48 protein-coding genes and 2 pseudogenes (2 of these 50 cut by a window edge) are annotated in these 57,671 nt (G+C 60.9%); 29 read left to right on the top strand and 21 right to left on the bottom strand.

What is annotated here, in order from left to right; genetic code table 11:
* Window positions 1–1,531, top strand: the 3' portion of a protein-coding gene (typA, locus tag AC07W4_RS05090) for a translational GTPase TypA (RefSeq protein ID WP_008047763.1). Its footprint begins 290 nt before the window's first position; the window shows 1,531 of its 1,821 coding nt (coding positions 291–1,821); its start codon lies off the left edge, out of view; the stop codon is at window positions 1,529–1,531.
* A gap of 476 nt (window positions 1,532–2,007) precedes the next feature.
* Here the strand turns inward: typA and AC07W4_RS05085 are convergent, their stop codons facing one another.
* Window positions 2,008–2,448 (bottom strand): YkgJ family cysteine cluster protein, encoded by a 441-nt coding sequence (locus tag AC07W4_RS05085; protein ID WP_495031724.1) that lies wholly within the window; start codon window positions 2,446–2,448, stop codon window positions 2,008–2,010.
* A 256-nt stretch (window positions 2,449–2,704) separates the two neighbouring features.
* Here AC07W4_RS05085 and AC07W4_RS05080 point away from each other — a divergent pair, with 256 nt between their 5' ends.
* From AC07W4_RS05080 to AC07W4_RS05060, 5 genes are all read left to right on the top strand, one after another.
* Window positions 2,705–5,155, top strand: coding sequence for a glycogen/starch/alpha-glucan phosphorylase (locus AC07W4_RS05080; protein ID WP_495031723.1), 2,451 nt, complete (start codon window positions 2,705–2,707; stop codon window positions 5,153–5,155).
* Window positions 5,156–5,424: 269 nt separating this feature from the next.
* Window positions 5,425–8,631, top strand: coding sequence for a DUF2339 domain-containing protein (locus AC07W4_RS05075; RefSeq protein ID WP_495031722.1), 3,207 nt, complete (start codon window positions 5,425–5,427; stop codon window positions 8,629–8,631).
* Window positions 8,628–10,001, top strand: a complete 1,374-nt coding sequence (locus AC07W4_RS05070) for a DUF3999 domain-containing protein (RefSeq protein WP_495031721.1) — start codon at window positions 8,628–8,630, stop codon at window positions 9,999–10,001. The genes AC07W4_RS05075 and AC07W4_RS05070 overlap by 4 nt, the downstream gene beginning before the upstream one ends.
* A 305-nt stretch (window positions 10,002–10,306) precedes the next feature.
* Window positions 10,307–11,317, top strand: a complete 1,011-nt coding sequence (locus AC07W4_RS05065; protein WP_007975526.1) for a class 1 fructose-bisphosphatase — start codon at window positions 10,307–10,309, stop codon at window positions 11,315–11,317.
* A gap of 3 nt (window positions 11,318–11,320) precedes the next feature.
* Window positions 11,321–11,923: a DUF924 family protein gene (locus tag AC07W4_RS05060; protein WP_495031720.1), complete on the top strand. Its 603-nt coding sequence runs from the start codon at window positions 11,321–11,323 to the stop codon at window positions 11,921–11,923.
* Between the two features lie 135 nt (window positions 11,924–12,058).
* On the opposite strand, the gene AC07W4_RS05055 is transcribed toward AC07W4_RS05060, so the two are convergent.
* Window positions 12,059–12,823, bottom strand: a complete 765-nt coding sequence (locus AC07W4_RS05055; protein ID WP_371318464.1) for a methyl-accepting chemotaxis protein — start codon at window positions 12,821–12,823, stop codon at window positions 12,059–12,061.
* A 93-nt stretch (window positions 12,824–12,916) separates the two neighbouring features.
* A pseudogene (locus AC07W4_RS05050) lies at window positions 12,917–13,939 on the bottom strand (HAMP domain-containing protein); the annotation flags it as partial.
* A gap of 293 nt (window positions 13,940–14,232) precedes the next feature.
* On the opposite strand from AC07W4_RS05050, the gene AC07W4_RS05045 reads away from it, so the two are divergent.
* Together AC07W4_RS05045 and AC07W4_RS05040 are read left to right on the top strand one after the other, a co-directional pair.
* Entirely contained in the window at window positions 14,233–14,487 is a 255-nt protein-coding gene (locus AC07W4_RS05045) for a hypothetical protein (RefSeq protein ID WP_056725770.1), read from the top strand.
* 30 nt (window positions 14,488–14,517) lie between these two features.
* Window positions 14,518–15,087, top strand: a complete 570-nt coding sequence (locus AC07W4_RS05040; RefSeq protein ID WP_495031719.1) for a lipocalin family protein — start codon at window positions 14,518–14,520, stop codon at window positions 15,085–15,087.
* Between the two features lie 136 nt (window positions 15,088–15,223).
* Here the strand turns inward: AC07W4_RS05040 and AC07W4_RS05035 are convergent, their stop codons facing one another.
* Window positions 15,224–16,588 (bottom strand): formimidoylglutamate deiminase, encoded by a 1,365-nt coding sequence (locus tag AC07W4_RS05035; protein WP_495031718.1) that lies wholly within the window; start codon window positions 16,586–16,588, stop codon window positions 15,224–15,226.
* A gap of 146 nt (window positions 16,589–16,734) precedes the next feature.
* Here AC07W4_RS05035 and hutC point away from each other — a divergent pair, with 146 nt between their 5' ends.
* The 18 genes from hutC to mdoH all read left to right on the top strand — a co-directional run bounded on the left by hutC (window position 16,735) and on the right by mdoH (window position 39,985).
* Complete coding sequence (gene hutC / locus AC07W4_RS05030; protein ID WP_162135916.1) at window positions 16,735–17,445, top strand: histidine utilization transcriptional repressor HutC; 711 nt, start codon at window positions 16,735–16,737, stop codon at window positions 17,443–17,445.
* Window positions 17,446–17,455: 10 nt separating this feature from the next.
* Window positions 17,456–18,025, top strand: a complete 570-nt coding sequence (locus tag AC07W4_RS05025; RefSeq protein ID WP_495031717.1) for a HutD/Ves family protein — start codon at window positions 17,456–17,458, stop codon at window positions 18,023–18,025.
* A 491-nt stretch (window positions 18,026–18,516) separates the two neighbouring features.
* Window positions 18,517–20,199, top strand: a complete 1,683-nt coding sequence (gene hutU / locus AC07W4_RS05020; protein WP_008047783.1) for a urocanate hydratase — start codon at window positions 18,517–18,519, stop codon at window positions 20,197–20,199.
* A 161-nt stretch (window positions 20,200–20,360) separates the two neighbouring features.
* Complete coding sequence (locus AC07W4_RS05015; protein ID WP_495031716.1) at window positions 20,361–21,830, top strand: purine-cytosine permease family protein; 1,470 nt, start codon at window positions 20,361–20,363, stop codon at window positions 21,828–21,830.
* A gap of 69 nt (window positions 21,831–21,899) precedes the next feature.
* Window positions 21,900–22,868 carry an ABC transporter substrate-binding protein gene (locus tag AC07W4_RS05010; protein ID WP_008047787.1) on the top strand — a complete coding sequence of 323 codons (969 nt, stop codon included), beginning with the start codon at window positions 21,900–21,902 and terminating at the stop codon, window positions 22,866–22,868.
* Between the two features lie 70 nt (window positions 22,869–22,938).
* Entirely contained in the window at window positions 22,939–23,790 is an 852-nt protein-coding gene (locus AC07W4_RS05005) for an ABC transporter permease (protein WP_008047789.1), read from the top strand.
* A complete protein-coding gene (locus AC07W4_RS05000; RefSeq protein ID WP_007975542.1) occupies window positions 23,787–24,617 on the top strand; it encodes a quaternary amine ABC transporter ATP-binding protein in 831 nt (276 codons plus the stop codon). Before AC07W4_RS05005 ends, AC07W4_RS05000 begins: the two co-directional genes overlap by 4 nt.
* A gap of 167 nt (window positions 24,618–24,784) precedes the next feature.
* Window positions 24,785–26,308 (top strand): histidine ammonia-lyase, encoded by a 1,524-nt coding sequence (gene hutH / locus AC07W4_RS04995; RefSeq protein WP_495031715.1) that lies wholly within the window; start codon window positions 24,785–24,787, stop codon window positions 26,306–26,308.
* A gap of 113 nt (window positions 26,309–26,421) precedes the next feature.
* Window positions 26,422–27,954, top strand: a complete 1,533-nt coding sequence (hutH, locus tag AC07W4_RS04990) for a histidine ammonia-lyase (protein ID WP_495031714.1) — start codon at window positions 26,422–26,424, stop codon at window positions 27,952–27,954.
* Between the two features lie 109 nt (window positions 27,955–28,063).
* Complete coding sequence (locus AC07W4_RS04985) at window positions 28,064–29,470, top strand: amino acid permease (RefSeq protein ID WP_495031713.1); 1,407 nt, start codon at window positions 28,064–28,066, stop codon at window positions 29,468–29,470.
* Between the two features lie 17 nt (window positions 29,471–29,487).
* Window positions 29,488–30,693: an imidazolonepropionase gene (gene hutI, locus AC07W4_RS04980; RefSeq protein ID WP_495031712.1), complete on the top strand. Its 1,206-nt coding sequence runs from the start codon at window positions 29,488–29,490 to the stop codon at window positions 30,691–30,693.
* Window positions 30,694–30,703: 10 nt separating this feature from the next.
* Window positions 30,704–31,507, top strand: a complete 804-nt coding sequence (gene hutG, locus AC07W4_RS04975; protein WP_495031711.1) for an N-formylglutamate deformylase — start codon at window positions 30,704–30,706, stop codon at window positions 31,505–31,507.
* A gap of 260 nt (window positions 31,508–31,767) precedes the next feature.
* On the top strand, window positions 31,768–32,724 hold the full coding sequence (locus tag AC07W4_RS04970) for a choline ABC transporter substrate-binding protein (protein WP_495031710.1): 957 nt from the start codon (window positions 31,768–31,770) through the stop codon (window positions 32,722–32,724).
* Between the two features lie 146 nt (window positions 32,725–32,870).
* Window positions 32,871–33,776 (top strand): alpha/beta hydrolase, encoded by a 906-nt coding sequence (locus AC07W4_RS04965; RefSeq protein WP_495031709.1) that lies wholly within the window; start codon window positions 32,871–32,873, stop codon window positions 33,774–33,776.
* Window positions 33,777–33,880: 104 nt separating this feature from the next.
* Window positions 33,881–34,852, top strand: coding sequence for a prolyl aminopeptidase (gene pip / locus AC07W4_RS04960; protein ID WP_008047805.1), 972 nt, complete (start codon window positions 33,881–33,883; stop codon window positions 34,850–34,852).
* Complete coding sequence (gene dtd, locus AC07W4_RS04955; RefSeq protein WP_495031708.1) at window positions 34,849–35,286, top strand: D-aminoacyl-tRNA deacylase; 438 nt, start codon at window positions 34,849–34,851, stop codon at window positions 35,284–35,286. Before pip ends, dtd begins: the two co-directional genes overlap by 4 nt.
* A gap of 321 nt (window positions 35,287–35,607) precedes the next feature.
* Window positions 35,608–37,422, top strand: coding sequence for a glucan biosynthesis protein G (locus AC07W4_RS04950; protein ID WP_495031707.1), 1,815 nt, complete (start codon window positions 35,608–35,610; stop codon window positions 37,420–37,422).
* Window positions 37,415–39,985, top strand: coding sequence for a glucans biosynthesis glucosyltransferase MdoH (gene mdoH / locus AC07W4_RS04945; protein ID WP_495031706.1), 2,571 nt, complete (start codon window positions 37,415–37,417; stop codon window positions 39,983–39,985). The genes AC07W4_RS04950 and mdoH overlap by 8 nt, the downstream gene beginning before the upstream one ends.
* A 200-nt stretch (window positions 39,986–40,185) precedes the next feature.
* Here the strand turns inward: mdoH and AC07W4_RS04940 are convergent, their stop codons facing one another.
* The 11 genes and pseudogenes from AC07W4_RS04940 to ubiE form a co-directional block, all read right to left on the bottom strand.
* The gene (locus AC07W4_RS04940; protein ID WP_495031741.1) at window positions 40,186–40,899 is read right to left on the bottom strand and encodes a methyl-accepting chemotaxis protein; all 714 of its coding nucleotides are present in this window, start codon (window positions 40,897–40,899) and stop codon (window positions 40,186–40,188) included.
* Between the two features lie 141 nt (window positions 40,900–41,040).
* Window positions 41,041–42,102, bottom strand: a pseudogene (locus AC07W4_RS04935) (methyl-accepting chemotaxis protein); the annotation flags it as partial.
* 235 nt (window positions 42,103–42,337) lie between these two features.
* Window positions 42,338–43,045, bottom strand: a complete 708-nt coding sequence (locus AC07W4_RS04930) for a 16S rRNA (uracil(1498)-N(3))-methyltransferase (RefSeq protein ID WP_008047816.1) — start codon at window positions 43,043–43,045, stop codon at window positions 42,338–42,340.
* Complete coding sequence (gene tatC / locus AC07W4_RS04925; protein WP_007989278.1) at window positions 43,042–43,836, bottom strand: twin-arginine translocase subunit TatC; 795 nt, start codon at window positions 43,834–43,836, stop codon at window positions 43,042–43,044. Before tatC ends, AC07W4_RS04930 begins: the two co-directional genes overlap by 4 nt.
* On the bottom strand, window positions 43,833–44,282 hold the full coding sequence (gene tatB, locus AC07W4_RS04920) for a Sec-independent protein translocase protein TatB (RefSeq protein WP_008047818.1): 450 nt from the start codon (window positions 44,280–44,282) through the stop codon (window positions 43,833–43,835). Before tatB ends, tatC begins: the two co-directional genes overlap by 4 nt.
* A 10-nt stretch (window positions 44,283–44,292) precedes the next feature.
* Window positions 44,293–44,565 carry a twin-arginine translocase TatA/TatE family subunit gene (locus tag AC07W4_RS04915; protein WP_007989280.1) on the bottom strand — a complete coding sequence of 91 codons (273 nt, stop codon included), beginning with the start codon at window positions 44,563–44,565 and terminating at the stop codon, window positions 44,293–44,295.
* Between the two features lie 25 nt (window positions 44,566–44,590).
* A complete protein-coding gene (locus AC07W4_RS04910; protein WP_007975564.1) occupies window positions 44,591–44,923 on the bottom strand; it encodes a phosphoribosyl-ATP diphosphatase in 333 nt (110 codons plus the stop codon).
* Window positions 44,916–45,317 carry a phosphoribosyl-AMP cyclohydrolase gene (gene hisI / locus AC07W4_RS04905; protein WP_007989281.1) on the bottom strand — a complete coding sequence of 134 codons (402 nt, stop codon included), beginning with the start codon at window positions 45,315–45,317 and terminating at the stop codon, window positions 44,916–44,918. The genes AC07W4_RS04910 and hisI overlap by 8 nt, the downstream gene beginning before the upstream one ends.
* An 81-nt stretch (window positions 45,318–45,398) precedes the next feature.
* Window positions 45,399–47,003: a ubiquinone biosynthesis regulatory protein kinase UbiB gene (gene ubiB / locus AC07W4_RS04900; protein ID WP_095942345.1), complete on the bottom strand. Its 1,605-nt coding sequence runs from the start codon at window positions 47,001–47,003 to the stop codon at window positions 45,399–45,401.
* Window positions 47,000–47,623, bottom strand: a complete 624-nt coding sequence (locus AC07W4_RS04895) for a ubiquinone biosynthesis accessory factor UbiJ (protein ID WP_150717341.1) — start codon at window positions 47,621–47,623, stop codon at window positions 47,000–47,002. Before AC07W4_RS04895 ends, ubiB begins: the two co-directional genes overlap by 4 nt.
* Window positions 47,623–48,393, bottom strand: a complete 771-nt coding sequence (gene ubiE, locus AC07W4_RS04890; protein ID WP_008005057.1) for a bifunctional demethylmenaquinone methyltransferase/2-methoxy-6-polyprenyl-1,4-benzoquinol methylase UbiE — start codon at window positions 48,391–48,393, stop codon at window positions 47,623–47,625. Before ubiE ends, AC07W4_RS04895 begins: the two co-directional genes overlap by 1 nt.
* A 155-nt stretch (window positions 48,394–48,548) precedes the next feature.
* Between ubiE and AC07W4_RS04885 the strand changes: the two genes are divergently transcribed.
* The 3 genes from AC07W4_RS04885 to AC07W4_RS04875 all read left to right on the top strand — a co-directional run bounded on the left by AC07W4_RS04885 (window position 48,549) and on the right by AC07W4_RS04875 (window position 50,350).
* Window positions 48,549–48,824 (top strand): polyhydroxyalkanoic acid system family protein, encoded by a 276-nt coding sequence (locus tag AC07W4_RS04885; RefSeq protein ID WP_008047826.1) that lies wholly within the window; start codon window positions 48,549–48,551, stop codon window positions 48,822–48,824.
* A 244-nt stretch (window positions 48,825–49,068) separates the two neighbouring features.
* On the top strand, window positions 49,069–49,491 hold the full coding sequence (locus AC07W4_RS04880) for a phasin family protein (protein WP_008047828.1): 423 nt from the start codon (window positions 49,069–49,071) through the stop codon (window positions 49,489–49,491).
* 10 nt (window positions 49,492–49,501) lie between these two features.
* Complete coding sequence (locus AC07W4_RS04875; RefSeq protein WP_495031705.1) at window positions 49,502–50,350, top strand: phasin family protein; 849 nt, start codon at window positions 49,502–49,504, stop codon at window positions 50,348–50,350.
* A gap of 208 nt (window positions 50,351–50,558) precedes the next feature.
* On the opposite strand, the gene AC07W4_RS04870 is transcribed toward AC07W4_RS04875, so the two are convergent.
* The 6 genes from AC07W4_RS04870 to hslU form a co-directional block, all read right to left on the bottom strand.
* Window positions 50,559–51,179: a TetR/AcrR family transcriptional regulator gene (locus tag AC07W4_RS04870; RefSeq protein WP_008047831.1), complete on the bottom strand. Its 621-nt coding sequence runs from the start codon at window positions 51,177–51,179 to the stop codon at window positions 50,559–50,561.
* 59 nt (window positions 51,180–51,238) lie between these two features.
* A complete protein-coding gene (gene phaC / locus AC07W4_RS04865; protein ID WP_008047833.1) occupies window positions 51,239–52,921 on the bottom strand; it encodes a class II poly(R)-hydroxyalkanoic acid synthase in 1,683 nt (560 codons plus the stop codon).
* A gap of 116 nt (window positions 52,922–53,037) precedes the next feature.
* Window positions 53,038–53,892, bottom strand: coding sequence for a poly(3-hydroxyalkanoate) depolymerase (gene phaZ, locus AC07W4_RS04860; protein ID WP_008047834.1), 855 nt, complete (start codon window positions 53,890–53,892; stop codon window positions 53,038–53,040).
* Between the two features lie 156 nt (window positions 53,893–54,048).
* Window positions 54,049–55,728: a class II poly(R)-hydroxyalkanoic acid synthase gene (gene phaC, locus AC07W4_RS04855; RefSeq protein WP_008047837.1), complete on the bottom strand. Its 1,680-nt coding sequence runs from the start codon at window positions 55,726–55,728 to the stop codon at window positions 54,049–54,051.
* A 259-nt stretch (window positions 55,729–55,987) separates the two neighbouring features.
* The gene (locus tag AC07W4_RS04850; protein WP_495031704.1) at window positions 55,988–56,365 is read right to left on the bottom strand and encodes a gamma-butyrobetaine hydroxylase family protein; all 378 of its coding nucleotides are present in this window, start codon (window positions 56,363–56,365) and stop codon (window positions 55,988–55,990) included.
* 153 nt (window positions 56,366–56,518) lie between these two features.
* Window positions 56,519–57,671 carry the 3' portion of an ATP-dependent protease ATPase subunit HslU gene (gene hslU / locus AC07W4_RS04845; protein ID WP_008047842.1) on the bottom strand. 185 nt of this gene lie beyond the right edge of the window, so only the last 1,153 of its 1,338 coding nucleotides appear in the window; its start codon lies off the right edge, out of view; its stop codon occupies window positions 56,519–56,521.

The raw sequence follows: 57,671 nt of genomic DNA, 5'->3' as shown, positions 1-57,671 counted from the left end.
GCTGGTTGACGCTCAAGACGGCCCTATGCCGCAAACCCGTTTCGTGACCAAGAAGGCTTTCGAAGCCGGCCTGCGTCCGATCGTGTGCATCAACAAGGTTGACCGTCCAGGCGCGCGTCCGGACTGGGTTCTGGACCAGATCTTCGACCTGTTCGACAACCTGGGTGCCACCGAAGAACAGCTGGACTTCAAAGTCGTCTACGCCTCGGCCCTGAACGGTATTGCCGGTCTGGACCACAACGAAATGGCTGAAGACATGACCCCGCTGTACCAGTCGATCGTCGACAACGTACCGGCACCGGCTGTTGACCGTGAAGGTCCGTTCCAGATGCAGATCTCCGCACTGGACTACAACAGCTTCCTGGGTGTTATCGGTGTTGGCCGTATCGCTCGTGGTCGCGTCAAGCCGAACACCCCGGTTGTCGCTATCGGCGCCGACGGCAAGAAGCGTAACGGTCGTATCCTGAAGCTGATGGGTCACCACGGTCTGCACCGTGTAGACGTTGAAGAAGCTGCAGCAGGCGACATCGTGTGCATCAGCGGTATGGACTCGCTGTTCATCTCCGACACCCTGTGCCACCCGGACACCGTTGAAGCGATGAAGCCGTTGACCGTCGACGAGCCAACCGTTTCCATGACCTTCCAGGTAAACGACTCGCCATTCTGCGGTAAAGAAGGCAAGTTCGTGACTTCCCGTAACATCAAGGAACGTCTGGACAAAGAGCTGCTGTACAACGTTGCACTGCGCGTTGAAGAAGGCGACTCGGCTGACAAGTTCAAGGTTTCCGGCCGTGGCGAACTGCACCTCTCGGTACTGATCGAAACCATGCGTCGCGAAGGCTTCGAAATGGCTGTAGGCCGTCCGGAAGTGATCATCCGTCTGGTTGACGGCGTGAAGCACGAACCGTTCGAAAACGTCACCATCGACCTGCCGGAAGAATCCCAGGGCAAGGTGATGGAAGAGATGGGCCTGCGTAAGGGCGACCTGACCAACATGGTGCCGGATGGCAAGGGCCGTGTACGTCTGGAATACAACATCCCTGCTCGCGGTCTGATCGGTTTCCGTAACCAGTTCCTGACCCTGACCAACGGTGCTGGCATCCTGACCTCGATCTTCGACCGTTACGACGTGATGAAGTCCGGCGACATGTCCGGCCGTCAGAACGGCGTTCTGGTTTCGGTTGAAACCGGCAAGGCACTGACCTACTCCCTGGAAACCCTGCAGGCGCGTGGCAAGCTGTTCGTAGAACACGGTCAGGAAATCTACAACGGTCAGATCGTTGGTCTGAACAGCCGCGACAACGACCTGGGCGTCAACCCTACCAAGGGCAAGAAGCTCGACAACATGCGTGCTTCGGGTAAAGACGAAACCATCGCCCTGGTTCCACCTGTTCGCTTCACCCTGGAACAGGCTCTGGAATTCATCCAGGACGACGAGCTGTGTGAAGTGACTCCTAAGTCCATCCGTCTTCGCAAGAAGATCCTGGACGAAAGCGAGCGTACCCGCGCCGCCAAGAAAGCCAAGGCATAAGATTTAGCCCCGGCTGAACGAAAACGCCCCCGGTCGAAAGGCCGGGGGCGTTTTTGTTTGTCTGGCCGTAGCAGCTGCCGAGCCTGCGAGGCTGCGTTCGGGCGCGCAGCGGCCGCAAAACGCTTACGACTGCTTCGCAGCCGAACGCGGCCTCGCTGGGGCTCGACCGCTGCTACATCGAGCAGTAACGGTCGTTAAAACTTTTCGAGGGTTTGGCGGATCACTGCGCTCGAACAAGCCAAGGCATAAGATTTAGCCCCGGCTGAACAAAAACGCCCCCGGTCGAAAGGCCGGGGGCGTTTTTGTTTGTCTGGCCGTAGCAGCTGCCGAGCTTGCGAGGCTGCGTTCGGCTGCGTAGCAGTCGTCAATCAGGCGGCTGGGTGAGTCAGATATACCGCATCTACCGGATAACGACTGCTTCGCAGCCGAACGCGGCCTCGCTGGGGCTCGACCGCTGCTACGTTGGATATAGGGTTTTAGAACTTCTCGAGGGTTCGGCGGCTGCTGCTCTCGCGCTCCACTTCCTTGGGCTTGTACGCACAATACCCCGGCCGCGGGCCGACTTTCGGGTGATTGCGGCAGGTATCCGGGCGCTTTTCATAAATAGTGCACAGACGGCTCTTACGATCCAGGTACAGGCAATCGTTGTTGCTCATGCGCTGGAGGGTAAAGATTCCTGACTTCTGGTTGAAGCGTTCGACCAAGCCTTCCTTTTGCAGGCGCTTGGCGATGTTCTTCGGCGGATCACCCAGCTCGAATTCATCGACCACGCCGATACGGATCAGGTCCTTTATCTTGACCTCGACCGGCAGGGTGCAGCAGCTGGACATGCACGAGCCGCACATCGGGGCAGAGTACTTGGCCCAGGTATCGAGGCGGTCGATCTCTGCGGCAGCGATCAGGTTCGGCTTCATCATCGTTTGTTACCAGCGTGTGCATCAGGGCGCGCGATCATACCGGGACTGGTGGATTTTTGAACAACCTTTCGCCAGTTTTTTTCACAGGCGAGGCAAACAACCGGAAAATAGGCACGGGCCCTGCATTGATTCAGGCACTGGACAACACAATGTCGATCTAACTCGTATTCAAAGGAAAAACTGCCGAACCAGAGCCTCTACCGCCTGTCAGACCGTCTAGGCTCAGACAATTCCACGCTCGCTCGAGGTCCTATCGATGACTCAAGAACCACTTGTTCGCGAAGCAGAGGTGGCCGCATTCCGCGACGCCGTCTTGACCAAGCTCACTTATGCAGTGGGTAAAGACCCGGATCACGCCTTCGACCACGACTGGTTCGAAGCCATTGCCCTGGCCGCGCGGGATCACATGGTCGAGCACTGGATGGACCACACGCGGCAGATCTACCGCAAAGGTCAGAAGCGCGTTTATTACCTCTCCCTGGAATTTCTCATCGGCCGGCTGCTCTTCGACAGCCTGAGCAACCTCGGCCTGCTCGACGTTGCCCGCGAAGCCCTGACAGAACTCGGCGTCGACCTTGAGCGCATTCGCTTGCTGGAGCCCGATGCGGCCCTGGGCAACGGCGGCCTCGGGCGTCTGGCGGCGTGTTTCCTGGAAAGCATGTCGACCCTCGGTATCGCCGGTCATGGCTACGGTATTCGTTACGAGCACGGCTTGTTCCGCCAGGCCATTGTCGACGGCTGGCAGCAGGAGCAGACCGAACACTGGCTGGATTTCGGCAACCCTTGGGAGTTCGAGCGCCCGGAGGTGGTTTACCCGATCGGTTTCGGCGGCAGTGTCGAGACCGTGACCGATGATAGCGGTAAGTCCAGGCAAGTCTGGCACCCTGCGGAAACCGTTCGGGCCATTGCGTATGACACGCCGGTGGTCGGTTGGCGCGGGGCAAGCGTCAACACGCTGCGTTTGTGGCGCGCCCGGGCCATGGAAGATCTGCATCTGGAGCGTTTCAACGCCGGCGACCACCTGGGCGCCGTGGCCGAAGTGGCCCGGGCCGAAAGCATCTCCCGGGTGCTGTACCCGGCGGACAGCACCGAGGCCGGCCAGGAATTGCGCCTGCGCCAGGAGTATTTCTTCGTCGCCGCCTCATTGCAGGATCTGCTGCGCCGCCATCGCAACATGCACACCTCGGTGCTGACCCTGGGTGATCACGCCTCTATCCAGCTCAACGACACTCACCCCTCGATTGCCGTGGCTGAACTGATGCGGCAACTGGTGGACGTCTATGACGTGGCGTGGGATGCGGCGTGGCAAGTCACCGTCGACACGCTGTCCTACACCAACCATACGTTGCTGCCCGAAGCGCTGGAAACCTGGCCGGTCGGCTTGATGGAGCGCATGCTGCCACGGCATATGCAGATCATTTACCTGATCAACGCCCAGCACATCGACTCCTTGCGGGCCAAAGGCATTCACGACTTCGACGTGCTGCGCGCGGTGTCGCTGATCGAGGAAGACAACGGTCGTCGGGTGCGCATGGGCAACCTGGCGTTTCTCGGTTCCCACAGCATCAACGGTGTGTCCGGGTTGCACACGCAGTTGATGCGCCAAACGGTGTTCTCCGAACTGCACAAGCTCTACCCGGAGCGGATCAACAACAAAACCAACGGCATCACCTTCCGCCGCTGGCTGTACCAGGCCAACCCCGAGCTGACCTCGATGCTGGTCGATACCCTCGGGCCCGAAGTGCTGGATAACCCGGAAGAACGTTTGCTCGCCCTCGAACCGTTCGCCGAGAAAAGTGCATTCCGCAAGGCGTTTGCCGAACAACGCCTGCACAGCAAGAAAGCCCTGGCATATCTGATTCATGAGCGGTTGGGCGTGGCGGTCAACCCGGCGGCGATGTTCGACGTGCAGGTCAAGCGGATCCACGAATACAAACGCCAGTTGCTCAACCTGATGCACACCGTGGCGTTGTACCAGGCGATTCGCGCGGAACCAGAAATCGACTGGGTACCACGGGTGAAGATCTTCGCCGGCAAGGCGGCCGCGAGTTATCACCAGGCCAAACTGATCATCAAGCTGACCAACGACATCGCCCGGGTGGTGAACAACGACCCGACCGTGCGCGGCTTGCTCAAAGTGGTGTTCCTGCCCAACTACAACGTCAGCCTGGCGGAGAGCATCATTCCGGCGGCGGATTTGTCCGAGCAGATCTCCACCGCCGGGTTCGAAGCATCAGGCACCAGCAACATGAAATTCGGCCTGAACGGCGCGCTGACCATCGGCACCCTGGACGGGGCCAACGTGGAAATGTGCGATCGCATCGGCGCCGAGCACATGTTCATCTTCGGCCTCAGCGCGCAGCAGGTGGAGGCGCGCAAGCAGAACCATGAATTCAGCGCGGTGCCGGATATTGCCGCGTCCCATCGTCTGAACGATGTGCTGCAAGCGATTCGTGGCGGGGTGTTCTCACCGGATGATCCGTCCCGGTATGCCGGGTTGATCGATTCGCTGGTGGACTACGACCGCTTCCTGGTTTGCGCCGACTTCGATTCCTACTGGCACGCCCAGATGCGGGTCGAAGCCCATTGGCACGATTCGAAGGAGTGGTGGCGTTCAGCGGTACTGAACACGGCGCGGATGGGCTGGTTCTCCTCGGACCGGACCATTCGCGAATACGCCACGGAAATCTGGAAGGCGCTGGAGTAGTTTTACACCCGTATTGCCGCGCTTGGTCGATATACTATGTGTCACCTTCAACCCCTGTGGGAGCGGGCTTGCTCGCGAAGGGGACATCACATTCACTATCAATGGTGAATGTGATGTCCCCTTCGCGAGCAAGCCCGCTCCCACATTGGGTTTGTGGTGCAGATTCAATCTGCTCTCACACTGGATTCCGGGTGTCTGGCCACTAGACTGAACCAGACGCTGTACCACCCGGACTTGCCTCATGATGGGGCCGCTTAGGGATATCGACCATGCAATGGATGTTCATGCTGATAGGGCTGGTGCTCGGCTGGATACTCGACGAGTCATTCAGTGATGCGCTGCTGGGGGCGTTACTCGGATTGGGTGTCGGCCAGGCTCTTCGCATGGCTCGCATGGACTCGCAGGTCCTCAAGCAGCAGCGTTTGCTGGAGCAGGCGCAGGTAGCGCTGCAGGCGGTCGAACAACGGCTGGCGCTGCTTGAAGCGTCGGGCGTCAAGGCGCCGCAAACCCGCGAGCCACTGGTCTCACCTGAAACCATCCTCGATGAAGCACCTGCCGCAGCCCCGGAGTTGCTCTGGGAATTGCCGCCCGAACTCGAGCCGATCACCGCGGCGGCCACCGAAACCACGCGTTCGCAGCCCGCCGACGCCTGGAAGGCCGAGACGACCGCTCGCCAGGCGCAACCACCTGTCCCCCCGCGTGGCCCTGACTTCATCGACCGCGCCATCAGTCGCGCCCGGGCCTGGCTGTTCGGCGGCAATACCGTGTTGCGGGTCGGCGTGGTGCTGCTGTTCCTCGGCCTGGCCTTTCTGCTGCGCTACGCCACCGAAGGCGTGGTGGTGCCGGTTGAGTTGCGTTACGCAGGCGTTGCGGCGGCAGCCTTGGGGTTGCTCGGGCTGGGGTGGTGGTTGCGAGCGCGTAACAGCAGTTATGCGTTGATCCTGCAAGGCGCCGGGATTGCCGTGCTGTATCTGACGGTGTTTGCCGCGATGCGCTTGCATCCCTTGCTCGACCCCTCGGCGGGTTTTGGCCTGCTGGTGGCGGTGACGGTCTGTTCGGCGATTCTCGCCATTACCCAAGACTCCCTGGGGCTGGCCGCCGCGGCCGCACTGGGTGGCTTCGCCGCGCCCATCCTGGCCTCCACCGGCACCGGTAGCCATGTCGCGCTGTTCAGCTATTTTGCCCTGCTCAATGCCGGCATCTTCGTTATCGCCTGGTTCAAGGCCTGGCGGCTGTTGAATGTCATCGGGTTCAGCGGCACCTTCGGTATCGGTTTCGCCTGGGGCCTGCGCTCCTACTCGCCGGAACTGCTGTGGAGCACCGAGCCGTTTCTGATTTTGTTTTTCCTGATGTACCTGGCCATTGGTCTGTTGTTCGCCCGGCGCAAGCTGCTGGAGATGAGCGATGCACCGGCAGAGGGCAATCGCGATTCGTTGTTGCAGTGGTCGGCGCGCAAGGGCGACTACGTCGATGGCACGCTGCTGTTCGGTCCGCCGCTGGTGGGTTTTGGCTTGCAGTTCGCACTGGTACAGCATCTGGAGTTCGCTACGGCGTTCAGTGCCTTGGCGCTGGGCATGATTTACATGGGGCTTGCCCGATGGCTGATGGCCGGACGCACGCTGTTGCTGGGGGAAACCTGCCTGGCCTTGGGCGTGATCTTCGCCAGCCTGGCGATACCGCTGGGGCTCGATGCACGCTGGACGACAGCGGCGTGGGCGGTGGAGGGCGCGGGGATCTTCTGGCTCGGCCTGCGCCAGCAAAGGCCCTTGGGTCGGGCCTTTGCCTTGCTCCTGCAACTGGGCTCGGCGCTGGCGTTTCTCCGCGAGTTGCACAACAGCGAGAGCAGCCTGCTCGGCGGTGTACCGCTAGGCGCGCTGTTGCTGGGCGTCGCGTTGCTGTTCAGCTTCTACCAGTTGCGTAAAGCCTTGCCAGAGCAGATCAGGCCTTGGGAACTGAAAGGCCTGCCAGTCCTGGCGTGCCTCGGACTGGCGTTTCTCTATTTGCTGGCACCGTTGTTTTTCTTCAGCCACGGCACGGTGATCAGTTGGGCCCTGGCCGGGGCGCTGACGTTGTTGGTTGGCTTGCGTCTGCCATCGCGCACCTTCGTGTTCACCGCGCTCGCTGTGCAACTGTTGGGTGGCGCGCTGTTCCTGGCGACGGGGCCGCTGTTCAGTGACGGTCTGCAGCCCCTGGCCCATGGCGGGTTCTGGGCGCCGCTGGTGCTGGGGCTGGCCGCGATGGTCGGGGCCTGGCGTTTGCAGATGGGTCATTCGCTCGGAACGTTGGAAAGGCTGAGTCTGTTGCGATTGTCCCAGGCGTTGTTGGTGTGGGGCGCGGGCTGGTGGGCCTTGGCCTGGGTCATCGAAGTGCTGCATTTTGCGCCGTTGCCGATACGGGCGACTTTATTGTTGGGTATCGCGGCCTTGAGTGTGGCGCTGTGGACGGTGTTGGCGCTGCGCCTGAAATGGCCGTCACTGGGGGTACTGGGCACGGTATTGATTCCAGCGGCGACATTGGTGCTGCTCGCGGCCGGGCACTCGCGTTATCACCCGGCTGCCAATTTCGGCTGGCTGGCGTGGGCCGCCGTGTTCGTCGTACATTTCATGTCCTTGCGACGCCTGGCGCCCATGCTGCCGGCGCGCGTAACGAGCGTCGCCCATGTGCTTGGCTGTTGGCTATTGATGGGTGTGCTGGCGCTGGAGCTGCGTTACGGCTTGCTGGTGTTGTCCGAGCAATACAACGCCTGGCGCTGGTTGGGTTGGGCGATTCTGCCAAGTCTGTATCTGGTGTTGATGGCGGCACCTCGCGCGTGGCCTTGGCCTGTGTCGGCGTATCCGCGCGAATACCGCGTATACGCTGCCGCGCCGCTGGCATTGTTGATGCTCGGCTGGTTCTGGCTGGCGAATGTCGCCAGTGACGGCAACGCCGAGCCACTGCCCTACGTGCCCTTGATCAACCCGCTGGATCTGGGCCTGTTGTTCGCGTTGTTCGGCGTTTATGTCTGGTCCGGCAGCGCCATGACACAGTTGGCGGTCCCCAGGAACTACGCCGCCATCGCTACGCAAGGGGTCGCAGGGGCCTCGCTGTTCGTGTTCTTTACTGCATTGGTAATGCGTACGGCGCACCACTGGAGCGCGGTGCCGTTCGAGCTGGATCTGTTGCTGGCGTCGATGCGGGTGCAAGCCGGGTTGTCCATCGTCTGGACCTTGATGGCCCTGAGCCTGATGATCGGCGGCCATTTGCGTCGCCGCCGCGAAGTCTGGTTGATCGGCGCGGTCTTGATCGGTGTGGTCGTGGCCAAGCTGTTCTTTGTCGAATTGAGTAATCGCGGCGGGCTGGCGCGGATCGTGTCGTTTATCGGCGTCGGCGTGTTGCTGCTGGTGGTGGGTTATTTCGCTCCGCTACCGCCCAAGCGCGCCGAAACTGTGCCGGATACCGGCAAACCGGTCCCGGAATCACAAGGAGTGTCGTCTTGAGTCAGAAGCTGAACCTGAGTTGGCTGGGCATTGTTGCCATGGGGGTGGTGTTGTCGGCGGTTGCCCAGGAAAAACCGGCGGACTTCACCACCCAAGTGCCTTTGTCGGTAACGGGCGAAGGACCTTGGTATCGCCTTGAACTGCCCCTGAGCGTACAACTGAATGCACGGCAGGCTGACCTGAGCGATGTGCGTGTATTCAACGCGGTGGGCGACGTTCAGGCTTACGCCTTGGCCCGGGAATCGGCGCGGAGCAATGAAACGCGGACCTTGACCGAGGTGAAATGGTTTCCGCTGTACAACTCGGTGGACGCCACTGAAACCGCGCCGAGCGTGCGGGTGCAATCGAGCACCACCGGCACATTGGTCCAGGTGCAGCCCTCCAGTCAGTTGGAGGCGGGTGAGGAGGAGTTGCGTGGCTGGTTGCTCGACGCTTCGGCGATCAAGGCGCCGTTGCAGCAGTTGATTCTCGACTGGACCAGCGAGCGCGACGGCTTCCAGCGTTTCACCGTCGAAGCCAGCGACGACTTGCAGCATTGGCAGTCCTGGGGCGAAGGGCAGGTGGCGCGCCTGACCTTTTCCGACGAGCGGGTCGAGCAGCATGAAGTCAACCTGCCGGGCCAGTCTGCGCGCTATCTGCGGTTACTGTGGATCACACCGCATTCGGCGCCGACACTGACGTCGGCGCAACTGCACAGCGCCACTACCCGCAGCCTGCCGCTGCCGTTGGTCTGGTCCCAGGCATTGGCCGGCAGCAGCGTGAAGGCGGGTGAATACACCTGGCAGTTGCCGATGGGGCTGAATGTCGAACGGGTGCAGGTCGAGTTGAGCCAGCCCAACAGCCTTGCACCAGTGAGCCTGAGCGGTCGTCGCGATAGCAGTCTGCCGTGGCAGCCAGTGGTTAGCGGTTTGCTCTATCGCCTGACCCAGAACGGTCAGGACGTGGTGCAAAACGAATTGACGTTGTCAGGGCAATTCGTACAGCAATTGAAACTGACCGTGGACGAACGCGGCGGTGGCCTGGGTGATCAGGCGCCGACGCTGAAGTTTGCCGTGCGTGCCACGCAACTGGTGTTCCTGGCGCGCGGGCCGGGGCCTTACACGCTGGTCGTGGGGAATTCGACGGCGAAGGCGGCGAACTTGTCGCTGTCGACGCTGATTCCGGACTACAGCCCGGCGAAGCTGGCGACCTTGGGCCGGGCCATGGTGGATGTCGGGGCGGTGGCCTCGGATGCATCGACAGAGAAAACGCTGGCGACGACGGACACCCAGTGGAAGAAGTTCGGCTTGTGGGCGGTGTTGTTGCTCAGTGTCTTGTTCCTGGCGGCGATGGCGTTCAGTTTGTTGCGCAAACCCTCTGTCAAATCCTGAAGAAGGCTGGCGCTTTGCGCCATTCGCGAGCAAGCCCGCTCCCACATTTGACCTGTTGTGCACACACTATTTGTGTCAAACAGCAGCTCCCATGTGGGAGCGGGCTTGCTCGCGAAAGCGGTCAGCCAGACACCAAAAACATTGAAACAAGCCACCCTTTCCAGGCTCACACCCCGTCCATTTCCAACTACGCTCATCCCCGCACATGAACTCTCTTCGGCCGATCACGTCTGATAGGAGGAAATGCGCCCCGACTCGCGCTAAACTGCGCGGGTTTTTAGCCCCCCATTCCTCCGGAGCCTTCCATGTCCCGCGTTACCTTGAGTCGCTATTTGATTGAGCAGACCCGCAGCAACAACACTCCTGCCGATCTGCGCTTCCTGATCGAAGTGGTGGCGCGTGCCTGCAAGGAGATCAACCACGCCGTGTCCAAAGGCGCCCTGGGTGGCGTTCTGGGCAGCATGGGCACTGAAAACGTCCAGGGCGAAGTGCAGAAGAAGCTCGACGTGATCTCCAACGAGATCCTGCTCGAAGCCAACGAATGGGGCGGTCACCTGGCCGGCATGGCGTCCGAAGAAATGGACAACGCCTATCAGATCCCGGGCAAATACCCGAAAGGCGCGTACCTGCTGGTATTCGACCCGCTGGACGGTTCGTCGAACATCGACATCAACGCCCCGGTCGGCACCATCTTCTCGGTACTGCGTTGCCCGAACGAATACCTGAGCCAGAACGAGCCCTTGAATGAAAAGGCCTTCCTGCAGCCAGGCACCCAGCAAGTGGCCGCCGGTTACGCGATCTACGGTCCGCAGACCATGCTGATCCTGACCCTGGGCGACGGCGTGAAAGGCTTCACCCTGGACCGTGAAATGGGCAGCTTCGTACTGACCCACGAAAACATCACCATTCCTGAAGCCACCCAGGAATTTGCCATCAACGCTTCCAACCAGCGTCACTGGGAAGCACCGGTACAGCGCTACGTCAGCGAATTGCTGGCAGGCGATGAAGGCCCGCTGAAAAAGAACTACAACATGCGTTGGGTTGCCGCGATGGTCGCCGACGTGCACCGCATCCTGACCCGCGGCGGTCTGTTCATGTACCCACGCGACAGCCGCGAGCCGTCCAAACCGGGCAAACTGCGCCTGATGTACGAAGCCAACCCGATGTCGTTCCTGGTGGAACAAGCCGGCGGCGCGTCCACCGACGGCCACCAGCGCATCCTCGACATCCAGCCCGAAGGCCTGCATCAGCGTGTTGCGGTGTTCCTCGGTTCGAAAGAAGAAGTTGCCCGCGTCACGGCTTACCACAAGGAATAAACCATGACCGCGCCCTGGCAGCCGTTGCTTGATTGGTGGTTCGGAAGTTCCGGGTCAGCGAGGGAAGTGGCAGCGCAGAAGGGCAAGTTGTGGTTTGGCAAGCGCGACAGCCAGGACCTCGAAGCGCGTGAGCGTTTCGGGGCCCAGGCCGAGCAGGCACTGGCCGGCGGATTGACCGAGTGGATGCAACGTCCCGAAGGTTGGCTGGCCCTGGTGCTGTTGCTCGATCAAATCCCGCGAATGATCTTTCGCGATACTCCCAAGGCATTCTCCGGCGATTCCCGCGCACAGAAAGTGGTGGCCCAAGGCATTGCGGCGGATTTCGATCGGCAGTTGCAGCCGATTCAGCGGGTGTTCATCTATCTGGTGTTCGAGCATAGCGAGAACCTGGCGGTGCAGAACGAAGGTGTCTCGCGTTACATCGAACTGGTGGCGCAGCAGCCGGAGAGCGATCGGGCACTGTTCAGCGATTACCTGGACTATGCCGAGCGGCATCAGAAAGTGATTGCGCAGTTCGGGCGGTTTCCGCATCGCAATGCGGTGTTGGGAAGGGAATCTACGGCTGAGGAGTTGGCGTTTCTCTCCAAGCCGGGGTCACGGTTCTGAATCCTCATTGGGTCTGATGCCGCCTTCGCGGGCAAGCCCGCTCCCACAGTGGATCTCGGTCTTACACAAAGTTTGTGTCCACTGGAGATCTAGTGTGGGAGCGGGCTTGCCCGCGAAGGGGCCGGTGAGCGCGCCTTAGATCCTGAAACTTCCGACCAACTGCTTCAACCGCGCCGCCTGCTGCTCAAGATCGGCACACGCACGCAAGGTCGACTGCAGGTTCTCCACGCCTTCCTGGTTCAGCGTGTTGATCTCGGTGATGTCGACGTTGATCGACTCCACCACGGCCGTCTGTTCTTCAGTGGCGGTGGCGACCGACTGGTTCATGCCATCGATCTCCCCGATGCGCTGGGTCACGCTGCCCAGGCGTTCGCCCGCCTGGTTGGCGATGCCGACGCTGCTTTCGCTCTGGCGCTGGCTGTCGGTCATGATGCCCACCGCTGCCCGGGCGCCGACTTGCAGCTCTTCGATCATCGTCTGCACTTGCTGCGCCGAGTCCTGGGTGCGGTGAGCGAGGTTGCGCACTTCGTCGGCAACCACCGCGAAACCACGGCCGGCCTCGCCAGCGCGGGCCGCTTCAATGGCGGCATTCAGTGCCAGCAAGTTGGTCTGCTGGGAGATGCTGGTAATCACTTCCAGGATCTGCCCGATGTTGACCGTGTTGCTGTTGAGGGTTTCGATGTTGCCGCACGAATCGCTGATCTTGGCCGACAGTTGCTGCATCGCCGCGATGGTTTTATCCACCACCTGTTGGCCGTCTTCGGCCAGGCTGCGGGCATCGCTCGAATGTTGCGAGGCGAGGGCGGCGTTCTGGGCGATTTCCTGGGCGGCGGCACCGAGCTGATTGATCGCCGCGGCCACGCTGCTGGTGCGCGAGGCTTGCTGGTCGGAGTTGAACATCGACGAGTTCGAGGCGGCGACTACACGCAACGCCACTTCGTTGACCTGGCCGGTGGCCGAGGATACTTCGATGATCGAGGTGTGAATGCGCTCGACGAAGCGGTTGAACGACAGCCCCAGCGCGCCGAATTCATCGTGGCCGTGGATGGTCAGGCGTTTGGTCAGGTCACCTTCGCCTTCGGCGATGTCGTGCATGGCGCGGCCCATGGTCAGCAGCGGCTGCATCAATAGGCTGATCAGCATGCCCAGCAGGACGATGATGATCACCACGGCAATCACCATGGCGATGATCGCCGAGGTGCGGAACTCGCTGAGCATCGAGAACGCCGTTTCCTGGTCGAGCACCAGTGCCACGTACCAGTCCGCCGATGGCACGCCATTGACGTGGGTGAAGGAGATGAACTGGCGCTTGCCGTCGATCTCGACTTCTTTCATGCCCGGGCTGACTTTCGGCGCACCGTTGGGGTAGGCCTCGGTCAGGTTCTTGAGTACCAGCTTGCTGTCCGGGTGAATCAGGATCTTGCCGTCGGCACCGACGATGAACGCATGGCCGTGACCGCCGAAGTTCAGCGAATTGATGATCGCGCTGACGCTGGACAGGTCGATGTCGGCACCGGCGACACCGATCATCTGGCCCTGGTGCTGCACCGGAGTGGCGACTGTGATCACCAGTTTGCCGGAAGAGGCGGCGATGTACGGTTCGGTGACGATGGTCTTTTGCGCGTTATTGGCCGCCTTGTACCAGCCACGGGCGCGTGGGTCGTAGTCCGCCGCGCGGTTGCCCGCCGGGACCGAGAACATCACGCCGTCGGCGCCACCGAAGTAACTCAGCTGGAAATTGCCGGTGTAGGCGGGCAGGTCGATGATTCGTTTCAGGCCAGCGGGAGCATTGCCGTCGGCATTGATCTGTTGGGCCATCGACTGCAGCAGCTGCATGCGGCTTTCCAGCCAGGTCTGGATGTTGCTGGTGGTCAGGCTGCCGAGTTCCTGCATCGAGGCTTCGGTACTGTTGCGCAAGGTTTCGCGCTGGCGATAGTCGTTGAACAGGATGAAACAAGCGAATGCGACGGCCACCACGAGGGCGGCAGCCAGCAATATCTTGTGGCTGAACTTCATGTTTCTGGTCATGGATGGGCTACCGCAGAGGGGCTGTTCTACAAAATGGGGGAGCAAATGCCACCGACATGGCTTTGCGTTGCATTTATGTCGACTGAACGGTGCCAAAGATTAGGCGCAATCTCTGAAAAACGACGAAATGTCCGGTAAACAGGCAAAGTGGCTGATTTTCGGCAAGAGGTAGACGAGTGGCCCGATAAATAGCCTGCCGGGCAGGGAACCTGACAGGGGTTTTCTCTTCTAAGCTTCAGCTTGGCAGCCATGCCAATCCCCTACGCCCCCGGAGTTTCACCATGTCGTTGCGTTCCATCGCCCTGCTTTCGTTCTGCGTATTGCTCGCTGCCTGCAGCAAGGTCAATCAGGAAAACTACTCGAAGCTCTCCGCCGGCATGGCCAAGGCCGAAGTGGAGACCCTGTTGGGCAAACCCGCCGATTGTTCAGGCGCGCTCGGCATGTCCAGCTGCACCTGGGGCGACAAGAACAGCTTTATCAGCGTGCAGTTCGCCGGTGACAAAGTGCTGATGTTTTCCGGCCAAGGCCTGAAGTAAACCGGGGCGATCGCCCACGGGAGAAAAATAATGAAGCGGTTATTGATCATCCTTTTTGCCGGCCTGGTGTTGGCCGGCTGTGCCACGTCTGGCCAGGACCCATTGGCCCCCAAGACTGTCAAAAGCGTCAACCTCAAGCGCTACCAGGGCACCTGGTACGAGCTGGCTCGCATGCCGATGTACTTCCAGCGCGACTGCGCGCAGTCCGAAGCCCATTACACGCTCAAGCCTGACGGCAATGTCGCGGTGTTGAACCGCTGCCTGACGGCGCAGTGGCAATGGGAAGAGGTCAAGGGCACGGCTTATCCACAGGTGCCCGGCAAGAACGACAAGCTGTGGGTCGAGTTCGATACCTGGTTCTCCAGGCTGATCCCGGGTACGGCGAAGGGCGAATACTGGGTGCTGTACGTCAGCGATGACTACAAGACCGCCATTGTCGGTGATCCGAGCCGGAAGTATTTGTGGCTGTTGTCGCGCACGCCAACCGTGAACGGTGTGGTGCGCGAAGAGCTGCTGAGCAGGGCGCGCCAGCAGGGTTACGACACCACGCGGCTGATCTGGCGGGCGTCGGAACAGCAGATGGCAGAAACCTCGAACTAACCGTCAGCACATATCCAAATGTGGGAGCGGGCTTGCTCGCGAAGAGGACATCACATTCAACAGAGATGTTGACTGACAGTCCGCCTTCGCGAGCAAGTCGGATCGCCGCACCGCCGCTCCCACATTTTGTTTTGTATCAGCCTAAAAGTTCGCGCAGGACCTGGGTGAAGGCGCGATTGCTTTCTTCTTCATCAGCATGGCGCCCATCACGCACCACCCACTGGCCGTTCACCAACACATCCCGCACCTGACGATCGCCACCGGCAAACAACCAACGATTCAAAATCCCGTCACCATTGGCCGTTGCCAGGTACGGATCGTTGCCGTCGAGCACCAGCCAGTCGGCGCGCTTGCCGACTTCCAGGGCGCCAATCGGCTGACCCAGTGCCTGGGCGCCGCCATCCAGCGCGGCATCAAACAGCGTGCGGCCGACCATCGGCTGCTCCGCGCCATACAAACGATTACGCCGTTGGTCACGCAGTCGCTGGCCGTATTCCAGCCAGCGCAATTCTTCCACCACACTCAATGACACATGGCTGTCGGAACCGATGCCCATGCGGCCGCCCTGGGCGAGAAAGTCCACCGCCGGGAAAATCCCGTCGCCGAGGTTGGCTTCGGTGGTCAGGCACAGGCCGGCGATGGCGCGACTCTTGGCCATCGACGTGACTTCTTCCGGGTTGGCGTGGGTCGCGTGGACCAGGCACCAGCGTTGATCGACGTCGACGTTTTCGTACAGCCATTGCAGCGGACGACGACCACTCCAGGTCAGGCAGTCGTCGACTTCTTTCTGCTGCTCGGCGATGTGGATGTGCACCGGGCACTGCTTGTCGCTGGCTGCCAGCACTTCGCTGATCTGCTGCGGCGTGACCGCGCGCAACGAGTGGAAGCACAGACCCAGGGCTTGCGCCGGTTGCTGCGCCAGCACCGGTTGCAGGCGCGATTGCAGCTTGAGGTAGTTTTCGGTGCTGTTGATGAAGCGGCGCTGACCTTCGTTGGGGGTCTGGCCGCCGAAACCGGAGTGGCTGTAGAGCACCGGCAACAGGGTCAGGCCGATACCGGCGGAACCTGCGGCCTGGCTGATACGCAGGGCCAGTTCGGCCGGATCTGCATAAGGCTGGCCACTGATGTCATGGTGTACGTAATGAAATTCCGCGACCGATGTGTAACCGGCCTTGAGCATTTCGATGTACAGCTGACGGGCGATGACGCCGAGTTGCTCCGGGCTGATTTTTCCGACGAGGCGATACATCAGGTCGCGCCAGGTCCAGAAACTGTCGTTCGGATTGCCCGCCACTTCCGCCAGCCCGGCCATGGCCCGCTGGAAGGCGTGGGAGTGCAGGTTCGGCATGCCAGGCAGCAGCGGACCGCTTAACCGCTCGGCGCCATCTGCATGAGAATCGGCCTGGATATGGGTCAATACGCCATCGGCGCTGACCTCAAGACGTACATTGTTGGCCCATCCACTAGGCAGCAGCGCGCGTTCGGCAAAGAAGGCGGACATGGTTCAGCACCCCATCGTGTGTTATTTGTATATACATATACAGACGTTTGCCTGCCCGGTAAACTCCGGCAAGCTAGCGACATCAACTAAACGACCAAGGATTAACCGTGCCGACTCCGCCTCCAGTCTCTCCGTTGGCCGCGAACATGGGCGACAGTCCGGCGCCCTTGTACGCCCGCGTCAAACAAATGATCACCCAGCAAATCGACAGTGGAAACTGGCCGCCGCACTACCGCGTTCCGTCGGAAAGCGAGCTGGTCAGCCAGTTGGGCTTCAGCCGCATGACCATCAACCGCGCGCTGCGCGAGATGACCGCCGATGGCCTGCTGGTGCGCATGCAGGGCGTCGGCACCTTCGTCGCCGAGCCGAAAAGCCAGTCCGCGCTGTTTGAAGTGCACAACATCGCCGACGAAATCGCTTCTCGTGGTCATCGCCACACCTGCAAGGTCATCACCCTTGAAGAAGAGGCCGCCGGTTCCGAGCGCGCCCTGGCCCTGGACATGCGCGAAGGGCAGAAGGTGTTCCACTCGCTGATCGTGCATTTCGAGAATGATATTCCGGTGCAAATCGAAGACCGCTTCGTCAACGCGCTGGTGGCGCCGGATTACCTCAAGCAAGACTTCACCCTGCAAACGCCCTACGCCTACCTGAACCAGGTCGCGCCGCTGACCGAAGGCGAGCACGTGGTCGAGGCGATCCTGGCCGAGCCGTCCGAATGCAAATTGCTACAGATTGAAAAAGGCGAGCCGTGCCTGCTGATCCGTCGCCGCACCTGGTCCGGCCGCCAGCCGGTAACCGCCGCTCGCTTGATCCACCCCGGTTCCCGTCATCGTCTGGAAGGTCGGTTCCATAAATAGAGAGCCATAAATGAATGAGTTGAAGGTTTTACGCGCCAAAGACTACCCGCGCATGCCGTGGAAAAACGGCGGCGGCAGCACTGAAGAAATTACCCGCGATGCCGGCACCGGCCTGGATGGCTTTGGCTGGCGCCTGTCGATTGCCGACATCGGCGAATCGGGTGGTTTTTCCACCTTCGCCGGTTACGAGCGAGTGATCACCGTTTTGCAGGGCGATGGTATGAGCCTGACGGTGGATGGCCAGGTTACGCGGCCACTGTTACCGCTGGACCCGTTTGCCTTCAGCGGTGAAAGCAAGGTTTCCTGCACATTGCTCGGCGGTCCGATTCGCGATTTCAATCTGATTTACGCACCGCAGCGTTACGCTGCGCGATTGCAGTGGTTGAGCGGCGAGCAGCGGTTCTTCAGCTCGGCGGGCACGGTGTTGGTGTTCAGCATCAGCGATGCGCTGGAAGTGGTGGTCGGTAACAGCACTTCGAAGCTCGGTCGCCATGACTGTCTGCAACTCGACGGTAACACTGGCCTGCTGGACATCTCCGTCAATGGCGCCTGCTGCGTGATCGAACTGACAGCGCACTGATCTCCTGTAGGAGCGAGCTTGCTCGCGAAAAACACATAGGCGCCGCAGGGCATCTGGTTTTACGCGTTATCGTTCACGACCATCGCGAGCAAGCTCGCTCCTACAGGGGTTGGGTTTGCTCGCGATGTCGTTTCCCCTCCCAAATTACGTTTCCCACAGCGCACCACGTTGTTACCGAACGCCCCAGCGTGGCGCAAAACCACGCTCAAGTAACAAAACCCCCTCGACACAAAAATCCTCCGGAAAATATTTAATCTTCGCCAGAACCCTTGTTCCAGGCGCTCTCCAGCCGTTTCAGAATTTTTCTTGAATGCTCATCCAACAAGTTGGCCGCTTGATTGCATATGCTTGTATGTACAAGTAAAGACGTATGCGTATGAGTCACGAGGACTCAACCATCGTCCACTGATTCGCCGGTGTGCACTGATGCCCATTGGCTTGCTCGCCCAGTGCCTGGGTTGGTTTGGATTGATTGCTGAGGAGTCTTTTTCGTGACTGACATTAAACCTACTAAGTTTCGTGACGTTGAAATCCGTGCCGCACGCGGTAACAAGCTGACCGCCAAGAGCTGGCTGACCGAAGCGCCGCTGCGCATGCTGATGAACAACCTCGACCCGGAAGTCGCCGAGAACCCTAAGGAACTGGTGGTTTACGGTGGTATCGGTCGCGCTGCACGTAACTGGGAATGCTACGACAAGATCGTCGAAAGCCTGACCAACCTGAACGACGACGAGACCCTGCTGGTGCAATCCGGCAAGCCGGTCGGCGTGTTCAAGACCCACAGCAATGCACCGCGCGTATTGATCGCCAACTCCAACCTGGTTCCACACTGGGCGAACTGGGAGCATTTCAACGAACTGGACGCCAAAGGCCTGGCCATGTACGGCCAGATGACCGCCGGCAGCTGGATCTACATCGGCAGCCAGGGCATCGTCCAGGGCACCTACGAAACCTTCGTCGAAGCCGGTCGCCAACACTACAACGATGACCTCAAGGGCAAGTGGGTACTGACCGCTGGCCTGGGCGGCATGGGTGGCGCCCAGCCTCTGGCTGCAACCCTGGCCGGCGCTTGCTCGCTGAACATCGAGTGCCAGCAGGTCAGCATCGATTTCCGTCTGAAAAGCCGCTACGTCGATGAGCAGGCTACCGACCTCGACGACGCTCTGGCCCGCATCGCCAAATACACCAAAGAAGGCAAGGCGATTTCCATCGCGCTGCTGGGCAACGCGGCTGAAATCCTGCCGGAACTGGTCAAGCGTGGCGTGCGCCCGGACATGGTCACCGACCAGACCAGCGCCCACGACCCGCTCAACGGCTACCTGCCGGCCGGCTGGACCTGGGACGAATACCGCGCTCGCGCCAAGACCGAACCAGCCGCTGTGGTGAAGGCCGCCAAGCAATCGATGGCCGTGCACGTCAAAGCGATGCTCGAGTTCCAGAAAATGGGCGTACCGACTTTCGACTACGGCAACAACATCCGTCAGATGGCGCAAGAAGAAGGCGTGGAAAACGCATTCGACTTCCCGGGCTTCGTACCGGCCTACATCCGTCCACTGTTCTGCCGTGGCATCGGCCCGTTCCGTTGGGCTGCACTGTCGGGCAACGCTGAAGACATCTACAAGACCGACGCCAAGGTCAAGGAACTGATCCCGGACGACGCCCACCTGCACAACTGGCTGGACATGGCCCGCGAGCGCATCAGCTTCCAGGGTCTGCCGGCACGTATCTGCTGGGTTGGCCTGGGCCTGCGCGCCAAGCTGGGCCTGGCGTTCAACGAAATGGTACGCAGCGGCGAGTTGTCCGCGCCAATCGTGATCGGCCGCGACCACCTGGACTCCGGTTCGGTATCGAGCCCGAACCGCGAAACCGAATCGATGCAGGACGGTTCCGACGCCGTTTCCGACTGGCCACTGCTCAACGCCTTGCTCAACACCGCGAGCGGCGCGACCTGGGTGTCCCTGCACCACGGCGGCGGCGTCGGCATGGGCTTCTCCCAGCACTCGGGCATGGTGATTGTCTGCGACGGTACTGACGAAGCGGCCGAGCGTATTGCTCGCGTGCTGCACAACGACCCGGCCACCGGCGTCATGCGTCACGCCGATGCCGGTTACCAGATCGCCATCGACTGCGCCAAGGAACAAGGGCTGAACCTGCCGATGATTACCGGTAAATAAGCCATGTAGCAGCTGCCGCAGGCGGCGTTAAGGGCCGAAGGACCTTCGTTCCGCTTTGGAATGCCGGGGTCGCTTCGCAACCCGACGCAGCCTTCGGCAGCTGCTACAGGAACTGCAAAGATTCAAACCAACCCAGAATAACAATCCATAGAGGTTGAACCATGGCTGTCACTGACGAACGTGCAGGCAATAAACCGTTGATCGAGAAACGCTCGATCGACTACATCCCGGAAGCGGAAAGACACGGTCGTCTGTTTAGCCAGTTCACCCTGTGGATGGGGGCCAACCTGCAAATCACCGCGATTGTCACCGGGGCGCTCGCCGTGGTGCTGGGCGGTGATGTGTTCTGGTCATTGATCGGTCTTTTGATCGGTCAATTACTGGGTGGTGGCGTGATGGCGCTGCATGCGGCTCAAGGCCCCAAGCTCGGCCTGCCGCAGATGATTTCCAGCCGGGTACAGTTCGGCGTGTACGGCGCGGCCATCCCGATCGTATTGGTCTGCTTGATGTACCTGGGCTTCACCGCAACGGGAACCGTGTTATCCGGCCAGGCGCTGGGCCAGTTGTTTGGGGTCAGCGACACCGTCGGTATCCTCCTTTTCGCCAGTGTCATCGTGCTGGTCACGGTGCTCGGTTATCGGGTGATCCATTGGATTGGCCGTGTTGCCAGTGTCGTTGGCGTGATTGCCTTTATTTATCTGTTCAGCCGTCTGATGAGCCAGGTTGACGTTGGCGCTCTGTTGCAGATCCGCCACTTCAGCTGGAGCAGTTTCTTGCTCGCGGTGTCGCTCGCGGCGTCCTGGCAGATCGCCTTCGGCCCTTATGTGGCTGACTATTCTCGCTACTTGCCGAGCAACATTTCCTCGGTGAAAACTTTTTTTGCCGCAGGCGCAGGTTCGGTCATTGGCGCACAGGTGGCGATGGTCCTCGGCGTATTCGCTGCCGCTTCGGCCAACGGGCAATTCGCCGGCCACGAAGTGGCGTACATCGTGGGTCTGGGCGGAACCGGTGCCACCGCTGCGCTGCTGTACTTCAGCATCGCGTTCGGCAAGGTCACCATTTCCACACTGAACTCCTACGGCAGCTTCATGTGCATCGCGACCATCATCAGCGGTTTCCGTGGTGACCTGAAAGTCACGCGCTTGCAGCGCCTGGTCTTCGTGCTGGTCATCGTCGGTGCTGCGACCCTGATGGCGTTGCTCGGCCAGCACTCGTTCCTCGGTGCGTTCAAGTCCTTCATCCTGTTCTTGCTGGCGTTCTTCACGCCATGGAGTGCGATCAACCTGGTGGACTACTACTGCATCACTCGCGAGCGCTATGACGTGCCGGCGCTGGGCGATCCGAACGGTCGCTACGGTCGTTGGAACCTTCTCGGTATCAGCGTCTATGTGTTCGGTGTGCTGGTGCAGCTGCCGTTCATCTCCACCAAGTTCTATACCGGTCCGCTGGTGGCGGCCCTGGGTGATGTGGATATTTCCTGGATCATCGGTCTGGTGATTCCCGCAGCCCTGTATTACCTGTGTGCGAAAAAATGGCACGGCACAGTGCCTGATCGTTTGATCCTGCCGGTCGAGCAGGACGCGATCATCGAACAAAAGCTGAATGTCGGTCGCGCTGCGGCGCAGGCCTGATTGGACGTGGACAGGGCTGGATGCCTCTTGACTGCCGTAAGCCAATTCATGATTAGGAGCGTCACAACAATGAAATCGAACAAGACCCTGCTGACCACATTGCTTTCCATGGGCCTGCTGGCCAGCGCTGGCGCCACTCAGGCGGCGGGTTGGTGCGAGTCGGGCAAACCGGTGAAATTCGCCGGTTTGAACTGGGAAAGCGCCATGCTGCTGACCGACGTGATGCAAGTCGTGTTGGAGAAAGGCTACGACTGCAAGACCGACAGCCTGCCGGGCAACTCCATCACCATGGAAAACGCCCTGGGCAGCAACGATATTCAAGTGTTTGCCGAAGAATGGGTTGGCCGTAGCGAAGTCTGGAACAAGGCCGAGAAGGCCGGCAAGGTCGTCGGTGTCGGCGCGCCGGTTGTTGGCGCGATCGAAGGCTGGTACGTGCCACGCTACGTGATCGAAGGCGACGCCAAGCGCAAGCTGGAAGCCAAGGCTCCGGATCTGAAAAACATTGCCGACCTGGGCAAATACTCGGCGATTTTCAAGGACGCCGAAGAGCCATCCAAGGGGCGTTTCTACAACTGCCCGGCCGGCTGGACCTGTGAGCTGGACAACAGCGAAATGCTGAAAAGCTACGGTCTGGAAAGCACCTACACCAACTTCCGCCCAGGCACCGGCCCGGCGCTGGATGCCGCCGTGCTGTCGAGCTACAAGCGTGGCGAGCCGATCCTGTTCTACTACTGGTCGCCAACCCCGCTGATGGGCCAGGTCGACGTGGTGAAACTCGAAGAGAAACCAGGCGTGAACAAGACTGTGACCATCAAGGTCGGCCTGTCCAAGACCTTCCACGACGAAGCCCCGGAACTGGTGGCCGTGCTGGAAAAGGTCAACGTGCCGATCGACCTGCTGAACCAGAACCTTGGGCGCATGACCAAAGAGCGGATCGAGTCGCCAAAACTGGCCAAGATCTTCTTGAAGGAACATCCTGAAGTCTGGCACGCATGGGTGAGCGAAGACGCAGCCAAAAAGATCGACGCGGCCTTGTAGGTTGAGCTTCTCCGACTGCCGACAACGGCAGTCGGATGCTTGATCGCAACCCCTTGATTGAGAGTCTCTTATGTTTCCCGAAAGCTTTACCTTTTCCATCGCCGACTGGGTCAACGGTTGGGTCGATTCGCTGGTCACCAACTACGGCGACGTGTTCCGGCACATCTCCGATACGCTGTTGTGGGCCATCGTCAATCTTGAAAGCCTGCTGCGTGCAGCGCCCTGGTGGCTGATGCTGGCGATCGTGGCGGGCGTGGCCTGGCACGCGACCCGTAAAGTCGTGACCACGTCAGTAATCGTCGGCCTGCTGTTCCTGGTGGGTGCGGTCGGCCTCTGGGACAAGCTGATGCAGACCCTGGCGCTGATGATGGTGGCGACGATCATTTCGGTGTTGATCGGCATTCCGCTGGGCATTCTCTCGGCGCGCAGCAACCGCCTGCGTTCGATACTGATGCCGTTGCTGGACATCATGCAGACCATGCCGAGCTTCGTGTACCTGATCCCGGTACTGATGCTGTTTGGCCTGGGCAAGGTCCCGGCGATTTTCGCCACGGTGATCTACGCCGCGCCACCGCTGATCCGCCTGACCGATCTGGGCATTCGCCAGGTCGACGGCGAAGTGATGGAAGCGATCAACGCCTTCGGTGCCAACCGCTGGCAGCAACTGTTCGGCGTGCAACTGCCGCTGGCCCTGCCGAGCATCATGGCGGGCATCAACCAGACCACCATGATGGCCCTGTCGATGGTAGTGATCGCCTCGATGATCGGTGCCCGTGGCTTGGGTGAAGACGTGCTGGTGGGGATTCAGACCCTCAACGTCGGACGTGGCCTTGAAGCCGGTCTGGCGATCGTGATTCTGGCTGTGGTGATCGACCGCATTACACAGGCGTACGGTCGCGCACGGCATGAGGTGAGCAAATGAACAACGCAACCGTGAGCAAGATCGAAGTCAAGAACGTCTTCAAGATTTTCGGCAACCGTGCCAAGGACGCGCTGGCCATGGTCGGCCAGGGCAAGACCAAGGACCAGGTGCTGGCCGAAACCGGCTGCGTGGTCGGCGTGAACGACCTGTCTCTGAGCATCGGCAGCGGCGAGATCTTCGTGATCATGGGCCTGTCGGGTTCCGGCAAGTCGACCCTGGTACGCCACTTCAACCGCTTGATCGACCCGACCAGCGGCGCGATCCTGGTGGATGGCGTGGACATCCTGCAATACGACATGGAAGCCCTGCGCGAATTTCGTCGGCGCAAGATCAGCATGGTGTTCCAAAGCTTCGGCCTGCTACCGCACAAGAGCGTGCTGGACAACGTCGCCTACGGCCTGAAAATCCGTGGCGAAAGCAAAGCCATGTGCGCCGAGCGCGCGTTGCACTGGATCAACACCGTGGGCCTCAAGGGCTACGAAAACAAATACCCGCACCAGCTCTCCGGCGGCATGCGTCAGCGTGTGGGCCTGGCCCGCGCCTTGGCGGCGGACACCGACATCATCCTGATGGACGAAGCGTTCAGTGCCCTCGACCCGCTGATCCGCGCGGAGATGCAGGACCAGTTGCTGGAGCTGCAAAAGACCCTGCACAAGACCATCGTCTTCATCACCCACGACCTCGACGAGGCCGTGCGCATCGGCAACCGCATCGCGATCCTCAAGGACGGCCGCCTGATCCAGGTCGGCACGCCGAGAGAGATCCTGCATTCGCCGGCGGATGAGTATGTCGACCGCTTTGTGCAGCGTCGGGCGGCGGTGGTCTGAGAAAGTTGTGGTAGCCGGGCCGGCCCCTTCGCGGGCAAGCCCACTCCCACAAGGATCGGTGTCGAACACCAGTTTTGATTACACCAGCAACCACTGTGGGAGCGGGCTTGCCCGCGAAGGCGTCAGTGAAGCTGTATCAATATTCAGGTTGTACGCAGAGGTTGAAGATGTCCCAGGCTGAAAAAATCGTTATCGCCGATGCCCCGGTGCGTTGGCAGGATGTGGTGGCCGTAGCCCGTCATGGCGCACAGCTTGAGCTGTCGGCGCCGGTCTGGGCGCGCATCGAAAACGCGCAGGCCATCGTCCAGCGCATCGTCACCAGCGGCGAACGTGCCTACGGCATCAACACCGGTCTGGGTGCGCTGTGCAACGTCTCGCTGCAGGACGAACAACTCAGCCAGCTGTCGCGCAACACCTTGCTCAGCCACGCCTGTGGCGTTGGCGCGCCACTGACCAATGAGCAGACCCGCTCGATCATGTGCGCCGCCGTCGTCAACTACAGCCATGGCAAATCCGGCCTGCACCGTCAGGTCGTCGAAGCACTGCTGGCGCTGCTCAACCGTGGCATCACTCCGCAAGTGCCGTCCCAGGGTTCCGTGGGCTACCTGACCCACATGGCACACATCGGTATCGCGCTGCTGGGTGTCGGCAATGTCAGCTATCGCGGCCAGATCGTTTCCGCGCAGCAAGCGCTGACCGAAGAAGGCCTGCAACCGGTCAAGCTCGGTGCCAAGGATGGTTTGTGCCTGGTCAACGGTACGCCATGCATGACCGGCCTGAGCTGCCTGGCGATTGCCGATGCCACGCGCCTGCTGGAATGGGCCGACGTGATCGGTGCGATGAGCTTTGAAGCCCAGCGTGGGCAGATCGACGCGTTCGATGCCGAGATCATCGCGCTCAAGCCGCACCCGGGCATGCAACAGGTCGGGATCAACCTGCGGGCCTTGCTCGACGGCAGTGAAGTGATCGCCCAGAGCAAAGGCATTCGTACCCAGGATGCCCTGAGCATTCGTTCGATCCCGCAGGTTCACGGCGCCGCGCGCGATCAACTGGTACACGCGACCAAACAGATTGAAACCGAACTAAACGGCGCCACCGACAACCCGCTGGTGCTGGGCACTGCGGACAATTATCGCGTGGTGTCCCAGGCCAACCCCCACGGCCAGTCCGTGGCGATGGCGGCGGACCTGCTGGCGATTGCCATGGCGGAAATCGGATCCATCGCCGAGCGCCGTCTGGACCGCTTGATCAACCCGCACGTCAGCGGCTTGCCGGCCTTCCTGGTGGCCAACCCGGGAGTGAACTCCGGGATGATGATCGTGCAATACGTCGCCGCTTCGCTGTGCGCGGAGAACCGTCAACTGGCGCAACCGGCGGTGCTGGACAACTACGTGACGTCGGGCCTGCAGGAAGATCACCTGAGCCTGGGTACCAACGCCGCGCTGAAGTTGCATCGCGCGCTGGAAAACTGCACGCAGATCCTCGCCATCGAGTATTTGCTGGCAGCCCAGGCGTTTGAATTCTTGAAAGAGCAACGCTTCGGCGCGGGCACCGATGCCGCTTGGCGTCTGCTGCGCGAGCACGTTGCCCCCTACGACCAGGATCGCTGGTTGGCACCGGACATCGCCGCTGCTGCCGCGGTATTGAAAGACCCGATTTTGCTGCACAACGCTTTTCCCGAACTGAACTGATTTCCATAACACCAGCGTGCCAAGGCGCGGCTCCCCAAAAGGCAGACGCGACGGACAACGGACATCTCCGGAGCGTCTGGTGAGTTAATAACAACTCTCAAAAGGAGCACAAAATGACTGCGCTAAACCTGATTCCCGGCCAACTGACTCTCGCCCAACTGCGTGACGTCTACCAGCAGCCGGTGAAACTGACCCTCGACCACAGCGCCTCGGCCCAGATCGAAGCCAGCGTGGCCTGCGTGGAACAGATCCTCGCCGAGAACCGCACCGCCTACGGCATCAACACCGGTTTCGGCCTGCTGGCCTCGACCCGCATCGCCAGCGAAGACCTGGAAAACCTGCAGCGCTCGTTGGTGCTGTCCCACGCCGCCGGTGTTGGCCAGCCGATCAGCGATGAGCTGGTGCGCCTGATCATGGTGCTCAAGGTCAACAGCCTGAGCCGTGGTTTCTCTGGCATCCGCCGTGTGGTAATCGACGCGCTGATCGCCCTGATCAACGCCGAGGTTTACCCGCATATTCCATTGAAAGGTTCGGTCGGTGCTTCCGGTGACCTGGCGCCGCTGGCCCACATGTCGCTGGTGCTGCTGGGCGAAGGCAAGGCGCGCTATAAAGGCGAGTGGATGGAAGCCACCGAAGCGCTGAAAGTCGCCGGTCTGACCCCGCTGACCCTGGCCGCGAAAGAAGGCCTGGCGCTGCTCAACGGCACTCAAGTGTCCACCGCTTTTGCCCTGCGTGGCCTGTTCGAAGGTGAAGACCTGTTCGCCGGTGCCTTGGCGCTGGGCGGCCTGACCGTCGAAGCGGTCCTGGGCTCGCGTTCGCCGTTCGACGCCCGCATCCACGCTGCCCGTGGCCAGAAAGGCCAGATCGATGCCGCCGCCGCTTACCGCGATCTGCTGGGCGAGCGCAGCGAAGTCTCCGACTCCCACGAAAACTGCGAGAAGGTACAAGACCCGTACTCCCTGCGCTGCCAGCCGCAAGTCATGGGCGCCTGTCTGACCCAGTTCCGTCAGGCCGCCGAAGTGCTGGCCATCGAAGCCAATGCCGTATCGGACAACCCGCTGGTGTTCGCCGCTGAAGGTGACGTGATCTCCGGTGGCAACTTCCACGCCGAGCCGGTGGCCATGGCCGCTGACAACATGGCCTTGGCCATCGCTGAAATCGGTTCCCTGAGCGAACGCCGTATCTCGCTGATGATGGACAAGCACATGTCGCAACTGCCGCCGTTCCTGGTGGCCAATGGCGGCGTGAACTCCGGCTTCATGATCGCCCAGGTGACTGCGGCGGCACTGGCCAGCGAGAACAAGGCGTTGTCCCATCCGCATTCGGTGGACAGCCTGCCGACTTCCGCCAACCAGGAAGACCACGTTTCCATGGCGCCGGCGGCTGGCAAGCGTTTGTGGGAAATGGCCGAGAACACCCGCGGGATTCTCGCGGTGGAATGGCTGGCGGCCGTTCAGGGTCTGGACCTGCGCAATGGTCTGAAGACCTCGCCGAAACTGGAAAAGGCCCGTGCCATCCTGCGTAACGAAGTGCCTTTCTATGAGAAAGACCGCTTTTTCGCGCCGGACATCAATGCGGCGACTGAATTGTTGGCCTCGCGCTGCCTGAACGAGCTGGTGACGGTGAAGTTGCTGCCTAGCCTGTAAGGGCCCCTTCGCGAGCAAGCCCGCTCCCACATGGATCGCGTTGAACCTGTAGGAGCTGGCTTGCCAGCGATTCGATTTAGCGTCGAATAACAATAATTAGGGACGAGAAATGCAACAGCCAGAAAAAGGTTTGAAACGCGGGCTCTCTGCCCGACATATTCGCTTCATGGCGCTGGGGTCGGCGATCGGCACCGGGCTGTTTTATGGATCCGCCTCGGCCATTCAAATGGCCGGGCCTGCGGTACTGCTCGCTTACCTGATCGGTGGCGCGGCGGTGTTCATGGTCATGCGCGCCCTCGGTGAGATGGCGGTGCACAACCCGGTGACCGGCTCTTTCGGCCAGTACGCCAGCACCTACCTGGGGCCGATGGCGGGCTTCGTCCTCGGTTGGACCTACGCATTCGAAATGGTCATCGTCGGCATGGCCGACGTCACGGCATTCGGTATCTACATGGGCTTCTGGTTCCCGGAGGTTTCCCGCTGGATCTGGGTGCTGGGGGTCGTTTCCATCGTCGGCGGCCTGAACCTGTGCAACGTCAAAGTCTTCGGTGAAATGGAGTTCTGGCTGTCGCTGCTCAAGGTTGCGGCCATCGTCGCGATGATCCTGGGTGGTTTCGGCATCATGTGGTTCGGCATCAGCTCGGCCCCTGGCCAGGCGACCGACATCAGCAACCTCTGGAGCCACGGCGGCTTCATGCCCAATGGCATGGGCGGTCTGATCGCTTCGTTCGCGGTGGTGATGTTTGCGTTTGGCGGTATTGAAATCATCGGTGTAACGGCAGGTGAAGCCAAAGACCCGCAGCACGTGCTTCCCCGGGCGATCAATGCCGTACCGTTGCGGATCCTGTTGTTCTACGTGCTGACGATGCTGGTGCTGATGTCGATCTTTCCATGGCAGCAGATCGGTAGCCAGGGCAGCCCGTTCGTGCAGATTTTCGACAAGCTGGGGATCGGCTCGGCGGCCACCATCCTCAATATCGTGGTGATCACGGCGGCGATTTCGGCGATCAACAGTGACATCTTCGGCGCTGGCCGCATGATGTTCGGTCTGGCCCAGCAAGGGCATGCACCCAAGGGCTTCGCCCGCCTGTCGCGCAATGGCGTGCCATGGATGACGGTGGTGGTGATGAGTGCCGCGCTGTTGCTGGGCGTGTTGCTGAACTACCTGATCCCGGAAAACGTGTTCCTGTTGATCGCTTCCATCGCGACCTTTGCCACGGTGTGGGTCTGGCTGATGATTCTGGTGACCCAAGTGGCCATGCGCCGGTCCATGAGCGCCGAGCAGGTTGCGCAACTGAAATTCCCGGTACCGCTCTGGCCTTATGCGCCGGCGGCGGCGATTGCCTTCATGCTGTTCATTTTCGGCGTGCTGGGCTATTTCCCGGACACCCAGGCAGCGCTGATCGTCGGCGTGGTCTGGATCGTGTTGCTGGTACTGGCTTACCTGACGTGGGTGAAACCGGCGGCGGGCCAGGCAGCCCTGGTGACGCAGGATCCTACTTTTTCTCATCGATAACCTAATGGAGGCCACGGATGAAAACTCTCTGGCAACACTGTCACGTCGCAACCATGGCACAAGGCGTCTACTCGATCATCGAGGACGCGGCCATCGTGACGTCAGGAGCGCACATTGAGTGGATCGGCCCGCGCGGTGAGTTGCCGGCGGGCGAGTACCCGGCTGTCAATGATTTGAACGGGGCCTGGGTCACGCCGGGCCTGATCGACTGCCACACTCACACGGTGTTCGGCGGTAACCGTAGCGGCGAATTCGAACAGCGCCTGCAAGGCGTCAGCTACGCGGAAATCGCCGCCAGCGGCGGCGGCATCGCCAGCACCGTGCGCGCCACCCGCGCGGCCAGCGAAGATGAACTGTTCGCCAGTGCCGCCAAACGCCTGAAAAGCCTGATGCGTGATGGCGTCACCAGCATCGAAATCAAGTCCGGCTACGGCCTGGACCTGGCCAACGAGCGCAAGATGCTGCGTGTGGCCCGTCGCCTCGGCGCCGAACTGCCGGTCAGCGTGCGCAGCACCTGCCTGGCGGCTCATGCCTTGCCGCCGGAATACGCCGATCGCGCCGACGACTACATCGATCACATCTGTGCCGACATGCTCCCGGCCCTGGCCGCCGAAGGGCTGGTCGACGCGGTGGACGCGTTCTGCGAGTACCTGGCGTTCTCCCCGGCGCAGGTCGAGCGGGTGTTCATCACCGCCCAGGAACTGGGCTTGCCAGTGAAGCTGCATGCCGAGCAATTGTCGTCGCTGCACGGCTCGAGCCTGGCGGCGCGTTACCACGCGTTGTCCGCCGATCACCTGGAATTCATGACCGAAGACGACGCTATCGCCATGGCCAAGTCCGGCACGGTCGCGGTGCTGTTGCCCGGCGCCTTTTACTTCCTGCGTGAAACCCAATTGCCGCCGATGGAAGCCCTGCGCAAGCATGGTGTGAAAATCGCCATCGCCAGCGACCTCAACCCCGGTACCTCGCCGGCACTGTCGTTGCGCCTGATGCTGAACATGGCTTGCACCTGCTTCCGCATGACCCCGGAAGAAGCCCTCGCCGGCGCGACGATTCATGCCGCCACCGCGCTGGGCATGGCCGACACCCATGGCTCGCTGGAGGTCGGCAAGGTTGCGGATTTCGTCGCCTGGCAAATCGATCGTCCGGCCGACCTGTGTTACTGGCTGGGCGGCGACCTGGAAAAACGCGTCGTGCGCCACGGCGTCGAATCAAGTCTGTAGGAGATCTGTTGTGGATAAGGTTCTGAACTTCAAACAAGGCCGCGTACCGCTGCTGATCAGCATGCCTCACGCCGGCGTGCGCCTGACCCCGGCAGTCGAAGCCGGGTTGATCCCTGACGCGAAAAGCCTGCCGGACACCGACTGGCACATCCCGCAGCTTTACGACTTCGCTGCCGAACTGGGCGCCAGCACCCTGGCCGCCGAGTACTCACGGTTCGTCATTGACCTGAACCGGCCATCCGACGACAAGCCGTTGTACGTGGGCGCGACCACCGGCCTGTACCCGGCTACGTTGTTCGACGGCGTGCCGTTGTTCCGCGAGGGGCTGGAGCCTTCGAAAGAAGAGCGCGCGACCTATCTGGAGCAGATCTGGACGCCGTACCACAGCACCTTGCAGCAAGAACTGGCGCGGATGAAAGCCGAGTTCGGCTACGCGCTGCTGTTCGATGCGCACTCGATCCGCTCGATCATCCCGCACCTGTTCGACGGCAAGCTGCCGGACTTCAACCTCGGCACCTTCAATGGCGCCAGTTGCGATCCACAGCTTGCGACCCGGCTGGAAGCGATCTGCGCGCTTCACGACAATTACACCCATGTACTCAACGGACGCTTCAAGGGCGGGCACATCACCCGCCATTACGGCAATCCGGCCGAGAACATCCACGCGGTGCAACTGGAGCTGGGGCAGTGCACCTACATGGAAGAGTTCGAGCCGTTCCGTTATCGCCCGGACCTGGCGGAACCGACGCGGGTGGTGCTCAAGGAGTTGCTGCAAGGGTTGCTGGCCTGGGGCGAGAAGCACTACAACCGTTAAACCCCGTCGCATAACCCTGTGGGAGCGGGCTTGCTCGCGAAGGCGGTGGATCAGTCGACACTTGTGTTGACAGACACACCGCCTTCGCGAGCAAGCCCGCTCCCACAAGTTATGCGTTCGGCTGGGCAGGACAGTCGCCACCGTGCAAAACACGGTCGCCACAGTTCGCTTTTACCGCTCGTCTGCTGCGTAATGTTCTGGCCACGGTGCACAAAGACACCGCCCCGACAATAATCCGCTGCCGCACGAGAATGCTCTCTATGACAAGCCCCAAAGGTCTGTTCACCCGCTGTCTCTCAATCTTCTGCGGTACCGCTCTGTTGAGCGCCGGCGCCATGGCCGCGGACGACGCCTCCTGCAAATCCGTGCGCATGGGCGTGGTCAACTGGACCGACGTGATCGCCACCAGTGGCATGGCCGATGTGCTGCTCAATGGTCTGGGCTATGAAAGCAAGCAAACCAGCGCCGTGCAGCAGATCATCTTCGCCGGCATCCGCGACAAGCGCCTGGACATCTTCCTCGGTTACTGGAAACCGGCGATGGATAAAAACATCGCTCCCTTCGTGGCGGCCAATCAGGTCAAGGTCATGGACAAACCGAGCCTGGCCGACGCCCAGGCTACTCTCGCAGTCCCTGACTATGTGGCGGCGGCGGGCCTGAAAACCTTTGCCGACATCGCCAGGTTCAAGGACCAACTGGGCGGCAAGATCTACGGCATCGAGCCGGGCAGCGGCGCCAACACCACCATCAAAACCATGATCGAGACCAATCACTTCGGCCTGAAGGACTTCAAACTGATCGAGTCCGGTGAGGCCGGTATGCTCGCCGCCGTACAGCGGGCAGTAAATCGCAAGGAGTTCGTGGTATTCGTCGGCTGGACCCCGCACCCGATGAACATCAACATGAAGATCGACTATCTGACCGGCAGCGAAGACGTGTATGGGCCGAATGAAGGCGCCGCGACCGTTTCCACCGTAACCGCGCCGGATTACGCCGAGCGCTGCCCGAACGTCAATCGATTGCTGGAGAACCTGACGTTCACCGCCGCCCAGGAAAGCCAGTTGATGGTGCCGATCATGGAGCGTCAAACCGCTCAGGATGTCGCGAAAAAGTGGCTGCGCGACCATCCCGAAGACTTGCAGCGCTGGCTGGCGGGTGTCAGCGGTTTCGATGGCAAGGATGGCATCGCCACGGTTCAGGCCAGCCTGAAAAACTGACATCCAACCTGTGGGAGCGGGCTTGCTCGCGAAGGCGGATGGACAGTCGACATAGAGGTTGAATGTGCTGGCCTCTTCGCGAGCAAGCCCGCTCCCACAGGAACCAGGTCTTCCCATGTACCTCTGAAAAGGCTGACACCAGGCTCATGGCTCCTTACCCGCTTTCCGAGCAGATGACGGCATTCGTCGAGAAAACCGTCAGTTTCAACAGTACCGACAGCAGCCTCGCCGGATTGCGCCTGGCCTACAGCGAGATGTGCCGGGCGTTTACTCCGGCACGTCCCGTCGGGTTGTATGTGGTCGATTTCGAGTTGTCCGGCGTTGCTGTCCGTTCCTATCAGCCACCGGCCAGTGGAGCATCGTGCATCGTTTACCTGCATGGCGGCGGCTGGGTGGTGGGGGACCTGGACTCCCACGATTTCATCTGTGCCGAATTGGCATCGGCACTCGGTGTGCTGGTGATCGCCGTCGATTATCGCCGGGCACCGGAGCATCCGTTCCCCGCCGCGTTCGATGATTGCCTGAAGGTCTGGCGGGCGCTGCGCACCGGGCCGTTTCAACTCGATCCGGAGCGCATGCTGGTGGCCGGTGACAGTGCCGGTGGCAATCTCGCAGCAGCGTTGTGCCTGGCACTGCGCGATGCCGGCGAGCCGTTGCCCTGCGCGCAGGTTCTGATCTATCCGGGGTTGGGCGGCGATCACCGGCTGCCATCGCGCAGTGAGTGCGTCGACGCGCCCTTACTCAGCAGCAGTGACGTCGATTGCTATCACGCCCTTTACCTGCGGGGCACCCGCCATCCGACTGCCTACGCCATGCCATTGCTCGCCACGGATTTCAGGGGATTGCCACCGGCATGGATCGCCGTGGCGCAATTCGACCCGTTGCGTGATGACGGCGTGCGGTATGCCGAGCGACTGAACGCTGCGGGCGGGGCTGCCACGCTGTATGTCGGCGAGGGCCTGGTCCATGGCTGTTTGCGGGCCCGCGGGCAGGTGGCCGAGGTCGATGCGCTGTACGAAACCTTGTTTGGTTATCTTGCGGAAAAACTCTGACTTCGCGCGGGCATGCTCATTGACGTAAATCGGGTTTATGATGCCGGACGGCAGAATAATAGAAGTCCCCCCAGGGATGACCTCGACCCCTTACGGAGTGCGCAATGCAGACTTTGTACCCGCAGATCAAACCCTACGCCCGGCACGATCTGGCCGTCGATGCGACCCACACCCTGTATGTCGACGAAAGTGGTTCACCGGAAGGTTTGCCGGTGGTGTTCATCCACGGCGGCCCCGGTGCCGGATGTGATGCCCAGAGTCGTTGCTTCTTCGATCCCAACCTCTATCGCATTGTCACCTTCGACCAGCGCGGCTGTGGTCGCTCCACGCCCCATGCCAGTCTGGAAAACAACACCACCTGGGATCTGGTCGCCGACCTCGAGCGGATTCGCCAGCACCTGGGCATCGACAAATGGGTGCTGTTTGGCGGCTCCTGGGGGTCGACCCTGGCGCTGGCCTACGCGCAAACCCATCCTGAGCGGGTACATGGCCTGATCCTGCGTGGGATCTTTCTCTGCCGTCCGCAGGAAATCGAATGGTTCTACCAGGCCGGCGCCAGCCGTCTGTTCCCCGATTACTGGCAGGACTACATCGCGCCGATCCCGCTGGACGAGCGCGACGACTTGCTCACCGCGTTCCACAAGCGGCTGGTCGGCAACGACCAGATAGCCCAGATGCACGCGGCCAAGGCCTGGTCCACCTGGGAGGGACGCACCGCGACCCTGCGTCCCAACCCGCTGGTAGTCGACCGTTTCTCCGAGCCACAACGTGCGTTGTCGATTGCCCGCATCGAATGCCACTACTTCAGCAACCACGCCTTCCTGGAGCAGAACCAGCTGATCCGCGACATGGGCAAGATCGCCCATTTGCCCGGCGTGATCATCCATGGTCGATATGACGTGATCTGCCCGCTGGATAACGCCTGGGAATTGCATCAGGCCTGGCCGAACAGCGAACTGCAGGTCATCCGCGATGCCGGTCATGCCGCTTCCGAGCCTGGCATCACCGACGCGCTGGTCCGCGCCGCCAATCAGATGGCCCGGCGTCTGCTCGACCTGCCGCCTGAAGAAGCATGAAGGGCCTGCTGCAACGGGTGCGCGGCGCGCGAGTCGAAGTCGCGGGCGAGATCGTGGGCGCCGTCGATCAGGGATTGCTGGTCCTGGTAGCCGTCGAGCCCGACGATACGCGGGCCAGCGCCGACAAACTTCTTAATAAACTGCTTAACTATCGGGTATTCAGCGACACTGAGGGCAAGATGAATCTGTCCCTGGCGGATGTGGGCGGCGGGTTGCTGCTGGTCTCTCAGTTCACCCTGGCTGCCGATACCAAAAGCGGGCTGCGTCCGGGTTTTTCCACCGCGGCTCCTCCGGCGCTGGGCGAGGAGCTGTTCGACTATCTATTAAGCAAAGCGAAACAGGTGCATGGCACTGTGGCATCAGGTAGATTCGGCGCGGATATGCAGGTGCACCTGGTCAATGATGGCCCGGTAACCTTCCTGTTACAGACCTGAAAGCGTTTGAAACAAGTTTTTACGTTCATTTCGACTGAAAACAGGGCTTTTTCGCGATAAATACTTTGTTACCCCTGATGCGTTGTAACGCGGCCTACTAGATAATCCCGCGCTACGGGGATCAGCGTTCGTTGGTCCATTTTGACTTAGGTAGAGACTTGTCCGGATCCGATTGGGGAATCATTTCGCCCCAGCGGAGTCGGAACAATGCTCGCCAACTTGGCAAGAGTGGTTTGCAAGGGCGGTTTTTTCATGCCGTACACCGTGCAGGCCCTTTAACTGGCCGTTGGTTTTTTGATCTGTTTTCGGCGAGGGTTGCTCGTGATTGTTAGTCCCTGTAACGCACCAAAATTGTCTGCCAAACGGTTACGCAGCGCCCTGGTAGCGGGCTCTGCACTGCTCTGCCTGCTCAGCGCCGGTCAGCTTTGGGCATTCAGTCTGGATGATGTATCGGCCAAGGCAAAAGAGCTGGCCGCGCAGAAATACGAAGCGCCGCGCAGTAACCTGCCGAACGAGTTCCGCGACATGAAATTCGCGGACTATCAGAAAATTCGTTTTCTGACGGAAAAAGCCGAGTGGGCTGATCAGAAGACGCCGTTCAAGCTGTCCTTCTATCACCAGGGCATGCATTTCGATACGCCGGTGAAAATCAACGAAATCACCGCGAACACCGTCGAAGAGATCAAGTACGATCCGAGTCGTTTCGACTTCGGCGACATGCAGTTCGATCCCAAGGCCACCGAACAACTGGGTTATGCCGGTTTCCGTGTGCTGTACCCGATCAACAAGGCCGACAAGCAAGACGAAATCATGACCATGCTCGGCGCGAGCTACTTCCGCGTCGTCGGCAAGGGTCACGTCTATGGTTTGTCCGCTCGCGGCATGGCGCTTGATACCGCCTTGCCGTCCGGCGAAGAATTCCCGCGTTTTCGCGAATTCTGGATTCAGCAGCCCAAGCCAGGCGACAAGCACCTGGTGATCTTCGCCCTGCTGGACTCTCCTCGTGCCACCGGCGCCTATCGCCTGACCCTGCGTCCGGGCAGCGACACCATCGTCGACGTCAAGGCGCAGATGTTCCTGCGTGACAAGGTCGGCAAGCTGGGTATCGCCCCGTTGACCAGCATGTTCCTGTTCGGCGCCAACCAGCCGTCGAAAGTACTGAACTACCGTCGCGAACTGCACGACTCCAGCGGCCTGGCGATCCATGCCGGCAACGGCGAGTGGATCTGGCGTCCGCTGAACAATCCGAAACACCTGGCCGTGAGCAACTTCAGCGTGGAAAACCCGCGCGGCTTCGGTCTGCTGCAACGTGGCCGCGATTTCAGCCACTATGAAGACCTCGACGACCGCTACGACAAGCGTCCAAGCGCCTGGATCGAGCCGAAGGGTGACTGGGGCAAGGGTACCGTCGACCTGGTCGAAATTCCGACCGCCGACGAAACCAACGACAATATCGTTGCCTTCTGGAACCCGGAAAAATTGCCGGAACCTGGCCAGCCGCTCGATGTCGCTTATCGTATGCACTGGACCATGGATGAAGACTCGATTCACGCGCCAGACAGCGCCTGGGTCAAACAGACCCTGCGTTCCACCGGTGACGTCAAACAGTCCAACCTGATTCGTCAGCCGGACGGCAGCGTTGCCTACCTGGTGGATTTCGAAGGCCCGTCCCTGGCTGCATTGCCGGCCGATGCGGACGTTCGCAGCCAGGTCAGCGTCGGCGACAACGCCGAACTGGTGGAAAATAGCGTGCGCTACAACCCTGAAACCAAGGGCTGGCGCCTGACCTTGCGGATGAAGATCAAGGATCCGGGCAAATCCACCGAGATGCGTGCCGCACTGGTGCAGAACATCGTGCCGGCGGACCTGGCCAAGACTTCGATTCCGTCGTCGAACTCGTCGGTTGCCAAGGCCGACAAGGTTGCCGCCAAGCAACAAGAGAAAGCGGACAAGGAAGCCAGGCAAGCGGAGGCCAAGCAGGCCGAAGCCAAGCCTGTTGCAGATGCCAAGGACAAGGCCAATAAAGACGCCAAGCAGCCTGCCGCTGCCGACGCGGCCCCAGCCACACCGGAATCGGCCCCGACTGAAGAAGTCCTGACCGAGACCTGGAGCTATCAGTTGCCTGCCGATGAGTAACTCACAAGTACGGCCAGAAACTCTTTCCGAGTATCTGGCGCATCTGCCGATGACCGACGAGCAGCGCGCGGAACTCGCGGGCTGCCAGTCCTTCAGCGAATTGCATGAACGCCTGTCATCGTCGACGTTCGACGCCCCGACCGAAGCCGCCCAGGCTTCGGTGGGCAAACGCCTGACCCTGAGCACTGCCGAAGAGCTGCAGGACGCGGAAATGCTGGTGCTCGACACCAACGGCCGGGTCTGCCTCAAGGCGACCCCGCCGATCCGGCGGACCAAGGTCGTGCCGGAGCCGTGGCGCACCAATATTCTGGTGCGTGGCTGGCGCCGGATGACCGGTCGTACCAACCCGCCGAAGCCGCCGAAGGACGAACGTGTATTGCCGGCCGCGCGCTGGCGTACCGTGGGTTCGATCCGTCGCTACATTCTGTTGTTGCTGATGCTCGGCCAGACCGTCGTCGCCGGCTGGTACATGAAAGGCATCATGCCGTACCAGGGCTGGTCGTTCGTCGACCTCAACGAAGTGCTGCACCAACCGCTGCTGCAAACCGCCACGCAAGTGCTGCCGTACGCATTGCAGACCAGCATCCTGATCCTGTTCGGGATTCTGTTCTGCTGGGTGTCGGCCGGTTTCTGGACCGCGCTGATGGGCTTCCTCGAATTGCTGACCGGTCACGATAAATACCGTATCTCCGGTAAAAGTGCCGGCAACGAGCCGATTCCAAAGGATGCGCGCACCGCCCTGGTGATGCCGATCTGCAACGAAGACGTGCCACGGGTATTCGCCGGCCTGCGGGCGACCTTCGAGTCGGTGGCGGCCACGGGTGACCTGGACCGCTTCGACTTCTTCGTCCTCAGTGACAGTAACGACGCCGATATCTGTGTCGCCGAGCAACAGGCCTGGCTGGACGTCTGTCGTGAAGCCGGGGGCTTTGGCAAGATCTTCTATCGCCGTCGTCGCCGTCGCGTTAAGCGTAAAAGCGGCAACCTCGACGACTTCTGTCGTCGCTGGGGCGGTGACTACAAGTACATGGTCGTACTCGACGCCGACTCCGTGATGAGCGGTGAGTGCCTGACCAGTCTGGTACGCCTGATGGAAGCCACGCCGGACGCCGGGATCATCCAGACCGCGCCGCGGGCGTCGGGCATGGACACCCTGTATGCGCGCATGCAGCAGTTCGCCACTCGCGTGTATGGCCCGCTGTTCACCGCCGGCCTGCACTTCTGGCAACTGGGCGAATCGCACTACTGGGGCCACAACGCAATCATCCGCATGAAGCCGTTCATCGACCACTGCGCCTTGGCGCCGTTGCCGGGTAAAGGCGCGTTCTCCGGCTCGATCCTGTCCCACGACTTCGTTGAAGCCGCGTTGATGCGCCGTGCAGGCTGGGGCGTGTGGATTGCCTACGACTTGCCAGGCAGCTATGAAGAACTGCCGCCAAACCTGCTGGACGAACTCAAGCGTGACCGTCGCTGGTGCCACGGTAACCTGATGAACTTCCGCCTGTTCCTGGTCAAGGGCATGCACCCGGTGCACCGCGCGGTGTTCCTGACCGGCGTGATGTCCTATCTGTCGGCGCCGTTGTGGTTCTTCTTCCTGGTGCTGTCGACCGCGCTGCTGGCGGTCAACACGCTGATGGAGCCGCAGTACTTCCTCGAGCCGCGTCAGCTCTATCCGTTGTGGCCTCAATGGCACCCGGACAAGGCGATTGCGCTGTTCTCGACCACCATCGTGCTGCTGTTCCTGCCGAAGCTGCTGAGCATCATCCTGATCTGGGCCAAGGGCGCGAAAGAGTTCGGCGGCAAGTTCAAGGTGACCCTGTCGATGTTGCTGGAGATGCTGTTCTCCATGCTGCTGGCGCCGGTGCGGATGATCTTCCACACCCGTTTCGTCCTCGCCGCGTTCCTCGGTTGGGCCGCGACCTGGAACTCGCCGCAACGTGACGACGACTCCACGCCGTGGAGCGAAGCGGTCAAGCGCCACGGCCCGCAAACCCTGCTGGGCTTCTTCTGGGCCATGCTGGTGATCTGGCTGAACCCGAGCTTCCTGTGGTGGCTGGTGCCGATCGTCGGTTCGTTGATGCTGTCGATTCCCGTCTCGGTGATCTCCAGCCGCGTCGGCCTTGGCCTCAAATCCCGCGACGAGAGCCTGTTCCTGATCCCTGAGGAATACAATCCGCCGCAGGCCTTGCTGGCAACCGACCAGTACACCCACGAAAACCGCTGGCACGCGCTGAACGACGGCTTCGTCCGTTCGGTGGTCGATCCACAGCAGAACGCCCTGGCGTGCTCGCTGGCGACTTCCCGGCACAATCAGGCCGAGCCGATCGAATGGCTGCGGATCGAGCGGGTTCGCCACGCGATGAAAGTCGGACCGGAAGGCCTGACCAACAACGAGCGTGTGCAGTTGTTGAGCGATCCGGTGGCCTTGGCTCGCCTGCATGAGCAGGTCTGGTCTGAAGGGCATGCCGAGTGGCTCGGTGCATGGCGCAAGTCGGTCAAGGCTGATCCCCATGCGCCACTGCTGCCGCTTAAGCCGTTGAGTGTGCAACCTCAGATGGCGTAATGAAAAAACCCGCGAAAGCGGGTTTTTTTATGGCTTGAAGTTTGTTCTTGAGCTTGCACCAGACTCTGTAATGGCAGCGTCTGGTCGATCGCTTTCGCGGGCAAGCCCGCTCCCACAGGGGGCCGCATTCCAATGTGGGAGCGGGCTTGCCCGCGAAGGCATCACCTCGGTCCTGAGTAAACCGAGGCATGCGGATCACCTCAAACCCTGAACTTGCCCACCAGCATCTGCAAATGCGTCCCCAACCGTGCCAGCTCAACGCTGGAGGCTGCGGTCTCTTCACTGGCTGCCGAAGTCTGATCCGACACATCCCGCACATTCAGCACGCTACGATTGATCTCTTCGGCCACGGCGCTTTGCTGTTCGGCAGCCGCGGCGATCTGCTGGTTCATCGCCTGGATCGCCGACACCGTGCGGGTAATGCTTTCCAGTGAGCCACCGGCGCGGCGGGTCAGTTCGACGCTGCTGTCGGTCAGGGTGCGGCTGTTGTCCATGATGGTCGCCACTTGCCGGGTGCCGTTTTGCAGGCCGACGATCAGCTCTTCGATCTCTTCGGTGGACTTCTGGGTGCGCTGGGCCAGGCTGCGGACTTCGTCGGCGACCACGGCAAAACCACGTCCGGCTTCACCGGCGCGGGCGGCTTCGATGGCGGCGTTGAGGGCCAGCAGGTTGGTTTGCTGTGCAACGGATTTGATGACGTCGAGTACGCTGCCGATCTTGTCGCTTTCGCGCTTGAGTTCGCCCATGGCCTCGGTGGAGTGGCCGACTTCCTTGGCCAGGCGCTCGATCTGGGCGATGGCTTCACCGACCACTTTATCGCCCTCGCGTGCCTGCTGGTCGGCGGCGACGGCGGCTTCGGAAGCTTCTTCGGCGTTGCGCGCAACTTCCTGCACGGTGGCGGCCATTTCGTTCATGGCGGTGGCGACCTGATCGGTCTCGACCTTCTGGCTGTTGACCCCGGCGCTGGTCTGCTCGGTGACTGCAGACAACTCTTCGGCGGCACTGGCGATCTGCGTGACGCCATCGCTGATGCCGCCGATCAGCTCGCGAAGGCCTTGGGTCATGCTTTGCATGGCACGCTGCAACTGGCCGAGTTCGTCGCGGCGCTGCGACGTCAGGTTATGGGTCAGGTCGCCGCTGGCGACGCGCTGGGCCACGACCAGGGTCTGGTTCAACGGAATGATGATCTGCCGGGTGATCGCCCAGGCGGCCAGCAGGCCGAAGGCGATGGCCAGCACGGTAGCGAGGGTCAGCATGTTCTTGGCGTGGGCGGCGTCGGTGTCACGCACGACGGTTTGCGAGACGGTGAGTTTCTGGCTCATGTCCAACAGGGTTTCGCCTTGGGCGGACATGCGTGCCAGGGCCTTGGCGCTGGCCACCTGGGAGTCGCGGAACTGGCTGACGGCGGCGCGATAGGCCTTCAGCGAGTCAGTTGCCTGTTGCAGGTTGGCGATGTGTTCTTCAGGCAGTTTGGCCGGCAGGCTCTCGAGGTTCTTCAGGGCGTTGTCGATCGCGTCGAGGGCTGGCTGTTCGGCTTCGCTCTTGCCGCTGTAGGTGTAGCCGCGAACCTGGAAGCGCGCCTGCTGGATCAGTTTGCTCAGGTCGATGACGCTGTTGAACGCCGCCACGCTGTCACTTTGCAGCATGGATTTTTCCACTTCGGCGACGCGGGCCACAGCGTTGTCGGCGGTGGCGCCGAGTTTGCTGCGGGCGTCTTCACGATGGGCGCCGGCCTGGGTCATGTCGTTGAAGGCGCGACGGTATTCGGCGACAGCAGCCAGTTGTTGATCGACCATGGCCGTGTCAGCCGGTTGCTCGATCAGGCCGCGGGCGGTCTGCAGGCCGCTTTCGAGCTTGCCCAGCAGATCGTTGACGGCGCCCGGACCTTGTTCGCCGCGACGCATCTCGTAGTCCAGGCGTGCAATGCGCAAGTCCTTGGTCAGGTCGTTGAGACTGGCGATGAACCCCAGTTTATCGCCACGGCTGGTCACGTCGCTCAGGCCGCTCCAGCCGGTAAAGGTGATCAGCAGGGTGAGTAACAGCACCAGGCCGAAGCCGATCCCCAGCTTGCGTTTGACGCTGACGTTTCCCAGATTTTCGGCTAGCCATTGGTACATGCTGAAACTCCCTGGACCGCAATTTGGTTTTATGGAGACTGTATCGGCAGGCTGGCGACATTCTGTAGATGTCGGGGGGGACGCTTTCCTTGTAGCAGCTGGCGAAGCCTGCGTTCGGCTGCGAAGCAGTCGTCTATACGCTGTACTCGGTCAACCAGAATGACTGAGGTGCCGGGTTTTGCGGCTGCTTCGCAGCCGAACGCAGGCTTCGCCAGCTGCTACGGGTTATGCGTAGTTAGAAAAGGCGTGCCAGCAGCGCGGTCACGGCGGTTTCAACGCGCAAGATGCGCTCGCCCAGTTGCACCGGTTGCAGGCCGGACTTGCCCAGCAGGTCGATCTCGTAGGGAATCCAGCCACCTTCGGGGCCGATGGCCAGGGTCACCGGTTCGCTGAGGGCACGAGGGCAGGGCGGGTAATTGCCCGGATGCCCCACCAGGCCGAGGGTGCCTTCGGTGATCGCGGGCAGACGGTCTTCGACGAAGGGCTTGAAGCGCTTTTCGATCACGACTTCCGGCAGCACGCTGTCCCGGGCCTGTTCGAGGCCGAGGATCAACTGCTCGCGAATCGCCTCAGGCTCCAGGAACGGGGTCTGCCAGAAGCTCTTCTCGACGCGATAGCTGTTGACCAGCACGATACGCGGCACACCCATGGCCGCCACCGTCTGGAACACCCTACGCAGCATCTTGGGGCGCGGCAGGGCCAATACCAGGGTCAATGGCAGCTTGGCCGGTGGTGGCTGGTCGAGGGTGACGCGCAATTCCGCTTCGTCGGCGTCCAGGCGCAGCACTTCAGCCGAGCCCATCAAGCCGCCGATCCGCCCGACGCGCATGCTGTCACCGACTTCGCAGCGGTGGACTTCCTGCATGTGCGTCAAGCGGCGATCACGCAGGACCGCGCGGTCGGCCGCAATGAAATCGGCCTCTTCAAGGAGCAGCAGGTTCACGCTTGGGTCGCTGGCGGCTGGTCGTTATGGTCGTCAGCCGGTTGGTCGTCCGGATGCTCGCCACGCTTGCTGATCAGGCTGCCAAACAGGATGCCGATCTCGAACAACAGCCACATCGGCACGGCCAGCAGGGTCTGCGAGAAGATGTCCGGCGGCGTCAGGATCATGCCGACCACGAAGCAGCCGATGATCACGTACGGGCGGATCTTCTTCAGGTATTTGACGTCGACCACGCCGATCCACACCAGCAGCACCACGGCCACCGGAATTTCGAACGCCACGCCAAAGGCAAAGAACAGCGTCATGACGAAATCGAGGTAGCTGGTGATGTCGGTCATCATTTCCACGCCGGCCGGGGTGGCGGAGGCGAAGAACTTGAAGATCAGCGGGAACACCAGGAAATAGGCGAATGCCATGCCGGCGTAGAACAGAAAGATGCTGGAGACCAGCAAAGGCACGGCGATGCGCTTTTCATGCTTGTACAGGCCCGGGGCGATGAAACCCCAGATCTGGTGCAGGATCACCGGGATGGCCAGGAACAGCGAGACCATCATCGTCAGCTTCAGTGGCGTCAGGAACGGCGACGACACGTCGGTGGCAATCATCGTCGCGCCGGCGGGCAGGTACGCGCGCAGCGGCGTGGAGACGAAGGTGTAGATCTGCTGGGTGAAGGCGAACAGGCCGGCGAAGATGATGAAAATCGCCGCTACGCAGCGCAGCAGTCGGGTACGCAACTCGGTGAGGTGCGAAACCAGCGGCATGTGCTGGTCGTTTTCTGGGAGATCGCTCATGGGGCTCGCGGCGGCAGTGTTGGGTCATGAGGGGCCGGCGCAACGGGCGCAGCCGCAGGTGTAACGGGTTCAACCGGAGTGGTTGCAGCAACAATCGGCGCAGGCTCGACAGCCGCAACAGCAGGCGTTGTCGCGGCAGCGGGGGCAGGCGCATGAATCGTCTGCGCACCCACATGCTCGACCGGCGTCGGCTCCTGCTGGGTCGGCGTGAAGATTTTCCGCGCCTCCTGCTCAAGCGACAGGATGTGTTCGTTGTGCAGTTGCCGACGAATTTCGTCGGCACCGATTTCACGTTCAACTTCCTGTTTTATCGCGTTGAAGCTGCGCTTCAGGCGCCCGACCCACAGGCCGGCGGTGCGCGCAGCGCCCGGCAAGCGCTCGGGGCCCAGCACCAGCAGGGCGACGAGACCGACGAGCAGCAGTTCAGAGAAGCTGATACCAAACATTAGTCTGCGCTCACACGTCTTTGCGGATCGGCTCTTCGACTTTCTGTGCCTGCACGTCGATGGTGTGCGGCTGGTTTACAGAGGCCTGGGGCTGCACCGGTGGAACCGGTTGGGCCGGGGTCGCATTCGGGTCGGCCGGCTTTTCGTCGTCGTTCATGGCTTTCTTGAAGCCTTTGATCGATTCGCCGACGTCGGTGCCGAGATTTTTCAGTTTCTTGGTGCCGAACACCAGTACCACTACAACCAGGATGACGATCCAGTGTTTCCAGTCAAAAATGCCCATGCTGCTGCTCCTCTCTAATAGTTATTCAGGCGGACGGGCGCGAGGCTTTCTCGGCGTGTCCGGAGAGACCGAAACGACGGTCCAGTTCATCGAGTACAGCCTGTGGATGCTGCCCCAATTGGGCGAGCATGACCATGCTGTGGAACCACAAATCGGCGGTTTCGTAGATCACATCGCTGCAGTCGCCGCTGACGGCGGCGTCCTTGGCGGCAATGATGGTCTCGACCGACTCTTCGCCGACTTTTTCCAGAATCTTGTTCAAGCCCTTGTGGTACAGGCTGGCGACGTACGAACTGTCGGCGGCGGCGCCTTTGCGCTCTTCGAGTACCTCGGCGAGGCGGGTGAGAGTGTCACTCATGTTTGTGCCCTGCGGAATAGATGGCGTGCGGATCTTTCAGGACCGGGTCGACAGTTGTCCAGTCGCCGTTCTCATAGACGCGGTAGAAGCAGCTCTGGCGGCCGGTATGGCAGGCGATGTCGCCGATCTGCTCGACCATCAGGATGATGACGTCGGCGTCACAGTCCAGGCGCATCTCGTGCAGGGTCTGCACATGGCCGGACTCTTCGCCCTTGCGCCACAGCTTGCCACGGGACCGAGACCAGTAAATGGCGCGGTTCTCGGCAGCGGTCAATTCCAGTGCTTCGCGGTTCATCCAGGCCATCATCAGGACGCGCCCGGTCTTGTGATCCTGGGCGATGGCCGGCACCAGGCCGTCAGCGTCCCACTTGATCTCGTCCAGCCAGTTTTTCATCTTCGACTCCGACAGCGAGCTCCACACTTCAATAGTCGAGCTCAGGCGTTCAAACAGTGTGCCAGTCGTTCACACAACTGGCTATCGGCGCACGACCAGATACAAACCGACCGCCATCATGATTCCCGCTGGCCAATAGGCCAACTGATTCAGCGGTCCGCCCGCGGCAAGGACGGCGCCACCGGCCAGATGGGCCGTGCCGAGCAGGCGCAGGAACCAGTCATCACGGCGTCGGTGCCACGATGGCGGCGGGTTGAGGGCGTGGGGTTGGGACATGCGTTCGAGCAGGTCGCGGGCCATGTTGGCCAGGTGCGGAATCTGTTCAAACTGGCTGTGCACGTTGCCGAGCAGGGCTTTGGGACTGACCCGCTCACGCATCCAGCGCTCGAGGAATGGTTGCGCGGTGTTCCACAGGTCGAGATCCGGGTACAGCTGACGGCCCAAGCCTTCGATGTTCAACAGGGTTTTTTGCAGCAGAACCAGCTGTGGCTGCACTTCCATGTTGAAGCGGCGCGCGGTCTGGAACAGGCGCATCAGCACCTGGCCGAAGGAAATATCTTTTAACGGTTTTTCGAAGATCGGCTCGCACACGGTACGGATCGCCGCTTCGAATTCGTTGAGTTTGGTTTCCGCCGGGACCCAGCCCGAATCGATGTGCAACTGCGCCACGCGACGGTAATCGCGCTTGAAGAAGGCGAACAGGTTGCGCGCCAGGTAATCCTGGTCTTCCGGGGTCAGGCTGCCGACGATGCCGCAGTCGATCGCAATGTACTGCGGGCTCCACGGATTCACGGTGCTGACGAAAATGTTGCCGGGGTGCATGTCGGCGTGGAAGAAGCTGTCGCGGAACACCTGGGTGAAGAAAATCTCCACGCCACGCTCGGCGAGCATTTTCATGTCGGTGCGCTGGTCGGCCAGGGTCGCCAGATCGGTGACCTGAATACCGTAGATGCGCTCCATCACCAACACTTTCGGCCGGCACCAGTCCCAATAGACTTGCGGTACGTACAGCAGCGGCGAGCCGTCGAAGTTGCGCTTCAACTGACTGGCGTTGGCCGCCTCGCGCAACAGGTCAAGTTCGTCGTAGATGGTTTTTTCGTAATCGCTGACCACGTCCACCGGGTGCAGCAGGCGCGCATCGGCCGAGAGTTTTTCGGCGGCGCGGGCGAGGATGAACAACCACGCCAAGTCCTGGGCGATCACCGGTTTGAGGCCCGGGCGGATCACCTTGACCACCACTTCTTCGCCGGTTTTCAGTTGCGCGGCATGCACCTGCGCCACCGAGGCCGAGGCCAGCGGTTCGACGTCGAAACGGCTGAACACTTCGCTGATTTTCTTGCCCAGCTGTTCTTCGATCAGCTTCACCGACACTTGCGAGTCGAACGGCGGAACGCGGTCCTGCAGTTTCATCAGTTCATCGGCGATGTCTTCGGGCAGCAGGTCGCGGCGAGTGGACAGGATCTGCCCGAACTTGATGAAAATCGGCCCCAGGTCCTGCAACGCCAGGCGCAGGCGCGCGCCACGGCTCAGGTCCAGGGGCTTGCGCGGAAACCAGCGCCATGGCAAGGCATAACGCAGTGCCCGCAAGAACCAGGGCAGTGGCAGGGCGAACAGCAGGTCATCGAGGCGGTAGCGGATCACGACGCGCTGGATGCGCAATAAACGGCGGACGGCAAGCAGCTTCATGCGTTATCGCTTGGGTCGAGGGATCGGGAAAGGCGCTCGAAACGCGCCTCGAGACGTTCAAGATCGAGCTTGATCTGGTCCAGTTCACTGAATCGGGCTTCGGCTTCGCGCTGACCGACAAGGGTGCGCGATTCTTCGGCCAGGTATTCGCCCAGGTTCTGGCCCAGGCTGGCAAAGCCTTGCTGATACCAGCGGGCGCGGCTGCGCAGGTGACCGCCGACCAGTTGCGTGGCCACCGGGCCCAGCCAGCGCGAGAGTTCGTACTCCCAGTCCAGCTCCAGGTCCTGGAGGATCGCCGCCAGTTCCAGCAGCACGCCGCTGTCACCGTCGAGTTCGACTTCAGGAGCATGCAGAACGGAGGTCTTGTCCTTGCTCATGGCCAGTTTCAGCAGGCTCGAGGCCGGTGCACGCAAGGTGCAGTCGGCGCCGGTTTCCCACTGGGAGGCGAGCATCAGGCCTTCGTCGCTGGGCAGGATGAACAGTTGCAGCGCCGGGCTGCGGCAATCGACGGCAATCACTTTGCCGGTCAAGTGCGCCAGCCGCGGCAGCGCCGTGCTGTCGAGACGCAGCACCCGGTTCAGGCCGAGTTCAACGCTGGCGAGCAGGCCGGCGAGCAGCATCAGGGCTTGATGCCGCGGTGCAGGGCAACGATGCCTGCGGTCATGTTGTGATAGGTCACGCGGTCGAAACCGGCCTCTACCATCATCGACTTCAGGGTTTCCTGGTTCGGGTGCATACGGATCGATTCGGCCAGGTAGCGATAGCTTTCCGAGTCGTTGGTGATCAGCTTGCCCATCAGCGGCATGAAGGCGAACGAGTAGGCGTCGTAGGCCTTGGACATCAGCGCGTTGGTCGGCTTGGAGAACTCCAGCACCAACAAGCGGCCGCCAGGCTTGAGCACGCGCAGCATCGAGCGCAGGGCGTCTTCCTTGTGGGTTACGTTGCGCAAGCCGAAGGCGATGGTCACGCAGTCGAAATGGTTGTCCGGGAACGGCAGTTTTTCCGCGTCGGCCTGGACGAATTCGACGTTGCCGGACACACCGAGGTCCAGCAGGCGGTCACGACCGACCTTGAGCATGGATTCGTTGATGTCGGCCAACACGACCTGGCCGGTCGGGCCTACCAGATGCGAGAACTTGCGGGTCAGGTCACCAGTACCGCCGGCGATGTCCAGCACGCGGTTACCGGTGCGCACGCCCGACAGTTCGATCGCAAAACGCTTCCACAGACGGTGCATGCCGCCCGACAGAAGGTCGTTCATCAGGTCGTACTTGGCGGCTACCGAGTGGAAAACCTCAGCGACTTTTTCCGCTTTCTGGCTTTCCGGAACGTTTTTGAAGCCGAAGTGAGTGGTGGGTTCGGCATCGCTGCCTTTGCGCTGATCAGTCATATCGCTGTCACCAAAAGAGAATGCGCGACATTCTAATCCCCAAGGCATGCTTTGTCTTGGCAAGGCTGAAGGTAAGATGGGCAACCATCGGGACGTTTTGACGCAGCAGAGGTCAAGATGCCTCGGGAAAGCATCCATAAAGCAGGAGTCATTCGATGGCCCGTATTAGTGTTGAACGTGCCCATGGCCTGGGTAAGGAAGCGGCTCGCGAAAAGGCCGACAAGCTGGCGCAGAAACTTTCCGACCAGTATGGCCTGGAGCCGCAGTGGTCCGGCGATACCCTGAACCTCAAGCGCTCGGGTGTGAAGGGCGCGGTGCATGTCAGTGAAGATTCGATCAGGGTCGACGTGGAACTGGGCCTGATGATGTCGGCCATGAGCGGCATGATCAAGGCGGAAATCGAGAAGGCCCTCGATAAAGCCCTGGTCTGATTTCCCCTTGAAATGAGATCCCCTGTGGGAGCGGGCTTGCTCGCGAAAGCGGTGTGTCAGTTGATGAAAGTTTCACTGACACACCGCTTTCGCGAGCAAGCCCGCTCCCACATTTTGGTTTGTGGTGTGACCAAGGCTTTATGTCAGTTGTTAGGGTGCCGTTTCTAATTTTTCTCCCTACTTTGTGCCAGAGCCCGACACTTACCCGGGCAGTTCCTCAAACCTTCTGCGCGTGAGGTGCACCATGGCCAAAGTTATTTTGAAGAAAAAAATCGACCCGTCGACCGGCACACTGGGCGACGTCAAATCCTATGCCCGCAAGATCTGGCTGGCAGGCCTGGGTGCCTACACCAAGGTTGGCCAAGAGGGCAGCGAATACTTTCAAGAGCTGATCAAGGCTGGTCAGGTTGTTGAAAAGAAAGGCAAAAAGGTAGTTGCCGAGAAGCTTGAAGCGGCCAATGCCGAGATCGATGAAGCCAAGAGTGAAGTCAGCACTTTCAAAGGCCGTGTCGAAGTTCAACTCGACAAGGTCGAGAAGGCGTTCGACACGCGTGTCGCAAGTGCCTTGAATCGTATCGGTATTCCGTCTAAACATGACGTTGAGACACTCTCTGCTAAGCTCGATGAGCTGACGGCATTGCTCGAACGTGTCGCGCGTAAATCTTAAGGAGAACGGGATGGCTGTTAAAAAGAAAACCGAAAAAGAAGGCAGCTCGTGGATCGGGAAGGTTGAAGATTACTCCCGAAAAATCTGGCTGGCTGGTTTAGGCGTGTACTCGAAGATCGACACTGACGGCAGCAAACTCTTCGATGCATTGGTCAAGGACGGCGAGAAAGCCGAGAAGCTCACCAAGAGCGCTGTTGGCAAGACTGTCGACGCCGCCAAGGACTCTGCTTCTTCGGCCAAATCGCGTATCAGCGGCGTGAAAGATCGGGCGCTGGGCAAGTGGGATGAGCTGGAAGGCGCTTTCGACAAGCGTCTGAACAGCGCCATTTCGCGTCTGGGCGTACCGAGCCGCAACGAAGTCAAGGCACTGCACAGCAAGGTCGAAACACTGACCAAGCAAATCGAAAAACTGACCGGTGCCAAGGTTGCGCCTGTTGCGGCGAAAACCGCAGCGGCCAAGCCTGCTGCCAAACCGGCCGCCAAAACTGCAGCCAAGCCACTGGCAAAAGCAGCGGCTAAACCTGCTGCCAAGCCTGCGGCTAAAACTGCAGCCGCCAAACCGGCCGCGGCCAAACCAGCGGCCAAGCCGGTTGCTGCAAAAGCCGCCGCTAAGCCGGCCGCCAAGCCTGCAGCGAAAACTGCAGCGGCCAAGCCAGCAGCCAAGCCTGCTGCGGCGAAAAAACCAGCGGTGAAAAAGCCGGCAGCTCCAAAAGCCGCCGCGCCAAAGCCAGCAGTGGCAGCTGCCAAACCGGCAACGCCGGCAGCTCCGGTAAGCGCATCGAACTCCGCTGCCGCGCCAACCCCTGCTGTCACCCCGACTGTCGCGCCGGCTCCATCGACGCCAACCAGTCAGTCCTGATTTTCAGGGCTCAAGAAAACGCCCGGCCTTCACAGGTCGGGCGTTTTTGTTTGTGAGTGCATCCTGGAACACGACAGAGATCCCCTGTGGGAGCGGGCTTGCTCGCGAAAGCGGTGTGTCAGTGAAATTTCTATCAACTGATACACCGCTTTCGTCGGATCGCCGCCCGGAGCAAGCCCGCTCCCACAGGGGATAGTTGTGCTCAGGATTACTCGTGGTCTTCCAGATACTCCATTGCCATCTGTTCGGTCGCAGCCTTCATCGATGGCAGCAGGTGCGGCGCAACCAGCATCATGATCTGGTAAACCACCAATCGTACCTCGCCCTGACGATCAAGAATCCGTTGGTAGTCCAGCGAGAACAGCAGCGTCATGGTGATCTGCTCCACCAGTTGCCCCAGTGCCTGGGTATCGCTGACCAGCAGCCCTTGCGCCTGCAATCGTGCCAGCAGCGACGCCAGTGTGCGCTTGAGTGCATTGAGCAGGTTGCGAATGCCCTTGGCCAGTTTCGGCAGGCGCCCGGCGAGGTTCGACAGGTCCTGGAACAGGAACCGGTAATGGGACAGGCGTTCGACGATCAGGTGCAGGAACAGCCAGTATTCTTCGGGCGCCAGTTCAGCATCGGCCGGTGGATCGAGCAAGGGCGCCAGTTCGCTCTGAAAGCGTTCGAATAGCCCGAGAATCAGCGGTTCCTTGCCGTGGAAGTGGTAGTAGAGGTTGCCCGGGCTGATGCCCATTTCATTGGCAACTTCCATGGTGGAGACATTCGGTTCGCCCTTTTGGTTGAACAACTGCAGGGCACATTCGAGGATCCGGTCGCGGGTTTTCATCCAGTCTTCTTAATGATCGGGTCTTGCCACGGCCGACAGCGGCCGTGGCTCGTTGAACGTCAGCGCACGCGCACGTAAGTACCGGGTGCTGCCTCCATCGGTGGATAGTTCTGGTTGCCGAGGGCCATGTGGGTTTCCTTCTGCGCGCCGGAACGTTCCTGAATCCAGCTCAGCCATTGGGTCCACCAGCTGCCGTCGACACGCTTGGCGTCGTAGTACCAGGCACGGGGGTCGCTGCTCAGTTTGCCGTTCTCGACGTAGTTGGCTTTCGGGTTGCTCGGCGGGTTGAGGATGCTCTGCACATGGCCGCTGTTGGACAGCACGAAGCGCCGCTCGCCACCAAGCAACAACGTCGAGCGATACACCGCGTCCCACGGGGTGATGTGATCGTTGATGCCGGCGACGCTGAAGCTGTCGACGGTGACCTTCTGCAAATCGATCGGCGTGCCACACACTTCCAGGCCGCCCGGGTGGGTCAACGGGTTGTGCTTGAAGAAGTCCAGCAGGTCGCCATGCAGGGCGGCCGGCAGGCGCGTGTTGTCGTTGTTCCAGTAGAGAATGTCGAACGCCGGTGGCTCCTTGCCCAACAGGTAGTTGTTGACGAAGTAGCTCCAGATCAAATCGTTGGGGCGCATCCAGGCGAAGACCTTGGCCATATCGCGGCCGTCCAGTACACCTTTCTGATAGGAGCGGCGCTTGGCGGCTTCCAGGGTCTGTTCGTCGGCGAACAGCGTTGCGGGGCTGTCCATCTGGCTGTCGAGCAGGCTCACCAGGTAAGTCGCGCTGGACACCCTGCGCAGCTGCCGCTTGGCCTGCAAGTGACCCTGCAACGCGGCAATGGTCAGCCCGCCGGCGCAGGCGCCCATCAGGTTGACCTCCCGTGCACCGGTGATCGCCCGGCAGACATTCATGGCCTCTTCCACGGCTTCCACGTAGGTCGAGAGCCCCCATTCGCGGTGACGCACATCCGGATTGCGCCAACTGATCATGAAGGTTTGCAGGCCGTTTTTCAGGGCGTACTGGACGAAGCTATTGTGGGGGCTCAGGTCGAAAATGTAGTACTTGTTGATTTGCGGCGGCACCACCAACAGGGGCTTGGAATACTGTTTTTCGCTCATCGGCTTGTACTGGATCAACTCCAGCAGCTCGTTGCGAAACACCACGGCACCGGTGGTGGTAGCGACCGTCTTGCCGACCTCGAACGCTTGCTTGGTGACTTGCCGGGGCAGGCCATCGTTGTGCAGCAGATCGTCCACCAAATGGCTGATGCCACGCACCAGGCTGTTGCCGCCGGAATTGAACAGCTCCTTGACCGCCAGTGGATTGAGCAGGGTGTTGGAGGGCGATACGGCATCGTTGAGCAGGGCGAAAGCGAAGTGGGCGCGGGCGCGATCGTCCGGGCTCATGTTGCTCTCGTCGATCCAGCTCTTGACCTGTTTCTGCCAGCTCAGATAGGCCTGCAGGCTGCGCCGGTAAAACGGGTTGAGGCTCCACGCCGGATCGGCGAAGCGAGCGTCCTGCGGGCTGGTCGGGTGAAGGGTTTCGCCCAGCAGCACACGGCCCAGCTGGCCGCCGAGTTTGAGGGCATGTCGGGCGCTGTGCACCGGATTGCGCAAGCCGTGGGCGGCCACACTGCGCAGGGTCGACAGCAGATCTCGGCCGCGCAGGCCGGTAATCGCACTCTGTGCATTGATGAACGCGGCGGGAGTCGGTAAGGAATCCCTCGCTGGTTTCTCGCGCATGAGTCAACACTCCTTCGTCTTCAGGCCAAAAACAAACACAGCGAACCAGAACACCATAGACGCTGTAATGGGTTGTTGCGCGGCGTGGCGTCCTGCCAACCGCTGAGGCAGCGGTTTTAGCCGCCCAATGGCGCCGGACGCGGATGCATTACCGCGCGCTGGCGCTCCTCTTCCAGGAATTTCATGATGATCGGGGCCACAGCTTCAGCCCGGGTAATCAGGAACAGATGCCCGTCATCGATGATGTGCAACTGGGCGTTGGGAATCCGCCAGGCCAGCAAGCGCATGTTGACCAACGGGATCAGTGGGTCATCGTCGCCGGCCAGCACCAGGGTTGGCTGGCGGATCTTGTGCAACCAGTGGATGCTGGTCCAGCCGAGACCGGCGAACAGCTGCCAGTAGTAACCGAGCTTGCCCGCCGAACGCACCTTGGCCGCATGGCTGGCGGCCAGCGTCGGGTCGCGACGGAAAGCGCCGCCGTAGATCATCGGCGCAATACGGATCACGTGGGATGGCTGGATGTAACGTCGAGGGCTGGCCATCATCCACAGCACCTTCGGTTTGCCCGGCACCATCACTGCACCCGCCGCTGTCGCAGCCAGCACGAGTTTCTTGCAGCGCTCCGGATAGTCGTAGGCGAACTGTTGGGCCAGGGCGCCCCCCCAGGACACGCCGATGACGTTGACCTGCCCGTAGTCGAGATAGTCGAGCATCCGCGCTGTGAGTTTCGCCAGGCTCGGAAAGCGATAGGGCCGGTTCGGAGTCGACGAACCACCGACGCCGGGTACGTCGAAGGCGATGACTTCCAGGTCCGGGTCCAGTGCCGCGATGAACGGGAACACCAGCTCCAGGTTGGCGCCGATGCCGTTGAAAATCAGCAGGGGCGTCAAGTGAGGCTTGCCGGGGCGTACCGCCGTGCGGAGCGTCTGGCCATCCAGATCGACGGTACGGAATATGAAGGGTTGCGGCATGCTTCTGGCCCTGTGGGTCGCTATCTCAAATTCTTCCTCGATCCCCTTGTGGGAGCGGGCTTGCTCGCGAATGCGTCAGGTCAATCGACATCAATGTTGAATGATCAATTGCTTTCGCGAGCAAGCCCGCTCCCACAGGAGGATGAGGTGTGTCAGTTACCGCTCGTGTACGTAAGTGCCCGGTGCGGCTTCTCCCGCTGGATAGGCCTTGTTGCCCAGTTTCAGCGGAGCTTTTTTCAGGTTGCCCGAGCGCTGTGCCTGCCACGCCTGCCAGTGCAGCCACCAGGAGTCGGCGTGCTTGGTTGACTCTTCCTGCCAGTCATCGGCATTGGCGGGCATCTCGGTGCTTGTCATGTAGCGCGATTTTGGATTGCCCGGCGGGTTCAGAATGCTCTGGATGTGCCCGCTGCTGGACAGTACGAATTCAACATTGCCGCCGAACAGTTGCGCCGACTTGTAGCAGGAACGCCACGGGGTAATGTGGTCGCTGGTGCCGGCCAGAGAGAAGATGTCGGCGGTGACCTTCTTCAGATCGATCGGCGTACCGCACACTTCCAGTGCATCGGCACGGGTCAATGGGTTACTTTTGAACATCTCGATCAGGTCGCCATGGAACGCGGCAGGCAACCGGGTGGTGTCGTTGTTCCAGAACAGAATGTCGAATACCGGCGGCTCGTTGCCCAGCAGGTAGTTGTTGACCCAGTAGTTCCAGATCAGGTCGTTGGGACGCATCCAGGCGAAGACCTTGGCCATGTCGCGGCCTTCCAGCACACCGGCCTGGTACGACTGGCGCTTGGCGGCTTCAAGGGTTTGTTCATCGACGAACAGGGCCACGTCGCTGTCCAGGGTGGTATCGAGCACGCTGACCAGCAGGGTCAGGGCGTTGACCTTGTTCTCGCCGATTGCCGCGTAATGGCCCAGCAGCGCGGTACAGGTGATGCCGCCGGAGCAGGCGCCGAGCATGTTCACGTCTTTGCTGCCGGTGATGGCGGTGACCACATCAACCGCTTCCTTGAGCGCTTCGATGTAGGTCGACAGGCCCCACTCGCGCTGCTCCTTGGTCGGGTTGCGCCAACTGACGATGAAGGTCTGCACATTGTTGCGCAGGCAGAACCGCGCCAGGCTCTTTTCCGGGCTCAGGTCGAAAACGTAGAACTTGTTGATCTGCGGCGGTACCACCAGCAGTGGGCGCTCATGCACCTGCTCGGTGATCGGCTTGTACTGGATAAGTTCCAGCACGTCGTTGCGAAAGACCACCGCGCCCTCGGTCACGCCAAGGGTCTTGCCGACCTCGAATGCGCCCATGTTGACCTGGCTCGGCATGCCGCCGTTATGCACCAGGTCCTTTGCCAGATGCGAGAGGCCATCGAGCAGGCTCTTGCCACCGGTTTCGAAGAAGCGCTTGACCGCCGCCGGGTTGGCCGCCGTGTTGGTCGGGGCGAAGGCCTCGGTCATGAGGTTGATCACGAAGTGCCCGCGGCTGACGTCCTTGGCCGGCAGGTTACTGTCGTCGATCCAGTCGTGGAGCTCCTTGCGCCACGCCAGGTAGGTTTGCAGATAACGTTTGTAGAGCGGGTTCTGGCTCCAGGCCGGATCCGCGAAGCGACGGTCATCGCTGGTCGGTAGCAGCTCGGATTTGCCAAGCAGGACGTTCTTGAGTTCAAGGCCGAAATGAGCGACATGTTTGGCGCTGTGAATCGGTTGTTTGATGGCCTGCCTGAGCACCATTCGAGCAGAAGCCAGTAGATCCTTTCCACGCAGTCCAACGACAGGATTCAGCCCCAAGGTGTTTTCCGAGGCTTGACTCTTCAAGTCATCGTTATTCTTGTTACTCATCTACGACGCTCCATTGTCCTGAGACGAGTACCGGGTCCTGCTGTGCAGTTACACAGCCAATGCCAGGTACTACTGCTCGGGGTGACCGTTAATACTGCATCGCTGCTTTTTTAATGCAGAGAGCACTGCAGGGAACTTGCCAGTTCCATTGGTTACCCGAGTTTAATTTTTTTCGCAAGCAGGCCAATCGGCGGCCCTGGAGCGGAGCATTCAAACAGATGAAATTAGAAAATGCCCTCTAAAGAGCAAGAGGCTCGGATTAGAGCATCAGCTTGACGACGGATTCGTTCGGATCGCGGGTTTTTCCGGCGGCTTTTAGCTCGGCCAGATAATCTTCCCAGAGTGCGTCATAACGTCGCCCCAGCTCGTACAGATATTCCCAGGTGAACAAGCCGCTGTCGTGGCCGTCGTCGAAGGTCAGTTTCAGTGCGTACTGACCGGCCGGTTCTATCTTGGTCAGTCCTACGTTGATCTTGCCAAATTGCAGGATGGGTTTGCCGTGGCCCTGGACCTCGGCGGAGGGAGAGTGCACGCGCAGGAACTCGGCGGGCAGGGTGTATTCCTCGCCGGACGCGTATTTGAGCGTCAGGGTTTTCGAGGCTTTGTGCAGCTTGATGTCGGTGGGGAGTTGGGTCATGGCCTGAAGTCCGTTATGTGGCAGACCCCGATTTAAATGTGGGAGCGGGCTTGCTCGCGAAGAGGCCATGACATTCAACATCAATGTCGAATGTCAGACCGCTTTCGCGAGCAAGCCCGCTCCCACAGGGTCCGCGATTACCGTAAGTATGGCTTACAGGATATAACGGGACAGGTCTTCGTTCTGCGCCAATTCGCCCAGATGGCTGTTGACGTAGTCGGCGTCGATCTGGATCACCTTGCCGTCATGGACGCTGGCCAGGTCGCCGGCGCTGAACGACACCTCTTCGAGCAGGCGCTCGAGCAGGGTGTGCAGGCGACGGGCACCGATGTTTTCGGTTTTTTCGTTGACCTGCCAGGCGATCTCCGCGATGCGCTTGATGCCGCTCGGCTGGAACTCGATTCCCAGGCCTTCGGTTTTCAGCAGTGCGCAGTATTGCTCGGTGAGCGAGGCGTGAGGCTCGCTGAGGATGCGTTCGAAATCCTCAGGGCTCAGGGCCTTGAGTTCGACGCGGATCGGCAGACGGCCTTGCAGCTCGGGCACCAGGTCGCTCGGCTTGCTCAGGTGGAACGCACCCGAAGCAATGAACAGGATGTGGTCGGTCTTGACCATGCCCAGCTTGGTGTTGACGGTGCAGCCTTCGATCAGCGGCAGCAGGTCGCGCTGCACGCCTTCGCGGGACACATCGACGCCACCGGAATTGCCACGCTTGGCCACCTTGTCGATTTCGTCGATGAACACGATGCCGTGCTGCTCGACCGCTTCCAGGGCCTTGGCCTTCAACTCTTCGTCGTTGACCAGGCGGCTGGCTTCTTCGTCGCGTACCAGCTTGAGCGCTTCCTTGACCTTGAGCTTGCGGGCTTTCTTCTTGCCCTTGCCCATGTTGGCAAACAGGCTTTGCAGCTGGTTGGTCATTTCTTCCATGCCAGGTGGCGCGGAGATGTCGACGCCGGCCATTTCGGCGACTTCGATTTCGATCTCCTTGTCATCCAGCTGACCTTCGCGCAGGCGCTTGCGGAACAGTTGGCGGGTATTGGAATCGGCAGTCGGGGCGTCGTCGTTGCTGAAACCCATGCGCGCCGGTGGCAGCAGGGCGTCGAGGATGCGCTCTTCGGCGGCGTCTTCGGCACGGTGGCGAACCTTGACGATTTCCTGTTCGCGCAGCAGCTTGATCGCGGCATCGGCCAGGTCACGAATGATCGATTCGACGTCGCGGCCGACATAGCCGACTTCGGTGAACTTGGTCGCTTCGACCTTGATGAACGGCGCATTGGCCAGTTTTGCCAGGCGGCGGGCGATCTCGGTT

It is taken from the genome of Pseudomonas sp. GW821-FHT02A08, assembly GCF_059422045.1.
Note: the sequence above shows the minus strand (reverse complement) of the source record. Positions and strands in the feature narration are given on the sequence as shown.

Excerpts from the sequence above, each read along its gene's own strand:
- AC07W4_RS05085 (WP_495031724.1), bottom strand. The coding sequence starts at position 2,448 with ATGATGAAGCCGAACCTGATCGCTGCCGCAGAGATCGACCGCCTCGAT.
- AC07W4_RS05080 (WP_495031723.1), top strand. The coding sequence starts at position 2,705 with ATGACTCAAGAACCACTTGTTCGCGAAGCAGAGGTGGCCGCATTCCGC.
- AC07W4_RS05075 (WP_495031722.1), top strand. The coding sequence starts at position 5,425 with ATGCAATGGATGTTCATGCTGATAGGGCTGGTGCTCGGCTGGATACTC.
- AC07W4_RS05065 (WP_007975526.1), top strand. The coding sequence starts at position 10,307 with ATGTCCCGCGTTACCTTGAGTCGCTATTTGATTGAGCAGACCCGCAGC.
- AC07W4_RS05060 (WP_495031720.1), top strand. The coding sequence starts at position 11,321 with ATGACCGCGCCCTGGCAGCCGTTGCTTGATTGGTGGTTCGGAAGTTCC.
- AC07W4_RS05055 (WP_371318464.1), bottom strand. The coding sequence starts at position 12,823 with ATGTTCAACTCCGACCAGCAAGCCTCGCGCACCAGCAGCGTGGCCGCG.
- AC07W4_RS05045 (WP_056725770.1), top strand. The coding sequence starts at position 14,233 with ATGTCGTTGCGTTCCATCGCCCTGCTTTCGTTCTGCGTATTGCTCGCT.
- AC07W4_RS05040 (WP_495031719.1), top strand. The coding sequence starts at position 14,518 with ATGAAGCGGTTATTGATCATCCTTTTTGCCGGCCTGGTGTTGGCCGGC.
- AC07W4_RS05035 (WP_495031718.1), bottom strand. The coding sequence starts at position 16,588 with ATGTCCGCCTTCTTTGCCGAACGCGCGCTGCTGCCTAGTGGATGGGCC.
- hutC (WP_162135916.1), top strand. The coding sequence starts at position 16,735 with ATGGGCGACAGTCCGGCGCCCTTGTACGCCCGCGTCAAACAAATGATC.
- AC07W4_RS05025 (WP_495031717.1), top strand. The coding sequence starts at position 17,456 with ATGAATGAGTTGAAGGTTTTACGCGCCAAAGACTACCCGCGCATGCCG.
- AC07W4_RS05015 (WP_495031716.1), top strand. The coding sequence starts at position 20,361 with ATGGCTGTCACTGACGAACGTGCAGGCAATAAACCGTTGATCGAGAAA.
- AC07W4_RS05010 (WP_008047787.1), top strand. The coding sequence starts at position 21,900 with ATGAAATCGAACAAGACCCTGCTGACCACATTGCTTTCCATGGGCCTG.
- AC07W4_RS05005 (WP_008047789.1), top strand. The coding sequence starts at position 22,939 with ATGTTTCCCGAAAGCTTTACCTTTTCCATCGCCGACTGGGTCAACGGT.
- AC07W4_RS05000 (WP_007975542.1), top strand. The coding sequence starts at position 23,787 with ATGAACAACGCAACCGTGAGCAAGATCGAAGTCAAGAACGTCTTCAAG.
- hutH (WP_495031715.1), top strand. The coding sequence starts at position 24,785 with ATGTCCCAGGCTGAAAAAATCGTTATCGCCGATGCCCCGGTGCGTTGG.
- hutH (WP_495031714.1), top strand. The coding sequence starts at position 26,422 with ATGACTGCGCTAAACCTGATTCCCGGCCAACTGACTCTCGCCCAACTG.
- AC07W4_RS04985 (WP_495031713.1), top strand. The coding sequence starts at position 28,064 with ATGCAACAGCCAGAAAAAGGTTTGAAACGCGGGCTCTCTGCCCGACAT.
- hutI (WP_495031712.1), top strand. The coding sequence starts at position 29,488 with ATGAAAACTCTCTGGCAACACTGTCACGTCGCAACCATGGCACAAGGC.
- AC07W4_RS04970 (WP_495031710.1), top strand. The coding sequence starts at position 31,768 with ATGACAAGCCCCAAAGGTCTGTTCACCCGCTGTCTCTCAATCTTCTGC.
- AC07W4_RS04965 (WP_495031709.1), top strand. The coding sequence starts at position 32,871 with ATGGCTCCTTACCCGCTTTCCGAGCAGATGACGGCATTCGTCGAGAAA.
- pip (WP_008047805.1), top strand. The coding sequence starts at position 33,881 with ATGCAGACTTTGTACCCGCAGATCAAACCCTACGCCCGGCACGATCTG.
- dtd (WP_495031708.1), top strand. The coding sequence starts at position 34,849 with ATGAAGGGCCTGCTGCAACGGGTGCGCGGCGCGCGAGTCGAAGTCGCG.
- mdoH (WP_495031706.1), top strand. The coding sequence starts at position 37,415 with ATGAGTAACTCACAAGTACGGCCAGAAACTCTTTCCGAGTATCTGGCG.
- AC07W4_RS04940 (WP_495031741.1), bottom strand. The coding sequence starts at position 40,899 with ATGAACGAAATGGCCGCCACCGTGCAGGAAGTTGCGCGCAACGCCGAA.
- tatC (WP_007989278.1), bottom strand. The coding sequence starts at position 43,836 with ATGAGCGATCTCCCAGAAAACGACCAGCACATGCCGCTGGTTTCGCAC.
- tatB (WP_008047818.1), bottom strand. The coding sequence starts at position 44,282 with ATGTTTGGTATCAGCTTCTCTGAACTGCTGCTCGTCGGTCTCGTCGCC.
- AC07W4_RS04915 (WP_007989280.1), bottom strand. The coding sequence starts at position 44,565 with ATGGGCATTTTTGACTGGAAACACTGGATCGTCATCCTGGTTGTAGTG.
- AC07W4_RS04910 (WP_007975564.1), bottom strand. The coding sequence starts at position 44,923 with ATGAGTGACACTCTCACCCGCCTCGCCGAGGTACTCGAAGAGCGCAAA.
- hisI (WP_007989281.1), bottom strand. The coding sequence starts at position 45,317 with ATGAAAAACTGGCTGGACGAGATCAAGTGGGACGCTGACGGCCTGGTG.
- ubiB (WP_095942345.1), bottom strand. The coding sequence starts at position 47,003 with ATGAAGCTGCTTGCCGTCCGCCGTTTATTGCGCATCCAGCGCGTCGTG.
- AC07W4_RS04895 (WP_150717341.1), bottom strand. The coding sequence starts at position 47,623 with ATGCTGCTCGCCGGCCTGCTCGCCAGCGTTGAACTCGGCCTGAACCGG.
- ubiE (WP_008005057.1), bottom strand. The coding sequence starts at position 48,393 with ATGACTGATCAGCGCAAAGGCAGCGATGCCGAACCCACCACTCACTTC.
- AC07W4_RS04885 (WP_008047826.1), top strand. The coding sequence starts at position 48,549 with ATGGCCCGTATTAGTGTTGAACGTGCCCATGGCCTGGGTAAGGAAGCG.
- AC07W4_RS04880 (WP_008047828.1), top strand. The coding sequence starts at position 49,069 with ATGGCCAAAGTTATTTTGAAGAAAAAAATCGACCCGTCGACCGGCACA.
- AC07W4_RS04875 (WP_495031705.1), top strand. The coding sequence starts at position 49,502 with ATGGCTGTTAAAAAGAAAACCGAAAAAGAAGGCAGCTCGTGGATCGGG.
- AC07W4_RS04870 (WP_008047831.1), bottom strand. The coding sequence starts at position 51,179 with ATGAAAACCCGCGACCGGATCCTCGAATGTGCCCTGCAGTTGTTCAAC.
- phaC (WP_008047833.1), bottom strand. The coding sequence starts at position 52,921 with ATGCGCGAGAAACCAGCGAGGGATTCCTTACCGACTCCCGCCGCGTTC.
- phaZ (WP_008047834.1), bottom strand. The coding sequence starts at position 53,892 with ATGCCGCAACCCTTCATATTCCGTACCGTCGATCTGGATGGCCAGACG.
- phaC (WP_008047837.1), bottom strand. The coding sequence starts at position 55,728 with ATGAGTAACAAGAATAACGATGACTTGAAGAGTCAAGCCTCGGAAAAC.
- AC07W4_RS04850 (WP_495031704.1), bottom strand. The coding sequence starts at position 56,365 with ATGACCCAACTCCCCACCGACATCAAGCTGCACAAAGCCTCGAAAACC.